A 57,338-nucleotide genomic window follows, 5' to 3' on the forward strand; every position below is an offset into this window, starting at 1 on the left:
ACGGGAACCACTTCGGCGCCCAGCAGGCGCATGCGGAAGACGTTGGGCTGCTGACGCTCGACGTCATGCGCGCCCATGTAGACCACGCACTTCAGGCCGAACTTGGCGCAGACGGTCGCGGTGGCCACGCCGTGCTGACCGGCACCGGTCTCGGCGATGATCCTTGTCTTGCCCATGCGCTTGGCGAGGATGATCTGGCCCAGCACGTTGTTGATCTTATGCGCGCCGGTGTGGTTCAGCTCGTCGCGCTTGAAATAGACCTTGGCGCCGCCCAGCTGCTCGGACAGGCGCTCGGCGTGATACAGCGGCGACGGACGGCCGACGTAATGCTTCCACAGGAAGTCCATCTCGTCCCAGAAGCTCTGGTCGGTCTTGGCGCGCTCATATTGCTCCTCAAGCTCGAGGATGAGCGGCATGAGGGTCTCGGACACGAAACGCCCGCCGTAGATGCCGAAGCGGCCCTTCTCGTCGGGGCCTGTCATGAAGGAATTGACCAGATCGTCCATAGCGCGTCTCCCGCTGAATTTCCCCCTTCTCTAAAGCATGCCCCAAGGCAAAGGCCAGAGCAGACGGAGCCCGCACGCAATTTCCCTGCCGCTGCGCGCGCCCGGTCCCTTCTTCTCTTGCCAAATACGCACGGCGCGAGGGCGCAACCAGCGGGGCACCGGCCGCGCCGGGTGCCAAGCCCGCAAACGAAAATACCGCCAACAAAAAGACCGGCCGCGGTGTCCCGCGACCGGCCCTGATCACGATGCGCGCGCGCCTCAGCCCTTGGCGGCGACGCCGTAGATTTGCGCGATGCGCTCCACGGCGGCCTCGGGCGCCAGTTCCTCGCTCTCGCCCGTGCGACGCGAGGTCAGCTCGACCACGCCGTTCTTCAGCCCGCGCGGGCCGACGGTGATGCGCCACGGCAGGCCGATGAGGTCCATTGTGGCGAATTTGGCACCCGCACGCTCGGCACGGTCGTCATAGAGCGGCTCCAGCCCCAGCGCGGTGAGCGCGGCGTAGAGCAACTCGCAGGCCGCATCCGCCTCACCGTCGCCCTGCTTGAGGTTGACGATGCCGCAGTGGAAGGGGGTGACACCCTCGGGCCAGATGATGCCCTTGTCGTCATGGCTGGCTTCGATGATCGCGCCCAGCAGACGCGACACGCCGATGCCGTGCGAGCCCATGTGCACGGGCACCTGATTGCCGTCCTTGTCGGCGACGGTGGCGCCCATCGGCTCGGAGTATTTGGTGCCGAAGTAGAAGATCTGTCCGACCTCGATGCCGCGCGCGGTGCGGCGGCGCTCTTCGGGCACCTCGGCAAAGACCGCCTCGTCGTGGGTCTCGTCGGTGCGGGCGTAGCGCGAGGTGAACTCCTCGAGCACCGCCTGACACTGCTCGACCGAATCGTAGTCGATCTCGCGGTCGCCGAACTTCAGCTCGGTGATCTGGCTGTCATAGAACACTTCCGACTCGCCGGTTTCGGCCAGCACGAGGAACTCGTGGGTGTCGTCGCCGCCAATCGGGCCGCTGTCGGCGCGCATCGGGATCGCCTGCAGGCCCATGCGCTCATACGTGCGCAGGTAGCTGACAAGGTGACGGTTGTAGGCGTGCAGCGCGTCTTCCTTGGTCAGGTCGAAGTTGTAGCCGTCCTTCATGTAGAACTCGCGGCCCCGCATCACGCCAAAGCGCGGGCGGATCTCATCGCGGAACTTCCACTGGATCTGATACAGCGTCAGCGGCAGGTCCTTGTAGCTGCCGACGTGGCTGCGGAAGATGTCGGTGATCAGCTCTTCGGCGGTGGGCGTGAACAGCATGTCGCGGTCGTGCCGGTCGCGGATGCGCAGCATTTCCTCGCCGTAATCGTCGTAGCGACCGCTCTCGCGCCACAGGTCCGCCGACTGGATCGTCGGCATCAGCATCGGGATATGGCCGGCGCGCTTCTGCTCTTCGTGGATGATGTCCTCGATCTTGCGCAGCACTTTGAAGCCCAGCGGCAGCCACGAATAGATGCCGGCGCTCGATTGTTTGATCATGCCGGCGCGCAGCATGTAGCGGTGCGAGACGATCTGCGCCTCGGAAGGCGTTTCTTTCAGAACGGGCAGGAAATAACGGCTCAGACGCATGCGGGCCTCCCGGAGATTGGCGTTTCGCCCGGGTTAGGCGAAGGGCGCGCCAAGGGCAAGAGGTCTGCGCATCAGCGCGCCCGCGGCTAGAGCACCGCGGAATGCGCCGGATCGGTCAGCATCAGGAACAGCGGCAAAAGCAGGAACATCCAAACGAAAAGAAAACGCAGCATTGCCGCTCCTTAAAAACAGGACATGAAAATAGGCGTAAAATCAGATAGCAGGCAGAATGCACCGGATTGCCCGCTTCGCCTAGCGCGAAGTTGCGAGCGGCCTGCGCAGACTTGAAAAGGCACGGCGGAGCGGCGATGAAGGGCGGACGGCAGAGAAAAGGATTCCCATGGCGCTCCCCGTGCGTGATCAGATGAAGTACTGGGGCGTTGCGGCCATCATCTTTGCCGTGGTGCTTTGGTATCTGGGCAATGTCCTGCTGCCGTTCATTCTTGGCGGCGCCATCGCCTATTTCCTCGACCCCGTGGCCGACCGGCTGGAACGGCTTGGTCTGAGCCGGGCCATGGCGACCATGGTCATCACCCTCGCCGCGATCCTGATCTTCGTCATCCTCGCGCTCGCGGTGATCCCGACGCTGGTCCGGCAGGCGGGCGATCTGATCGAAACCGCACCGCAGCTGTTCCGCGACCTGCGCGATTTTCTCGGCACGCATTTCCCGTCGCTGGTGGTTGAAGGCAGCCCGATGCGCGAGGCGCTCGTCTCGATCGGCCAGACCGTGCAGGAGCGGGGCGCTGAACTGCTCAACACCGCGCTCAGCTCGGCGATGTCGGTGATCAACATCCTGATGCTCTTTGTCATCGTGCCGGTGGTGGCGGTCTATCTGCTGCTCGACTGGGATCGCATGGTGGCCCGCGTCGATGAGCTCTTGCCGCGCGACCATGTCTCGGTGATCCGCCAGATCGCCAGCGAGATCGACGCCACGCTGGCCGGTTTCGTGCGCGGCATGGGCTCGGTCTGCCTGATCCTCGGCTGCTATTATGCCATTGCGCTGGCGCTGGTGGGGCTGAACTTCGGCCTTGTGGTCGGGGTGATCGCCGGGCTGCTGACCTTCATCCCCTATGTGGGCGCGATCATCGGCGGGGCGCTGGCCATCGGGCTGGCGCTGTTCCAGTTCTGGGGCGAATGGTACTGGATCGCCGCCGTGGCTGGGATCTTCTTCCTCGGCCAGTTCCTTGAGGGCAATTTCCTCACGCCGAAACTGGTGGGCAGTTCGATCGGGCTGCATCCGGTCTGGCTGATCCTCGCGCTGTCGGTCTTCGGCACGCTCTTCGGCTTTGTCGGGATGCTGGTCGCCGTGCCGCTGGCGGCGGCGCTGGGGGTGATCATGCGCTTCGTGATCGACCAGTACAAAGACAGCCGCCTCTATCGCGGCCTCGAGCACGACCGAGAGGCACCATGACCCTGCCTCAGCAGCTTCCTCTGCCCCTGCCGGTCCGCGCCGCGCTGGGGCGCGAGGATTATTTCGTCTCGGGGTCAAACGCGCTTGCCGTGGCACTGCTCGACCGCTGGCAGAGCTGGCCTGCGGGCAAGCTGATCCTCGTCGGCCCCGCCGGTGCGGGAAAGACCCATCTTGCCCATGTGTGGGCGGCTGACTGCGGCGCGACGATCTTGCCCGCCGCGGCGCTGCCGCAGGTGGATATTCCCGATTTGGCCGAAGGTCCCGTCTGCATCGAGGACGTGCCGCAAATCGCCGGGGACCGCCCCGCCGAAGAGGCGCTGTTCCATCTGCACAACCTTGCGCTGGCGCAGCACCAGCCGCTGCTTTTGACCGCACAGACCGCCCCCAAGCATTGGCGGCTGTCGCTTCCCGACCTCTGCTCGCGCATGGAAGGCACCCAGACCGCCACCCTGCCCGAGCCCGATGACGCGCTGCTTGCCGCGGTTCTGGCGAAGCTGCTGGCGGACCGCCACTGCGTGCCTGCCCCCGATGTGATCCCCTATCTGCTGCGCCACATGCGCCGCAGCTTCGGCATGGCCCAGAAGGTCGCCGCCGCGCTCGACGCGGGCGCGCTCGGCCGCCCGAAGGGCATGACGCGCTCTCTGGCCCGCGAGATTCTGCTGGCTGTCGATCCCCGCGCGTGATCCGTACCCGCCGCAGCGCAGCGCTTGCGCCCTCTCCGGCAGTCGGGCATCCTTCCTCTTTCATCAAGATGTTGCAATTCGTGACGCATATGCCCCCCATGACCATCGCTGATTTCCTCACCGCCCCGATCCCCGAGCCGCAGGACCTTCCCGAGATCGACCTCTCGGGCCCCGGCCGCTATTACAACCGCGAACTCAGCTGGCTGGGCTTCAACTGGCGTGTGCTGGAAGAGGCCGAGAACACCAAGGTTCCGTTGCTCGAACGGCTGCGCTTCCTGTCCATCTCGGCCACCAACCTCGACGAGTTCTACACCGTGCGCGTCGCCGGTCTTCGCGAGCTTGCCCATGCGGGCAACACCACCCCCGCCGCCGACGGGCTGAGCCCCGCCGAGCAGCTTGTGCTGATCGACGAGGACGCGCGGCGGCTGATGGCGCATCAGCAGAAAGTGCTGGGCGAGCTTGAGAAGGAACTGGACGCGGCGGGCATCGACATCGTGCCGCGCGACGCGCTGCAGCCCGAAGACCTCGAATATCTCAACACCCAGTTTCTCGAGCAGGTCTTCCCGGTGCTCTCGCCTCTGGCGATCGACCCGGCGCACCCGTTCCCCTTCATCGCCAACATGGGCTACTGCCTCGCGCTGGAGCTTGAGCGCAAGCGCGACCGCCGCACGCGTCAGGCGCTGCTGCCGATCCCGCATCAGATCGACCGTTTCATCGCCCTGCCCGCCCCCGAGGGGCACAACCGGTTCATCTACCTCGAAGACGTGCTCCTGCTGCACATCGAAAGCCTGTTCCCCGGCTACCGGGTGAAGGACCACTTCGGCTTCCGCGTGCTGCGCGACAGCGACATCGAGGTCGAGGAAGAGGCCGAGGATCTGGTGCGCGAGTTCGAAGTGGCGCTGAAGCGCCGCCGCCGCGGCGAGGTCGTCCGTCTGACCGTCAGCGCCGGTGCGCCGAAGCAGCTGCGCAGCATCGTCATGCGCGAGCTGTTCGTGCAGGAAGACGATGTGATCGAGCTCGACGGGATGATCGGTATGGCCGACCTCAAGGAGTTGGTGCTCGACTCCCGCCCCGATCTGCTCTGGCCCAGCTTCACCCCGCGTGTGCCTGAGCGGGTGCAGGATCACGAAGGCAATATGTTCGAGGCGATCAAGCAAAAGGACATGCTGCTGCACCACCCCTATGAGACCTTCGACATGGTGGTGCGCTTCCTGCATCAGGCGGCGATGGACCCGGATGTGGTGGCGATCAAGCAGACGCTTTATCGCACCTCGCGCAACTCGCCGATCGTCGAGGCACTTTGCGAAGCGGCAGAGGATGGCAAGTCGGTCACCGCGCTGGTCGAGTTGAAGGCGCGTTTCGACGAGGCCGCCAACATCCGCCAGTCGCGGCGGCTGGAGCGTTCGGGCGCGCATGTGGTCTATGGCTTCCTCGACTGGAAGACCCACGCCAAGATCTCGAGCGTGGTGCGCCGCGAGGGCGACAAGCTGGTGACCTACACTCACTGGGGCACCGGCAACTACCACCCCATCACCGCCAAGATTTACACCGACCTGTCGTTCTTCACCTGCGATGCGCAACTGGGCCGCGACGCCTCGAAGATCTTCAACTACCTGTCGGGCTACGCCATGCCCGAAGGGCTGGAGAACCTCGTGATCTCGCCGCACACGCTGAAGCCGCGCATGCTGGAACTGATCGAAGCCGAGGCCGAGCACGCGCGTCAGGGCCGCCCGGCGCAAATCTGGCTGAAGATGAACTCGCTGATCGAGCCCGACATGATCGACGCGCTCTATGCCGCCAGTCAGGCGGGCGTGAAGATCGACTGCGTGATCCGTGGCATCTGCGGGCTGCGCCCGGGCGTGAAGGGACTGTCAGAGAACATCCGCGTCAAAAGCATCGTCGGCCGCTTCCTCGAACACTCTCGCATCGCCTGTTTCGGCAATGGTCACGGGCTGCCGCACAGCAAGGCGCGCGTGCTGATCTCTTCGGCGGACTGGATGGGGCGCAACCTCAACCGCCGCATCGAGACCGGCATCGAGATCATGAACCCCACGGTGAAGGCGCAGATCGTCAGCCAGATCATGGCGGCGAACCTCGCCGACACGGCGCAAAGCTGGGTGATGGAACCCTCGGGCAAGTTCACCCGGCACGTGCTGCCGGAGGGCGAGTTTTCGTTCAACTGCCATCGGTTCTTCATGGAGAACCCGTCGCTCTCGGGTCGCGGCTCGGCTGGTGCCAAGGACGTGCCGAAGCTGACCCACGCCGGCGACTGACCGGCCAAAGTTCTGACACTGCATTAAAAAAGGGGCCCTGCTGGGCCCCTTCCTTTTTCTGCGACGGCCCTGACGGGCGCGACGCCGTCAGGCCGCGTTGCTGTTCGCCGCCTTACGCGGCGCGTTGGAATTGCGGTCGATGAAGTCAAGCACCAGCGGGCGGATGTTGCTGCGCCAGCTGCGCCCGGCAAAGATGCCGTAGTGGCCCGCGCCCGGCTCGAGGTGCTGGCCCTTCTTGGCATCCGGCAGCCCGGTGCAGAGATCGAGCGCGGCGACGCACTGACCCGGCGCCGAAATGTCGTCATTGGCGCCTTCGACGGTCATCACCGCCACATCGGTGATCTTGCCGATATCCACCTTGTGGCCATCCACGACGAAGTTGTTCGAAGCAATCTCGCCGTTCTTGAAGATGCGCTCGACCGTCGAGAGGTAGAACTCGGCGGTCATGTCCATCACCGCCAGATATTCATCATAAAAGCGGTTGTGCGCGTCGTGATCGCTGGCTTCGCCGCGGCTCACCCGCATGATCTGATCGGTGAACGCCTTGGAGTGACGCTCGGCATTCATCGACATGAAGGACGCCAGCTGCAGCAGACCGGGATAGACCATCCGCCCGACGCCCGCATATTTGTAGCCGACGCGCTGGATCATCGTCTCTTCCAGCTGGCCCATGGTGACCCGGTGGCCGAAGTCGGTGACATCGGTAGGGGTTGCATTGGGGTCGATCGGCCCGCCGATCAGGGTCAGCGTGCGCGGCTGCGCAGCGGGCTCCAGCTCGGCCAGATAGGCGGTGGCCGCCAGCGTCAGCGGTGCCGGCTGGCAGACCGCGATCACGTTGGTGTCGGGCCCCAGCGCGCGCATGAAGTCCATCAGGTAGAGGGTGTAATCCTCGATGTCGAACTTGCCCTCGCTCACCGGGATGTCGCGGGCGTTGTGCCAGTCGGTGACGTAAAGCTCGCAATCGGGCAGCAGCGACACCGCGGTAGAGCGCAGCAGCGTCGCATAGTGGCCCGACATCGGGGCGACCAGCAGCACCTTGCGCGGTTTGGTGGGACGGCCCTGCACTTCGAAGTGCACCAGATCACCAAAGGCGCGCTCGACCACGGTGCGCGGCTCGACCACATGGTCGCGGCCATCGGCACAGGTGACGGTGCGAATGCCCCAGTCGGGTTTGACCACCATGCGCTCGAAAGTACGCTCAGTCACTTCCCCCCAAGCCGCCATCCAGCCGATCATCGGGTTCGGCAATGCGGCAAAGGCGGGGTAGGACGCCATCGTCCGTGCCGTCGCCCCGAGCCACTGGTTGGTGTTCCGGAAGGTCTCCATCAGATCGTAAGTCGCCATTTGACGCATATCGCGTGTCTCCTGATGCGCGGTCCCGCCCGGCGCCCGGTCACTGCGTGCCTCCCGTCACTCAGTTTCCGCTGATCCGGCCTCGGATCAATTCGCCGCTTTGCCCCTCGCTGTACCGCCGTTATTCTGCAACAGGCCGAAAGTAGGGGGGATTCGACCTTATGACAACTACTCCGGGCACGGACATCACGTCAGACCGCGCACGACTCGAAGCCAATATTGAGAAGATCGAAGCCCTTTCTCAACGACTTCTGGAAGCAATTTCGCGACGTAAGCCGATCAATCCTGCGTTAAACGGGCCTGATCCGCTGCTCTATGGAAAAGCTGCGCAGGCCTACTGGCAGGAATGGATGCAGAACCCCGCGAAGGTGTTCGAGCAGCAGGTGGCCTACTGGGGCAAAGCCCTGTCTCACTATCTCGAGGCGCAGACCGCCTTGGCCGGTGGCCAGCTTGCCCCGCCCGAGGACACTGGCCCCAAGGACAAGCAATTCTCGAACCCGCTGTGGGACAGCCATCCCTATTTCAACTTCATCAAGCAGCAGTATCTGATCAGCGCCGAGGCGATCCACCGCTCGGTCGACGAGATCGCCGATCTGGACCCGAAGGAAAAGAAGCGCCTGCGCTACTTCGCGCGTCAGATCGTCGACATGATGGCGCCGACCAATTTCTTCGCCACCAACCCCGACGCGCTGCAGAAGGCGCTGGAAACAGAGGGCGAAAGCCTTGTTCTGGGGATGGAAAACCTCGTCGCGGACCTTGAGGCCAACAATGGCGAGCTGGTCGTAAGGCTCGCGGATGAGAACGCCTTCAAGCTTGGCGAGAACATCGCCACCGCCGAGGGCGAGGTGGTTTATCGCAACCGCATGATGGAGCTGATCCAGTACAAGCCCACCACCGAGAAGGTGCGCGAGACGCCGATCATCCTGTTCCCGCCGTGGATCAACAAATACTACATCCTCGACCTCAAGCCGAAGAACAGCCTGATCCGCTACATCGTCGATCAGGGCTACACGCTCTATGTGGTCAGCTGGGTCAACGCCGACGAAAGCTACAGCGACGTCGGGCTCGAGGATTACATTCAGGACGGCTATCTCACGGCGATCGACCTCGTGCGCGAGATGTGCAAGGTCGAGCAGGTCAACGCGGTGGGTTACTGCATCGCGGGCACGACGCTGGCGCTGACGCTCTCGCTGCTCAAGCAGCGCGGCGAGAAGCCGGTGAAGTCGGCAACCTTCTTTACCACGTTGACCGATTTTTCCGATCAGGGCGAGTTCACCCCGTTCCTGCAGGATGATTTCGTCGATGGGATCGAGGCCGAGATCAATGCCAGCGGCATTCTAAAAAGTTTCATCATGTCGCGCACCTTCTCGTTCCTGCGCTCCACCGACCTCATCTACACGCCAGCCATCCGCAGCTACATGATGGGCGAGACGCCCCCGGCCTTCGATCTGCTCTATTGGAATGGCGACGGGGCCAACCTGCCGGGGCGGATGACCATCCAGTACCTGCGCGGGCTGTGCCAGCAGAACCTCTTCTCGAAGGGCGAGTTCGAGATTCTGGGCCACACGCTCGACATCAAGGACGTGGATGTGCCGCTGATGTCGATCGCCGCAGAGGGCGACCATATCGCCGCGTGGAAGGACTGCTACCGCGGTGTGCAGAAGATGGGCTCGCGCTCGAAAACCTTCGTGCTGTCGGAGTCGGGCCATATCGCCGGGATCGTGAACCCGCCGGACAAGCAGAAGTATGGTCACTACCTCAACCCCGATCTGAAGCTCTCGGCAGAGGACTGGCAGGCCAGCGCCGAGTTCCATGCCAAGGAGTCTTGGTGGCCGGTCTGGGAGGCGTGGCTGCGCAAAAAGTCCGGCAAAATGGTGCCCGCACGAGCGCCCGGCGATTCGTCTCCACAGCCCGATTTGCCCGGCTCCGGGCGCCTATGTGCGCGTGAAGGCTGCTTAACGCAGCGTCAAAACAGGCACTTGCACGATTTTTCTGCAGCGCGGCAAAAATTCTTGAAATGCTGCGCTGCAGCATCCATATTGGTTTCAGCCGATAGTTAAGCGCGGGGTGGGCCCGCTAGGCTGAATACGGGAATTGAAAGAATGGCTAAGACTCAAGACTTCACCGCCATGATGAAGGACATGATGGGCGCGTTCCCCGTGGACACCAAAGCCATGGACGAAGCGTTCAAGACCTCTGCAACTCTGAACGAGAAGCTCTCGGCAGTTGCTCTCGAGGCCGCAGAGAAATCCACCGAGATTTCCGCCAAGTGGACCAAAGACACTCTGGCGAAGCTGACCGACATGTCGAAGGTCAAGAAAGAGCCGGCCGACTACGCCAAGGCGATGACCGATTTCGCCTCCGCACAGGCTGAAGTCGCCGCCGAAAACATGGCCGCCTTCGCCGAGATCGCGAAGAAGGTGCAGATGGACACCGTCGAGCTGATGATGGCCGCTGGCAAGGACTTCACCGAAGATGCCTCCGCCGCCGTCAAAAAGGCCACCGACGAGATGACCGCCGCCACCAAGAAGGCGACCACCACGGCAGCTGCCGCGGCCAAGTAAGCCGGGTTTCGCCCCCCTCTCCTTCCGGGGGCGACCCGCAATTGCGCCACTCCTCTCCTCCCAAGTATTTCCGGCGCAATGCGTAGGGCGGGCCTCCCAGGGCCCGCCCTTTTTCATGGCATCTTTCATGGCATCAGGGCGTTTCGCCTCAGACGCCGAAGACCGGCCCCGCCAGCAGCCGCATGGCCAGAAAAACCACCACGACGCTCAGCAGGTTGATGACGATGCCTGCGCGCACCATGTCGCCCAGCGTCATCCGCTCGTAGGAGAAGACGATCGCGTTGGGGGGCGTCGCCACCGGCATCATGAAGGCCATCGAGGCCCCCAGCGCCACCGGCACCATCAGCCATTGCGGATCGACCCCAAGCCCAAGCGCCACCGCGCCGAGGATCGGCAGGAAGGTCGCCGTCGAGGCGGTGTTCGAGGTGATCTCGGTCAGGAAGATGATCGCCACGGCCACCACGAGGATCAGCAGCCACAGATTGATGCCCTGCAGCGCCGCCACGCGCCCGCCGATCCACTCTGCAAGCCCCGTGGCATCGAAGGCCCCCGCAAGGGCAAGCCCGCCGCCGAACAGCATCAGCACGCCCCAGGGCAGCGTGCGCGCCACGTTCCAGTCGATCACGAAACCGTCCTTGCGGCTCACCGGGATGGCAAAGAGCAACAGCGCCGCCGCCATGGCGATGCCGGAGTCGTTGATTGGCAGGTTCAGCGCGCCGCGGAACACCCAAGCCAGCGCCGCGAGGCCGAAGATCACCGCGACGATCTTCTCACCGCGCTCCATGCGCCCCAGCGCCGTGTATTCCTCGTCGATTACCGAGCGCACATCGCCAAGGTCCAGACCCTTCATCGGGAACACCAGACGGGTCAGCACGAAGAACGTCAGCGGCAGCATCACCAGCACCACGGGCACGCCGATCATCATCCATTGCAGAAAGCCGATCTCGACGCCGAAACTGTCGCCCATGAGCCCGGCCAGCAGCGCGTTGGGCGGCGTGCCGATCAGCGTGCCGACCCCGCCAATGGAGGCCGCATAGGCCACCGCCAGCATCAGCCCGACGCCGAAGTTGTGCACCAGCGCCTTGTCCTCGACCCGGCTGTCGATGAACTCGATGACCGAAACGCCCACCGCATACATCATCACCGCCGTCGCGGTGTTGGAGATCCACATCGACAGGAACGCCGTGGCCAGCATGAAGCCCAGCACGATGCGCTGCGGCGTGCTGCCGATCAGCCGCACGATGAACAGCGCGATGCGCCGGTGCAGCCCCCAGCGCTGCATCCCGCCTGCAAGGATGAAACCGCCGAGGAAGAGGAAGATCAGGTGGTTGCCGTAGCGCGCCGTCACCTCGCCGATGGGCTGGATGTCCAGCAGCGGCAGCATGACGATCGGCAAGAGCGCGGTGGCGGGCAGCGGCACCGCCTCGCTCAGCCACCAGATCACCATCCACAGCGTCAGCGCCACGAGGTGCCAGGCCACCAGCGGCATTTCGGGCGGAGCGGGCAGCATGTAGACGAGCAGCGCCGCCAGAGGCCCCGCGATCAGCGCGGCGAGGCGCAGCGGCGAGATTTCTTCCACCGTGCTGTCCTGCGGCGGGTGGTTCGGGTTGGTCTGTGCCTGCAACTCGCGTTCGCTGGGGTCTGTGCGCATTCTCGGCTCCGCCATCGTGGTATGGTAGGTGCACCGGCTGCATCAGCTTTTGCAGGCAATGGCAAGTGGAGCGGCCTCAAAACTGCGCGAGACCGGCCCGTGGCGGCATAGAAAAAGGCGCGGCCCCTGGGGACCGCGCCTTCAATTTCTTTGCATCGAGGTCACAGCGGCTCAATTGATGATGGTCGCCTCGGTGGCCGCGCGAAGCTCGTCCTCGGTCACGCCCTCGGCGGTCTCGACGATCTTCAGACCGCCCTCGACCACATCCAGCACGCCAAGGTTGGTGATGATCCGATCCACCACGCCCTTGCCGGTCAGTGGCAGGGTGCATTCCTTCAGCAGCTTGCTGTCACCGTGCTTGTTGGTGTGGTCCATGACCACGATGACCCGGCCGACGCCCGCCACCAGGTCCATCGCACCGCCCATGCCCTTGACCAGCTTGCCGGGAATCATCCAGTTCGCCAGATCGCCGTTCTCGGCCACTTCCATGGCCCCAAGGATGGCCGCCGCGATCTTGCCGCCGCGGATCATCGCAAAGGACATGGAACTGTCGAAATACGACGTCTTGGGCAGCTCGGTGATGGTCTGCTTGCCGGCGTTGATAAGATCCGGGTCCTCTTCCCCTTCAAAGGGGAACGGGCCCATACCCAGCATGCCGTTCTCGGACTGCAGCGTGATCTCCTTGTCGCCGACGTAGTTGGCCACAAGCGTCGGGATGCCGATCCCGAGGTTCACATACATGCCGTCTTCGAGTTCCTCAGCCGCGCGCGCGGCCATCTGGTTGCGATCCCAAGGCATTACACGTCCTCCCGCTTGCGCGTGGTGCGCTGTTCGATCCGCTTCTCGTGCTCACCCTTGATGATGCGATGCACGAAGATGCCCGGCAGGTGGATGTGATCGGGGTCGAGCTCGCCCGGCTGCACGATCTCTTCCACTTCCATGACGCAGACCTTGCCGCACATGGCCGCCGGCGGGTTGAAGTTGCGCGCTGTCTTGCGGAACACGCAGTTGCCCGAGGTGTCGGCCTTCCACGCCTTGACGATGGAAAGATCGGCAAAGATGCCCTCTTCGAGCACATATTCCTCGCCATTGAAGACCTTGGTCTCCTTGCCCTCGGCCACCACGGTGCCGACCCCGGTCTTGGTGTAGAAACCGGGGATGCCGGCGCCGGCGGCACGCATGCGCTCGGCCAGCGTGCCCTGCGGGTTGAACTCGAGCTCAAGCTCGCCCGACAGGTACTGGCGCATGAACTCGGCGTTCTCGCCCACGTAAGAGCTCATCATCTTCTTGATCTGCTTGGTGTCGAGCAGCTTGCCGAGACCGAAGCCATCTACGCCGCAGTTGTTCGACGCGATGGTCAGATCCTTGACGCCGCTGTCGACCATGGCGTCGATCAAGAGCTCGGGGATGCCGCAGAGCCCGAAGCCACCCGCCGCGATGGTCATGCCATCAAACAGCAGCCCGTCCAGCGCCTCGGCGGCGGAGCCGTAAACTTTCTTCATTCCGTCCTCCCGAAAGAAAAAGTCTGCCTGACTTGTCACCCGCACCGCAGGCAGAGTCAACGAAGCCCCCCGCCCCAAGCCGCGCCTTCGCGCCAAGTCACCCTCGCACGCGCAGCAAAAAGGCGCCGCAGCGCAGCATAAGCCACTTCGTCTAGACAGAAATATCCCTGCCGGAGGCGCAAGAACGCAGTACCCAAACATAAGAAGGCCCGCGTCACAGGTGACGCGGGCCGATCTCAACCAAGATGTCGCGAGACGCTCAACCGTCGTCAGAGTCCTCAGCGGGAGCCTTTTTCGCCGCCGTCTTCTTCGCCGGAGTCTTCTTGGCGGTGGTCTTCTTCGCCGCGGTCTTCTTGGCCGCGGTCTTCCTCGGGGCCGCCTTCTTCTTGGTGCCCTTCTTGGCCGCCTTCTCGGCGATCAGTTCCAGCGCCTGCTCCATGGTGACGCTCTCGGGGTCCGTGTCCTTGGGCAGGGTCGCATTGACCTTCTCCCATTTCACGTAAGGCCCATAGCGCCCGTCAAAGATGGCGATCTTGCCGCCGTCCGGGTGATCGCCCAACTCCTTCAGCGCCTTGGCCGCAGCACGGCCGCGCCCGCCGGGGTTGGCGCGCTTCTCGGCCAGCATCTCGACGGCGCGGTTCATGCCAATCTCGAAGACATCCGCCGGGTCCTTGAGGTTCACATAGGTTGGCTTCGCGTCATCGGGCAGCTGGTGCATGATGTAGGGGCCGAAGCGTCCGAAGTTCGACTTCACCGTTCCGCCCTCGGGGTGCTCGCCCACCTCGCGCGGCAGCGAGAGCAGAACCAGCGCCTTCTCCAGCGTCATGTCGTCCTTCGACCACCCGCGCGGCAGCGAAGCGCGCGGCGGTTTCTTGTTCTCCGGCGTCGGCTCGCCGCGCTGCACATAGGGGCCGAAACGCCCGGCCTTGAGCCAGATCTCGTCGCCCTGATCCTCGCCCAGCAGCCGCTCGTCGCCATCGGCACCCTCGCCCGCGATGGGGCGGGTGTAGGTGCATTCGGGGTAGTTACCACAGCCGACGAACCCACCGGTGCGCGAGGTCTTCAGGTGCAGCTGGCCGGTGCCGCATTTGGGACAGACGCGCGGGTCCGATCCGTCTTCGCGCGGCGGATAAAGCTGCGGCGCCAGCGCCTCGTCGAGCACGTCGAGCACCTCGGAGATGCGCAGCTCGGAGGTTTCAGAGATCGCCGCCGAGAAATCGCGCCAGAACTTGCCCAGCAGCGACTTCCAATCCATGTCGCCAGCCGAAACCTCGTCGAGCTCGTTTTCCAGCTCTGCGGTGAACTCATAGCCGACGTATTTGCGGAAGAAATTGAGCAAGAAGATCGTGACGATCCGGCCCTTGTCCTCGGGGATCAGGCGGTTCTGCTCTTTCTTGACGTATTCGCGGTCTTGGATGGTGGTGATCACCGACGCATAGGTCGAGGGGCGCCCGATGCCCAGCTCTTCCATACGCTTGACCAGCGTCGCCTCGGTGTAGCGCGGCGGCGGCTGGGTGAAGCTCTGGGTGCCCAGAACAGCGCTGTTCTCGGCCAGTACTGCCGACGGCCCCTTGGCCGTGCCCGGACGGTCGCTCGCGCGCTCGGCGGCCTTGTCGTATTGCGCCTTCAGGCCGGACTTGGCGAACGCCGCCGGCTCGCCCTGCATGATCTGCGGCAGGCGCTTGTCGTCGTCATCCGCCACATCGTCGCGGCCTTCCTCGTAGATCTTCAGGAAGCCGTCGAAGGTGATGACCTGACCGGTGGCGCGCAGGCCGACCTGCTGGTCGTCAGAGCCGATCTCGACCGTGGTGCGCTCGAGCTTGGCGGCCTCCATCTGACAGGCCAGCGTGCGCTTCCAGATCAGATCGTAGAGCTTGCGCTGATCATCCTCGCGCAGCTTCAGTTCCGCCGCGTCCTTGGTCATGTCGGTCGGGCGGATACATTCGTGCGCTTCCTGCGCGTTCTTGGCCTTGTTCTTGTAGATGCGCGGGCTGCCCGGCACGTATTCCTTGCCGAAGCGATCGCCAATGGCCTCGCGGCAGGCGGTGACCGCCTCGGGCGCCATGTCGATGCCGTCGGTCCGCATATAGGTGATGTGCCCCGCCTCGTAGAGACGCTGCGCCGCGTTCATGCAGGCGCGCGCGCCCATGCCGAACTTGCGGCTCGCCTCCTGCTGCAGGGTCGAGGTCATGAAGGGCGCCGAGGGGTTGCGGGTCGACGGTTTGGCCTCGACCGACAGCACCTTGAGCGCGCGCCCGGCCACCGCCTGCACCGCCATCTCGGCCTGCGTGGCATTCTCCAGATCGTAGCGGTCGAGCTTTTTGCCGGCGAGCGCGGTCAGACGCGCCTCGAACTCCTGCCCGCGCGGCGTCTGCAGCAGCGCCTTCACCTGCCAGTATTCGCGCGGATTGAAGGCTTCGATCTCCATCTCCCGCTCGACGATGAGCCGCAGGCAGACCGACTGCACCCGCCCCGCCGAACGCGCGCCCGGCAGTTTGCGCCAGAGCACCGGCGAGAGGTTGAAGCCCACGAGATAATCAAGCGCGCGGCGCGCCAGATAGGCCTCCACCAGCGGCGCGTCGATGTCGCGCGGGTTCTGCATCGCCTCGGTGACGGCGGCCTTGGTGATCGCGTTGAAAGTGACCCGGCGGACCTCGGTGTCCTTCTTGATCGACCGGCGCTTGGTGAGCGCCTCTTTCAGGTGCCACGAGATGGCTTCGCCCTCGCGATCGGGGTCGGTCGCGAGAATGAGGGAGTTGTCGCTCTTCAGCGCCTCGGCGATCGCCGAGACGTGCTTGCGCGAGTCGTTGGCGATCTCCCATTTCATGTCGAAATCATGCTCGGTGTCGACCGAACCATCCTTCGGAGGCAGGTCGCGCACGTGACCGTAAGAGGCGAGCACCGTGTAATCGGATCCCAAATACTTGTTGATTGTCTTGGCTTTGGCCGGGGATTCGACGACGACGACGGGCATTAATGAGACCTCATTGCAACGCTGTGCTCAAAACGGCTTGCCTGCCGCTATGGCGGCGCAAGATGTGGGGTGCAAGGGGGAAATGTCAATGCGGCCCCCAGCGTCGGCGGTGCGGCAACAGGGCAAGCGGCGTGGTTTCGGGCATCTTTGGGCCGCTGCGCAGGCCTAGCCCGACCGGCAGAGCAGGCCGCCCGGGCGCCGCTCCAGCCGCCCCTCAAGCTCGAGATCGGTGAGCGCCGGAGCGATCTGCCCGACCGCGCCGCCCAGATCGCGGATCACCTGATCTTCGGGAACCGGCACCGGGCCGAGCCGGTCAAGGATGCGCTGATGCAGGGCGCGAGTCTCGGCCCGGCTATAGCGTTCGGGCGGCGCGGGCGGAATGGTCGGCAGCGCGTCACTGGGCGCGGGGTCCGGCGCGGCGGAGGGCACCGCCAGCGCCTCCAGCACATCCTCGGCGTGGCGGACCAGCCGCGCGCCATCGCGCAAAAGCAGGTTGCAGCCCCCTGCCCGCCCGTCGAGCGGATGGCCCGGCACCGCCATCACCTCACGCCCCTGATCGAGCGCGCAGCGCGCGGTGATCAGCGAGCCGGATTTCACCGCCGCCTCGACCACCACGACGCCGCGCGCCATGCCCGAGACGATGCGGTTGCGCGTGGGAAAATGCCGCGCCTGCGGCTGCACGCCCGGAGGCTGTTCGGACAGCAGGGCACCGCGCTCGCGGATTGCGCCAGCGAGCCGGGTGTTTTCCTGCGGGTAGATCACGTCGACACCGCCCGCCATCACCGCGGCGGTGCCGTCCTCAAGCGCGGCGCCATGCGCCTCGGCATCGATGCCGCGCGCCAGCCCCGAGACGACCACCCAGCCCGCCGCGGACAGATCACGCGCCAGCAGCCGGGCCATGCGCGCGCCCAGCGAGGAGGCGTTGCGCGCGCCAACGATCGCCACCGCCGGGCGGCTCAGCAGCTCTGGCCGTCCCAGCACCCAGACGAAGGGCGGCGCATCGTCGAGCTCGGCAAGATGCGCGGGGTAATGCGCCTCGCCGCGAAACAGCAGTGAGGCGCCCGCCCGTGTCCCGGCCGCCATTTCCGCAGCAACCACGCCTTCGGGGCAGATGCGATAGTCCGAAACCCCGGCGGCGGCGGCCACCTCCGGCAGCACCGCAAGCCCTTCAGCCGCCGAGCCATGTTCGGCCATCAGCCGCCAGAAGGTGGTCGGCCCGACACGGCGCGAGCGCAAGAGACGGAGCCAGTCAAACCGCTCAGCTTCCGTGGTGGGTGGGAGTGGGGGGTGGGTGGAAGTCTGTGTGTGCCCGGTCATCCTGACCCCGTCGCTTGCAGAACCTCTCTAACAGATGAGTGGTTAATCAACGGTGAAGCACAAAACACGCGGGGGGCCATCACAGCCCCCCTCGCTTCTTCTTTTTCCAAATACGCAGGTGAAAACCCCGCCGCCGCGCTGCCGCAGCCGCAGAGGCGCGGCGGCTCAGCTGCCCGCGCCGCCCACCGTCAGCCCGCCGATCATCACCGTCGGCTGGCCCACGCCCACCGGCACCCATTGCCCCTGCTTGCCGCAGTTGCCCATGCCCGGGTCCAGCGCCATATCGTTGCCAAGCGCGCGCACGTGCTGCAGCGCGGTGGCGCCGTCGCCGATCAGCGTCGCACCCTTCACCGGCGCGCCGACCTTGCCGTCTTTCACCCGGTAGGCCTCGGTGCAGGAGAAGACGAATTTGCCATTGGTGATGTCCACCTGACCGCCGCCAAACCCGGTGGCCCAGATCCCGTCCTTGAGATCGGCCACGATGTCCTGCGGATCGGCGTCGCCGCCCTCCATGATCGTGTTGGTCATCCGCGGCATCGGCGCATGGGCATAGCTCTCGCGGCGGCCATTGCCGGTGGCTTCGACGCCCATCAGCCGGGCGTTCTGCCGGTCCTGCATATAGCCCACGAGGATCCCGTCCTCGATCAGCACGTTGCGCGCCGAGGGCGTGCCCTCGTCATCCACCGAGATCGAGCCGCGCCGGTCCGGCATGGTGCCGTCATCGACCACCGTGACCCCGGGCGCGGCGACGCGCTGGCCCATGAGCCCGGCAAAGGCCGAGCTGCCCTTGCGGTTGAAATCACCCTCCAGACCGTGGCCCACCGCCTCATGCAGCAGGATGCCCGGCCAGCCCGGCCCAAGCACGATGTCCATGACGCCCGCCGGCGCATCCTCGGCGCGCAGGTTCACCAGCGCCACGCGCAGTGCTTCGCGGGCCTGTGCCTGCCACGCCGCAGGCTCCAGCAGCCCGTCCAGCAGGAACCGCCCGCCGCCCGAGGCGCTGCCTTGCTCGCGGCGACCGTTCTCCTCGACGATCACGCTGACCGTCACACGGGTCATCGGGCGCGTGTCGCTGACCAGCCCGCCCTCGGGGCGCAGGATCGAAACCTCCTGACAGGAGGCAGCGATGGTCGCGGTGACCTGCACCACGCGGCTGTCGAGATCGCGGGTGAAGGCGTCGATCTCGCGCAGCGTATCGAGCTTCACCGCAAAGCTGTGACCGGCGATCGGGTCGGCGTCGGTATAGAGCTTGTGGTTGGTGCCTGCGGGCGGCGGGGCCAGCACGCCGCCGCCATCGCCCACCGCGAGCCGCGCGGTTTCCACGGCGCGCGAGATGGCCTTTTCCGAGATCTCGGTGGCATGGGCGTAGCCAGCGACCTCGCCGCGCACTGCGCGCAGGCCGAAACCCTCGGAGGCGTCGTAGCTGGCGGTTCTGATTCGTCCGTCGTCGAGCACCAGAGCCTCGGCGCGACGCCTTTCAAGGAACAACTCACCATCGTCCGCGCCTGCGACAGCATTACGCAGCTGCGCAAGGGTGCGATCCAGGTCGAGGGCGGTTTCGAAGGGCCGGAACGGGCTTTCGCTCATAGGTATCTTCCTCTGGTATTTTGATCTGGATCAAAAAAGTGCGCTTTTGCCGCAAGCGTTCATCTTTATTTGAGGGACGCAATGTGCTTTTTAAAGAGCATATCTAGGGGAGGACTCTCTTCGGGCTGCGGTCCGGGGCTCATTCCTCCTGTCCGCAAGAGAAGAATGACAACCGGATCAGGTGATACATGCGTAAACTTTCTATGCTGGCAGGACTCATTTTCGGCGTGACCGCCGCGCCCGCGATGGCGCAGGACTCGCTGGAACTGGTCGGCCAACCACAGGCGGGCGGAATCGGCTTCCAGCCAGCCGCGACGGAGCTGGCCCGTGACCTTCAGTGGCTCGACGGCATGCTGCTCGTGATCATCACCGCGATCTGCATCTTCGTCATTGCGCTGCTGGCCTACGCCGTGGTCCGCTTCAATGCCAAGAAGAACCCCAACCCGAAGAGCTTCACCCACAACTCGCCGCTGGAAATCGCGTGGACGCTTGGCCCCATCGTGATCCTCGTGGTGATCGGTGCCTTCTCGCTGCCGGTGCTGTTCAAGCAGCAGGAAATCCCCGAAGGCGACATCGTGATCAAGGTCACCGGCTATCAGTGGTACTGGGGCTATGAATATGTCGGCACCGATCTGGCCTATGACAGCTACATGATCGGCGCGCCGGCCACCGGTGGCGACAACCGTTTCAACGCGGATGTCTCGGCGCAGCTGCAGGAAGCGGGCTACAGCGACAGCGAGTTCCTTCTGGCCACCGACAGCGCCGTCGTGGTGCCGGTCGGCAAGACCGTGGTGATGCAGGTCACCGGCGCCGATGTGATCCACTCCTGGACCATCCCGGCCTTCGGTGTGAAACAGGACGCCGTGCCCGGCCGCATCGCCGAGCTGTGGTTCAAACCCGAGCGCGAAGGCGTGTTCTTCGGCCAATGCTCGGAACTCTGTGGCATCAGCCACGCTTACATGCCGATCACCGTCAAGGTGGTCAGCCAGGAAGCCTATGACGCCTGGCTCGCCGCATCGCAGGAAGATGGCGGCTATCTGGATGTGCGCGAGTTTCTCGCCGCCTCCTGATCCTTTGAAACAAGGCGGCGCGCCCCGAGGAGGAGGGCGCGTCGCCACAAGCTGAATCGAGACCGGAAATGAGCGACCTCACCACCAACACGGCAGCCCCCGCGGCACGCGCCTCCGAATACGACGCGCAGTTCGGCGATTACTTCGCCCTGCTCAAGCCGCGCGTCATGACTCTGGTGGTGTTCACCGCCTTCGTCGGCCTGCTGGCGGCCCCGGTCCCGGTCCACCCGTTCATCGGTTTCTGCGCCGTGCTGTTCATCGCCGTCGGCGGCGGTGCCTCGGGCGCGCTCAATATGTGGTGGGACGCAGACATCGACGCAGTGATGAAGCGCACGGTCAAGCGGCCGATCCCCTCGGGCCGGGTGCAGCCCGGCGAGGCGCTGGCCATCGGCCTCGCGCTCTCGGCCTTCTCCTGCGTCTTCCTCGCGCTCGCCACCAATATCCTCGCGGGCGCGCTGCTGGCCTTCACCATCTTCTTCTACGTGGTGATCTACACCATGTGGCTGAAGCGCTCGACGCCGCAGAACATCGTCATCGGCGGCGCCGCGGGCGCCTTCCCCCCGATGATCGGCTGGGCCGCGGCAACCGGCTCGGTGAGCATCGAGGCGGTGCTGATGTTCTGCCTGACCTTCATGTGGACGCCGCCGCACTTCTGGGCGCTCGCGCTCTTCATGCGCTCGGATTACGACGACGCCAATGTGCCGATGCTGACGGTCACCCATGGCCGCCGCTCGACCCGTGTGCACATCCTCGTCTACACCGTGCTGCTCGCCGCTCTGGCCATCGGCACCGGCTTCACCTCGGTCGGCGGGCCGGTCTATCTGGCCGTGGCCGTGGTGCTGAACGCGCTCTTCCTGAAGGGCGCATGGAATATCTTCCGCCGCGACGAGACCATGTCCGAGGCGGACAACTTCAAGACCGAGAGGAGCTTCTTCAAGCTCTCGCTGCTGTATCTCTTCGCCCATTTCGGCGCGATCCTGGTGGAAGCCGGGCTCGACCGTTTCGGCATAGACCTGGCGCTCGGCGGCTGGACCATCGGAGGCTGAGAATGGGCATCGCGCACGAACACGAACTGCACCAGCGGCGCCGGGGCCGCAACATCGGCGTCGGGCTGGTGCTGGCGGCGTTCATCGCCATCGTTTTCGGCATGACCCTCGTCAAGATCGGCAGCGGAGACTACGCGTCTACGCCCGAGCTGCAGGGGAGCGAGGCCGCCAATGGCAACTAAGGGCACCACCAGAACCCTCTGGTCGCTGATCGGCGTGGTCGTCTTCATGGGCGCCATGGCCTGGGCAGCGGTGCCGTTCTACAACTGGTTCTGCCGGGTCACCGGCTATGGCGGCACGACCAATGTCGCCACCGGCGCCTCTTCGGGCGTGCTCGACCAGACCATCAAAATCCGCTTCGATGCCTCGAAGGAACGCGGCATGCCGTGGGACTTCAAGCCGATGCAGACCGAGATGACCCTGCGCATCGGCGAGGACGGGCTGGCCTTCTACGAGGCCTACAACCCCACCGACCGCCCGATCGCCGGGCAGGCCGCCTATAACGTCGCGCCTTTCGATGCCGGCGCGTATTTCAACAAGATCGAATGCTTCTGCTTCACCGAGCAGGTGCTGATGCCCGGCGAGCGGGTGGAAATGCCGGTGAGCTTTTACGTCGACCCCGAGATCGTCAACGATCCCGACGCGAAGTTCGCCAAGCACATCACGCTCAGCTACACTTTCTACGAGATCGACCTGCCAGAGGAGACTTTGGAGGAGATACAGGCCGCTCTCGACACGAAACCGGACGAAAGCTCCGTGAACTGACCGCCTGACCAACGAGGGATAACGAGATGGCGCATGCTAAGAACCACGACTACCACATATTGCCCCCATCCGCCTGGCCGCTGATCGGCTCGGCCTCGGCCTTCGTCATGCTCTTCGGGGCGGTGCTGTGGATGCACGACAGCGGACCGTGGATCTTCCTCGCGGGCTTTGTCGGCGTGCTTTACACAATGTTCGGCTGGTGGTCCGAAGTGGTGGTCGAAAGCCGCGTCGGCGATCACACCCCGGTGGTGCAGATCGGCCTGAAGTACGGCTTCATCCTCTTCATCATGTCCGAGGTGATGTTCTTCCTCGCCTGGTTCTGGTCGTTCTTCAAACACGCGCTCTACCCGATGGGCCCGAACAGCCCGGCGGTCGACGGCGTCTGGCCGCCGGCTGGAATCGAGACCTTCGATCCCTGGCACCTGCCGCTGATCAACACGCTGATCCTGCTCTGCTCGGGCGCCGCGGTCACCTGGGCGCACCACGCGCTGGTGCATGAGAACAACCGCGAAGACATGAAGTGGGGCCTAACCATCGGCATCGCGCTCGGCGTGCTCTTCACCGTGTTCCAGGCCTATGAGTACAGCCACGCGGCCTTTGGTTTCTCGGGCAACATCTACGGCGCCAACTTCTTCATGGCGACGGGCTTTCACGGCATGCATGTGATCATCGGCACGATCTTCCTCTTCGTGTGCCTGCTGCGCCTGATGCGCGGCGATTTCACCCCCGACAAACACGTGGGCTTCGAAGCCGCCGCCTGGTACTGGCACTTCGTCGACGTGGTGTGGCTGTTCCTCTTCGCCTCGATCTACATCTGGGGCGGCTGAGCTCAGCCCGCGACCTCGTTGCAGACCGCACCGCAGACGCCCGCCCCCTGGCGGGCGTTTCGCGTTTGATCAGCCCGCCGCCCGTGGCCGGCGCCCCGCCGTGCGTATTTGGAAAGAGAAGAAGCGCCCGGTCTTCTTCTCTTTCCAAATACGCCGGGGGAGTCGCGCACCGCGCGACGGGGGCAGCGCCCCTTCTTCCGAAGCCTGTCCTTTTCGCCTTGCAACGCGGCAGCAATCGCGCCTTGATGTGCCCCGCGCTGAGGCGCTAAAGCAGGCGGGACGCGCCAGCGCCCTGAACCCGGACCCGGACTTACTTGACCCGCTACCTCGCCCCCCTCCTCTTTGGCCTGATCGGCGCCGCGATCCTGATATCGCTCGGCAGCTGGCAGCTGCGCCGCCTGGAGTGGAAAGAGGCGGTTCTGGCCGATATCGACGCGCGCATCGAAGGCGTGGCGCAGCCTTTGCCGACGCTGATCTCGCCGACCGAGCAGCGCTATATGCCGGTGGCGCTCAATGGCGAGATCCTGCCCGGCGAGATCCGCGTGCTGGTCAGCCAGAAACAGGTGGGCGCAGGCTACCGGATCATCTCGCCGTTCCGCACCGAGGGCGGGCGGCTGATCCTTCTCGACCGCGGCTTCACCGCCAGCGCGCAGAAAGACGCCATCCGCTACACCGGCCCCGCCGAGGCGACGGGCAATCTGCACTGGCCCGACGAGCGCAACAGCTCGACCCCCGCGAACGATATCACCGGCAACATCTGGTTCGCCCGCGATATCGGAGCGATGGCCGAAGAGCTGCAGACCGAGCCTCTGCTCGTCGTGGCGCGCAGCACCAGCCCGCGCGATCCCGACATCCAGCCGCTGCCGGTGAGCCGCAGCGGCATCCCCAACGATCACCTGCAATATGCCATCACCTGGTTCTCGCTGGCCGTGGTGTGGCTGATCATGACCGGCTATTACATCCGCCGGCAGTCCAAGACAGGAAAGGCCTGAGCCCCCATGAGCCCCCAGAGCCCTATGCGCTATATCTCCACCCGCGGCAAAGCCCCGGCGCTCAGCTTCGAAGAGGCCATGCTGTCCGGCCTCGCCCGTGACGGCGGCCTCTATGTGCCCGAGACTGTGCCGGTGATGACCCCCGGCGACATCCGCGCGCTGAACGGCCTGTCCTACGAGGAAGTGGCCTTCCGCGTCATGCGCCCCTTCGTTGGCGACAGCTTCAGCGACGAGACCTTTGGCGATCTGATCTCCAAGGCCTATGCCGGATTCGGCCACAGCGCCCGCGCGCCGCTGGTGCAGCTGGCGCCGAACCACTTCCTGCTGGAGCTTTTCCATGGGCCGACGCTGGCGTTCAAAGACTTCGCCATGCAGCTGATCGGCCAGCTCTTCCAAGAGGCGCTGACGCGCCGCGGCGAGCGGGTGACCATCGTCGGCGCCACCTCGGGCGACACCGGCTCGGCGGCGATCGAGGCCTTCAAGGGGCTCGACGCGGTGGATGTCTTCATCCTCTTCCCGCATGGCCGCGTCTCGGAAGTGCAGCGCCGCCAGATGACCACGCCGTCCGAGGCCAACGTGCATGCGCTGGCGCTCGACGGGCATTTCGACGACTGCCAGGCCAAGCTCAAGGACATGTTCAACGATTTCGCCTTCCGCGACGAAGTGCGGCTGGCGGGTGTGAACTCGATCAACTGGGCGCGGGTGCTGGCGCAGGTCGTCTACTACTTCTCGTCGGCGGTCTCGCTTGGCGCGCCCGACCGCAAAGTCAGCTTCACCGTGCCCACCGGCAACTTCGGCGACATCTTCGCGGGCTATATCGCCAAGAAGATGGGCCTGCCGATCGACCGGCTGGTGGTGGCCACCAACCAGAACGACATTCTGCACCGCTGCCTCTCGACCGGCGATTACCAGACCTCGGAAGTGCACCCGTCGATCAGCCCCTCGATGGACATTCAGGTCAGCTCCAACTTTGAGCGCGCGCTGTTTGATGCCTACGGGCGCGATGGCGCCGCCGTGGGCCAGCTGATGGACGAGCTCAAGGCGGGCGGCTTCCATGTGAGCCAGGGCGCGCTGCAGGCGCTGCGCGAGCATTTCGAGAGTGGCCGCGCCTCGGAAGAGGACACGCTGGCCACGATCGCCGGGGCAAACAAGACCATGGGCGAGCTTCTCTGCCCGCATTCCGCCATCGGCGTGAAGGTCGCCGAAGAGCATCGCACGCCCGCCGTGCCGATGATCACGCTGGCCACCGCGCATCCGGCGAAATTCCCCGACGCCGTGGAAAAGGCCAGCGGCATCCGCCCGCCCCTGCCCGAGCGGATGGGTGACCTCTTTGATCGCGAAGAGCGCGTGACCCGCGTGCCCAACGACCTTTCCGCCCTCGAAACCCTGATCCGGGAGCGTATCGCCAAGTGACCGTGCAACTGACCACCCTCAAGAACGGCTTTCGCATCGTCTCTGAACAGATGCCGGGCCTGCAATCCTCCACCCTCGGGATCTGGGTGACCGCTGGCGGCCGCAACGAGCGGCTGGAGCAGAACGGCATCGCCCATTTCCTCGAACATATGGCGTTCAAGGGCACCAAGACCCGCACCGCGCTGCAGATCGCCGAGGCGATCGAGGATGTTGGCGGCTATATCAACGCCTATACCTCGCGCGAGGTGACCGCCTATTACGCCCGCGTACTGGAGCAGGATTGCAAGCTGGCGATGGATGTCATCGGCGACATCCTTCTGAACCCGATCTTCGAGCCCAAGGAGATCGAGACCGAGCGCCACGTGATCCTGCAGGAGATCGGTCAGGCGCTGGACACGCCCGACGACGTGATCTTCGACTGGCTGCAAGAACGCGCCTATAGCGATCAGGCGCTGGGGCGCACCATCCTTGGCGAAGAGGCCAATGTGCGCAGCTTCGGGCGCGACGATCTGGCGACGTTCGTGGCCGAGCAGTACGGGCCGGGGCAGATGATCCTCTCGGCGGCCGGGTCGGTGGACCACGACGCGCTGGTGGCGCAGGCCGAGGCGCTCTTTGGCGGTATGGTTGCCCGCTCGGCACCGGGTCTGGAGCACGCGAAATTCACCGGCGGCGAGATCCGCCGCGAGAAGACCCTCGAACAGGCGCATATGGCGCTGGCGTTCGAAGGTCCGGGCTATCGCGATCCGAACTTCTACACCGCGCAGATCTATTCGATCGCGCTTGGTGGCGGCATGTCCTCGCGGCTGTTTCAGGAAATCCGCGAGAAGCGGGGCCTGTGCTACACGATCTTCTCGCAGACCGGTGCCTATGCCGAGACCGGGCTCAACACGATCTATGCCGGGACCTCGGGCGAAGAGGTTGGTGCGCTGGCGCGGCTGACCATCGACGAGATGAAGCGCGCTGCCGACGACATGAGCCCCGAAGAGGTCGCCCGCGCCCGCGCGCAAATGAAGGCCGGGCTGCTGATGGGGCTGGAAAGCTCGTCGAGCCGGGCCGAGCGCATGGCCCGCATGGTGCAGATCTGGGGCAAGGTGCCGCCGATCGAAGAGACGGTCGAGAAGATCGACAATGTGACCACCGGCGACGTCCGCGACTTCGCCGAACAGGTGGCCACCGACGCGCCCGCGGCGCTGGCGCTCTACGGGCCGGTGGCCGGTGCGCCGGGGCTGGACGACCTTCAGGCGCAGCGGGCAGCCTGATGCTGGGGCGGCGGCGGAAGTTCAGGCTCGACACCGAGCGTCTGATCCTGCGGCCGCCGATGCATGGCGATTTCAACGCCTGGGTGGCGCTGCGGCTCGAGAGCAAGGATTACCTCACCCCCTGGGAGCCCTCCTGGGCCGAGGATCACCTGTCGCGCCGCGCCTTCACCAACCGCGTCTACTGGGCCAATCGCTCGATCATCGGCGGCACCGCGGTGCCGCTGTTCCTCGTCCGGCGCGAGGATTCGGTGCTGGTGGGCGCGATCACCCTCGACAACATCCGCCGCGGGCCGGCGCAGTCGGGCACGCTGGGCTATTGGACCGGCCTGCCCTTTGCCCGGCATGGCTACATGCGCGAGGCCATCGCCTCGCTGGTGCATCACGCCTTCACCCAGATGGACCTCAGCCGCATCGAGGCCGCCTGCCTGCCGGAAAACGTCGCCTCGCGCGGGCTCTTGGAAAGCTCCGGCTTCAAGTATGAGGGCGTGGCGCAGAGTTACCTGCAGATCAACGGGCGCTGGCGCACCCATGTGCTTTACAGCTCGCTGCGGCTCGACCGGCGCGGCCGCACGCAGGTCGGCTGAGCGCATCCTCGCGCTGCCCAAAGCTTACCCCACGTAAATTTCAACACCGCTGCGAGGGATACGCGCTTAGGCTGTCTCTGGAAAGGAGGCCTGCCATGCCGCGCCCTGCCCTTGCCCAAGTCACTGCTTACGCCCTCGCCCTGCTGTCCCTGCTCACCGCCCTGCCCGCCTCGGCGCAGGAGAGCCGCCGCCCCTCGCATTGCATCGCGATCGCCGATGCGGCGCCCGGGCTGCAGTATCTGCACAAGGCCGCCTGGACCGATCCGGTGCCCGAATATTCGGTGCGCATCCAATACCTCGGCCATGCCGCCTTTCTGATCCAGACCCGTGGCGGGCTGAACGCGGTGACCGATTTCACCGGCTACATCGGCAACGTGCCGATGATCCCCGATGTCGTCACCATGAACCACGCCCATTCCAGCCATTGGACCGCCGCCCCCGATCCGGCCATCCCGCATGTGCTCGAAGGCTGGGGCGAGTTTGGACAGGGCATCGACCATTACCTCGACCTTGGCGAGATGCTGGTGCGCAACGTCTCGACCGACATCCGCTCATCCTATGGCGGGACCGAGGAGCGCGGCAATTCGATCTTTGTCTTCGAGGTCGAGGGGCTGTGCATCGGCCATCTTGGCCATCTCCACCACGAGCCCAATGACGAGCAATACGCCGCGCTCGGGCGGCTCGACGTGCTGATGGTGCCGGTAGATGGCGGATATACGATGGCCCTCGATGGCATGGTGCGGGTGGTCGAGCGGCTGCGCAGTTCGGTGATCATCCCGATGCACTGGTTCTCGGGCACTTCGCTGGAGCGCTTCGTCGCCGATGTCTCGGACACTTTCCCGGTCGAGCGCCGCGACGGGCCGGAGCTGGTGGTCAGCCTGCGCGAGTTGCCCGCGCAGCCCACGGTGATCGTGCTGCAGCCGCAATGGCTGCGCGAGTGAGGCCGCGCGCCGCTGGACGTGGCGGTGCCGAGGCATCAGTATGCCCCCGTGCCCCTGCGCCGCCGTCCCGCGGTGCCAAGGAAAAGGATACCGCGCCATGCCTCTCGTCTTCACGCCCCGCAGCACGGGCTGCGCCGCATGATGAAATCCGTTGTCTTCGACCTTGATGGCACGCTGATCGACAGCGCGCCCGACCTGCACCGCGCCGCCAACGTGGTGCTGCGCGACGAGGGGCTGCCCGAGATCACCTTTGCACAGGCGCGCAGCTTCATCGGCCATGGCGCGCCGGTGCTGATCGCCCGCGTGGTCGAGGCGGTCGGCCTCGGCGGCGACGCGCAGGCGCATGAGCGCCTGCTTGGCAAGTTCATGACGGAATACAACCACGCACCGCAGCTGACCGTGCTCTATCCCGGTGTCATGGACGCGCTAGCGCAGCTCGAGCTTCTCGGCTGCGCCATGGGGCTTTGCACCAATAAGCCCGAGGCTCCCACCCATATCGCGCTGTCGCATTTCGGGCTGACGGACTACATGCGCTCGGTCGCCAGCGGCGACAGCCTGCCGGTGCGCAAACCCGATCCCGCGCCGCTGATCGAGGTGATGCAGGCGCTTGGCACCGGTCCCGGCCTTTATGTGGGCGACAGCGAGGTGGACGCCGAAACAGCCGCGCGCGCAAACATTCCCTTCGCGATCTACACAGAGGGCTATCGCAAGGCGGCGCTCGACGAGTTGCCCCATACCTACGCCTTCGACCATTGGGATCAGTTGCCGGGCATCGTCGCCCAGCATTTCGGCGGCCTCGAAGCCTGAGGCCGCCCCAAAGCGCCGCCGCTAGCGTTTGACCGCGACCAGATCGATCAGCGCCGATCGCCCGACGTGTCCGCTGCCTTCGTTGATGTCGAGCTCATAATCCTCGAGCACCTGAATGCGCATATCCGCGAAAAGCCGGCGCAGCAGTTCGGCGGTGTAGAGGTTCTCGCGCTGCTTCGGGCCGCCGGTGCCATAGTGCAACTGCTTGGGCGTGTAGCCATGCAGCATCAGCACGCCGCCCGGTTTCAGCGCCGCCGCCATCTTCTTGAACAGCTGATCGCGCCCTTCGGGCGGCAGGAACTGGATGAAGATACCGACCACGAGGTCATAAGCCCCCTCGGGCCAGTCCCACTCGAAGACGTCCTGCACCGAATAATCGACCTCGACGCCGCGCGCCGTGGCCAGCTTGCGCGCCTTGGCGACCGCGGCTGGCGATCCGTCCCACGCGGTGACTTGCAGCCCCTGCTCGGCGAGATACACCGAGTTGCGCCCCTCGCCGTCGGCCACGCAAAGCGCCTTTGCGCCACGTTTGAGCCAGTGATCACGGCGCGTGAGGAAGCCCGAGGGCTCGGTTCCGAACACATAATCCTCGACGGAATATCTTTCATCCCACATCAGCAACGCTCCTGGAAAATTCTTATGCTTCAGATAGAAAGCTGCCCGAAGGCTGCAAGCCCGCTGTAACCGTTCGCACCCTTTTGTCAGTTGACCGGAGGGCGGCGTGCTTGCGACAACATGACACCATATAGCACAAAAGCGCCGCAGGTCGCGGCACAACAAGAAAGTCCCGCGCGATGTTCCGCCGTCTCATGCGCCAGAGCCTGCCGCTCTCCCTTGCCGCCACCCTCGCCAGCGCCGGTTTCGCCGCCGCAGAAACTCCGAATGCCGAAGCTGATCCCGCCGACTGGCCCGCGGTTCTGGCCGAGGCGGAGGGTCAGACCGTCTATTGGAACGCTTGGGGCGGGGCCGAGAACGTCAATGCCTTCATTGACTGGATCGGCGATCTGGCGCAGGAACAATATGGCGTCACGCTCGAGCATGTGAAGCTTTCGGACACCGCCGAGGCGGTGAGCCGCGTGCTGGCCGAGAAAGGCGCGGGGAAAGACGCTGGCGGCGCGATCGACCTCATCTGGATCAACGGCGAGAATTTCGCGGCGATGAAGCGGCAAGGGCTGCTCTTTGGCCCGTGGTCAGAGGACCTGCCGAACTGGCAGCTGACCGACCCCGAAGCCAACGCCGCGCTGACCGCCGATTTCACCGTGCCGACGAGCGGTATGGAAAGCCCGTGGGGCATGGCGCAGCTGGTGTTCTATCATGACACCGCCCGCCTGCCCGAGCCGCCGCGCAGCATGGCTGCGCTGGCCGAATGGGCCGCCGAGAACCCCGGCCGTTTCACCTACCCGCAGCCGCCGGATTTCCTTGGCTCCACCTTCCTCAAGCAGGCGCTGATCGAGTTGACCCCCGACCCCGAGGTGCTCTCGGCCCCGGTCACAGAAGCCGACTATGAGGCCGCCACCGCGCCGCTGTGGGACTGGCTCGATACGCTGACGCCGAACCTGTGGCGGCAGGGCAAGGCCTATCCGCAGAACGCGCAGCGGATGATCCAACTGATGGCCGACAACGAGATCGACATCGGTTTCGAGTTCAACCCCAACGCCGCCTCCAACGCCATCGCCAACTTCCAACTGCCCGAGAGCGTGCGCAGCTTCGTCCTCGACGGCGGCTCGCTTGGCAACGCCAGCTTTGTCGCCATCCCCTACAACGCCAATGCCAAGGCCGGTGCCATGGTGATCGCCAACCTGCTGCTCTCGCCGCAGGCACAGGCGCGTATGGCCAGCCCCGACGAGCTGGGCTTCGGCACGGTGCTGGCGATGGAGAAGCTTTCGGATGACGACGTGCGCCTCTTTGACGAGATTCCGGTGGGCATCGCCACGCTGACCCCCGAGGAGCTTGGCCCTACCCTGCCAGAGCCGCATCCCTCGTGGATGGAGAAGCTCGAAGAAGGCTGGACCGCACGCTACGGCGTCGCGCCCTGAGCGGGCGCCGGGAATGAGCCTCTGATGCGCCTGTCTCTGACCCGCGCGGCACCCGCTCTGACGCTGCTGGCGCTGCTCGGGCCGGTGGCAGCGGGCCTCCTCGGGACAGTGGCGCCTGCCTTTGGCCTGCTGCCCGCGCTGGGGGCGGATGAGCTGAGCCTCGATCCTTTGCGCGCACTTCTGGGCTGGCCGGGTCTGTCCCGCGCCGTGCTGCTGAGCCTTTTCACCGGGCTTGCGGCCACCGCCCTGTCGCTGGCATTGACCCTGCTGATCTGCGCCGGCTGGCAGGGCACGCGGCCCTTCCGGGCGCTTGAGCGGGCACTCTCGCCGCTGCTGTCGGTGCCCCATGCCGCCGCCGCCTTCGGCCTTGCGTTCCTGATCGCCCCCTCGGGCTGGATCGCGCGGCTGATCGCGCTGCCGCTGGGCTGGGAGCGCCCGCCCGACCTGCTGATCTTGCAAGACCCATGGGGCCTGTCGCTGATCGCCGGGCTGGTGGTGAAGGAAATGCCCTTCCTGCTGCTGATGAGCCTCGCCGCGCTGCCCGCGCTGCGCCCGGACCAAAGCCTCGCAACCGCGCAGGCGCTGGGATACGGGCGGGTGTCTGGCTGGATAAAGACCGTCCTGCCAAGGCTCTACCCACAGATCCGCCTGCCGGTCTATGCGGTGCTGGCCTATTCGCTTTCGGCGGTGGATGTGGCGATGATCCTTGGGCCGGGCACGCCGCCGCCCTTGGCCGTGCAGGTGCTGAAATGGATGAACGATCCCGATCTGGCGCTGCGCCTACAAGCCGCCGCCGGGGCCTTGCTGCTGCTGGGGCTGACGCTGGCGGCGCTGGGGCTCTGGCGCTTTGGCGAGGCGGCGCTCGCCCGTCTGTCGGCGCGCTGGCTGGTGGCTGGGGGCCGCGGCCACGTCGAGCCGCTGTGGCGCACCGTGGGGCTGGGGCTCGGCGCGCTCTGCGCTGCGCTGGTGCTGTTGGGGCTGGCGGGGCTTGCGCTGTGGTCTCTGGCCGGGCTCTGGCGCTTTCCCGAACTATTGCCGCAGGGCTGGAGCCTGCGCAGCTGGATGCGCTACGGACCCGACCTTTTGTCGCTCTTTGGGCGGACCCTGCTGATCGCCGCAGCCTCGAGCGCCATCGCGATGCTCCTCACCACCGCCTGTCTGGAGGCCGAGCAGCGCCACGGTTTGCGCCCGGGAACCCGCGCGCTCTGGCTGCTCTACCTGCCGCTTCTGGTGCCGCAGATCGCCTTTCTGCCGGGGCTGCAGGTGGCCGGGCTGATAACCGGGCTCGACGGCACGCTTGCGGCGGTGATCGCAGCGCATGTGGTCTTTGTGCTGCCCTATGCCTTCCTGTCGCTGTCCGACCCCTTTCGCGCGCTCGATCCGCGCTATGCCGCGGTGGCCCATGCGCTCGGCAAGGGCGCCAGCGCCACCTTCTGGCGCGTGCGCCTGCCGCTGTTGCTGCGCCCGCTGCTGACCGCCGCGGCGGTCAGCGCCGCGGTCAGCGTCGGGCAATATCTGCCGACCCTGCTGATCGGCGGAGGCCGGGTTCCGACGCTGACCACCGAGGCGGTGGCGCTGGCCTCTGGCGGCGACCGGCGGGTGATCGGCGTGACCGCGCTTGCCCAGACCTCTGCCGCGTTTCTGCCCTTCGCGCTGGCGCTGCTGATCCCGGCGCTGGTCTGGCGCAACCGGCGGGGAATGCGGCATGGTGCCTGACATGACCTCCGGTTTGCATTTCGAGACCCTGCGCATCACCCGGCAGGGCGCGCCGCTTCTGAGCCTCGACGCGCGCGTCGCGCCGGGCGAGGTGCTGACCATCATGGGGCCCTCCGGCTCGGGTAAATCCACGCTCCTGGCCGCGATCATCGGCACGCTCGCGCCGGGCTTCGGCCTCACCGGGCGCATCACGCTTGATGGGCAGGACATCACCGCGCTGCCCCCCGAGCGCCGCCGCGTCGGCATTCTCTTTCAGGACGAACTGCTGTTTCCGCATCTGTCGGTGGGCGGCAACCTCGGCTTTGGCCTGCCGCCGCAATTGCGCGGCAAAGCACGCCGCGCCCGCATCGACGCCGCGCTCTCCGAGATCGGGCTCGCGGGCTATGCCAGCCGCGATCCCGCCACGCTCTCGGGCGGGCAGAAGGCACGGGTGGCGCTGATGCGCATGCTGCTGTCGGAGCCGCGCGCCCTGCTGCTCGACGAGCCCTTCTCGAAACTCGACGCCGCGCTGCGCGGCCAGATCCGCAGCCTCGTGTTCGAGCGCGCCCGGGCGCAGGGGCTTCCGGTGCTGCTGGTGACGCATGATCCCGCCGACGCCGAGGCCGCCGGGGGACAGGTGATCGAGCTCGGCTGACCCCCCTTGCGGCGGCAGCCGATCCGCGAAATGGTCGGCGCGGAAGGCGACAGGGATCGTGGGAGGAGAACTGTCTTGGAAATTGGATTGGACCTCGGCACCAGTTCGGTGATCGCGGTGCTCTGCGACGCCGGGGTGCCCCGCGCCGAGGCGCGGCGCGCCCTGCATAGCGCCTCGCCCATGCCCTATGCCTCCGAACAAGACCCCGAGGCGTGGTGGCAGGCCGCCCGCGCGGTGCTGGCCGAGATCCTAGAGCCGCTCTCCGACGCCGAGCGGCGCGCGGTGACCGCCATCGGGCTTTCGGGGCAGATGCATGGGGCGGTGCTGCTGGACGGCGCAGGCGCGGTGCTGCGCCCGGCGATGCTGTGGAACGACGGGCGGGCGCATGCGGAATGCACCGCCCTGCGCGCCGCCGTGCCGGAGATCGGCACCCTCGCCGGCGTGCCGCCCCTGCCCGGCTTCACCGCGCCAAAGCTGATGTGGCTGGCGCGGCACGAGCCGCAGATCCACGCCCGTATCGCGCATATCCTGCTGCCCAAGGATTACCTCGGCTTTCGCCTCCATGGCACCTATGCCACCGACCCTTCGGATGCGGCGGGCACGCTGTGGTACGACCAGAAGGCCCGGCGCTGGTCAGAGCGGCTCTGCGCCGCCAGCGACACCGACCCTGACTGGCTGCCGCAGGTTCTGGACGGGCATGAGGTCGCGGGGCTGATCCGCCCGGCACTGGCCGCCGAGCTTGGGCTGCAGCCCTCGGTGAAGATCGTCACCGGCGGCGGTGATGCGGCCACCGGTGCCGTCGCCGTCGGAGCCGTCGAGGATGGCACGGGGCAGATCTCGCTTGGCACTTCGGGGCAGCTGCTGCTGGCAGGCACCCATTATCAGCCCAATCCCGGGGCCTATGTGCATGCCTTTGCCCATACGCTGCCCGACCGCTGGTATCAGATGGCGGCGATGCTCAATGGCGCACGACCACTGGCGTGGTTCGCTGGCATCGCCGGGGCCGAGATCGGCCCCTTGCTGGAGGAGGCGGCGACCGTGCCCGAGGCCCGCGTGCCGCTGTTCCTGCCCTATCTCACCGGCGAGCGCAGCCCGCATGGCGATCCGCACATTCGCGGCGGCTTCTTTGGTCTCGAAGACAGCACCAGCCGCGCTGCGATGATGCGCGCGGTGGTCGAGGCTGTGGCCTTCTGCTTTGCCGATGCGGTGGAGAGTTTCGGATCCGCCGCCGAGGGGCTCGCCCCGCTGCCCGCGCTTGGCGGCGGCGCGCAGAGCGATGCGCTGCTGCAGGCGGTCAGCGATGCCAGCGGTCTGCAGCTCTTCCGTCCCGACGGTGCCACCTTCGGCCCGTCGCTGGGCGCGGCCAAACTCGCGGCGCTGGCGGTCGGCGCGCTGTCGCGTGGCGACCTCGCGCGTCGCCCCGAGGCGCTGCGGATTTTCGCGCCCGCCGCCTCGGAGCCGATGCTGGAGCGCTTGCAGAACTGGCGCGCGCTTTACGCTGCGCTCAAGCCGCTGGCCGCGCCGCGCTAAGGCAGCGCCCGGCCAAGCGCCCGCTCAGGCCTGCTTGAGCCGCGCCTCGACGGTGCCAGCATATTCGGCCATGCGCACGCGAAACTTCTTCTCGATACTGGCACGCGCCAGTTTCAGCGATTGCACCATGAGCCGCGCCGAAAGCGTTTTGGGCTGCAGCGCCACCTGCATCGCCACGCGGGTGCGGCTGCGCGACAGGGCGACGAACTCGATGCGCGTCAGAACCTCCAGCCCGTCCGAGAGGCTGCGATAGACCAGCAGGTTGGGCGTGTCCTGCTCCACAAGCGCGATCGACGCCTTGCGGGTCTTGCCACGAAAGGTGAACTCCGCCTCCCAAGCCATCTGCGGCCCGGCATCGCCATCGGTGCCCGTCGGCACCCGGCGCAACTCGATCCCGCGCCGCATGATCTGCCGTTCCAGATGATCGAAATTCGTCGCTTCGGCGAAGACCCGGTCGACCGGGACCTCAATGTCTTCCTTCGTGGATATGTCCATCAACTGCCTCGAGTAACCGTTTCTAAATCGTTATCGCCGCATTTTGTCTTAATCGAGGCGGTCTGCAAGCCAGTTGCGCAGCAGGAAGTTGGCGATGGAGCCACGCCGCGCCGGCTGCAGCCCCGGCAGGTTGCCCGCGAACGCCTCGGCCAGATCCTCGCGGCTGACCCATTGCGCGTGTTCGATTTCATCGGGATCGATGGTGATCTCTTCGCTGAGCGCCGCGCCGTGACAGCCAAGCATCAGCGAAGCGGGGAAGGGCCAAGGCTGGCTCGACAGGTAGCTCACCTCGCCGACCTCGATTCCGGTTTCCTCCATCACCTCGCGGCGCACCGCCGCCTCGATCGCCTCGCCGGGCTCGATGAAGCCCGCCAGGCAGGAATACATCCCCTCGGGCCAGCCGGGCGAGCGTCCCAGAAGGCAGGAATTGCCGCGGGTGATCAGCATGATGACAACCGGGTCGGTGCGCGGAAAATGCGGCGCGCCGCAGGCCGGGCACACCCGCTGCCAGCCCGCCTGCGTCACCTCCGACGCGGCCCCGCAACGGGAACAGAACCCATGCGCCTCGTGCCAGCCGAGGATCGCCTTGGCGGTGGCGGCCAGTTCCGCGTCACGCGGGCTCAAGGTGATGAGCTGCATGCGCAACTCGACGAAGCGGCTGCCCTCAGGCGCGTCCGGATGGGTCTGCACGCTGTGATCCACAAAGCCCTCACCCTGCGGCGCGTCCGGCTCCCAGCCCGAGATGTCATAGGCCAGCACCACCTCGCCCGCCTCGCGCCCGAGCAGCACCGGGCGGGCGCTTGCGGCGGCGAGCAGCGGATGGTCGAGCGGCAGCCGCAGTAGCTCGGCCGCCTCCTCGCCCTGCAACAGCGGCTTGCCCCGCCAAAGCACCACGCCGCGCGCGCCCGGGCGCTGCATCGCCGCCGCGAGCGCCGGGATGTCGCCCCGCATCTCCGCCGCACGATCGAGCCCCGATCCGCCGAAAGTCACCTGTTCCGCCTGCTGCATGCGCTGCCTCCTGCTGAGTGCGCAAGCCATGGCACGCACGGCGCGGGGTGGCAACCGACGCCCCTAGCCCACAGGCTCTGCGAGGGGCGCTGCCCCTCGCGCTCCCCGGCGTATTTCGAAAGAGAAGAAGGACAAGCCGCGCCCCCTGCTTCTTCTCTTTAAAAATACGCACGGCGCGCCGCCTGCCGCAGCGCACAGCTGTGCAGCGCTTGGCGCCACGTCAGCCTGCCACACGCGGACGTGCGGAGCGCAACCGTTGCAAGACTGTCTTGAAGCTGCACTATTCCGGGCAGCGACTACACTCGAAGGAGAGCATGATGCGCCGTTTTCCCCAAGCCCCGATCAGCCGCCGAGGCTTTCTCGCCGGCAGCGCCGCAACCGGTGCGCTGATCGCGCTGCACCCCTATTCCGCCCGCGCCGCGGCCAATCAGGCGCATCTGCGCATCATGGAAACCACCGACCTGCACGTGCATGTCTTCCCCTATGACTATTACGCCGACAAGCCGGTGGACACGGTCGGCCTGTCGCGCACAGCCTCGATCATCGAGAGCATCCGCGCCGAGGCGACGAACGCGATGCTGGTCGACAATGGCGACTTCCTGCAGGGCAACCCGCTGGGCGATTACATCGCCTATGAGCGCGGCATGAAAGACGGCGACATGCACCCGGTCATCACCGCGATGAACACGCTGGGCTATGACGCGGGCACCATCGGCAACCATGAGTTCAACTACGGGCTCGGCTTCCTCGAGAAATCCGCCGCCGGGGCGAATTTCCCCATCGTGCTGGCCAATATCGCCAAGACACAGGGCGCGACCCCGCGCGAGGATGAGACGCTGTTCAAACCCTATGTGATCCTCGACCGCGAGATCACCGACGGTGCGGGCAACACCCATTCGATCCGCGTCGGTATCATCGGCTTCACCCCGCCGCAGGTGATGAACTGGGACCGCAAGCACCTTGAAGGCAACGTCGCGGCGCGCGACATCGTCACCACCGCCGAGGCATGGGTGCCGCAGATGAAGGAAGAGGGCGCCGAGATCATCATCGCGCTGTCGCACTCGGGCATCGGCGCGGCGCAGCATGAGGACGGGATGGAGAACGCCTCGGTGCCGCTGGCCGCCGTCGACGGGATCGACGCGCTGATGACCGGTCACAGCCACCTCGTCTTCCCGTCGGCCGATTACGACGGGCGCGATGCCATCGACCTTGCCGCCGGCACCATCCACGGCAAGCCCGCGGTCATGGGCGGCTTCTGGGGCTCGCACATGGGGCTCATCGACCTGCTGCTCGAGCGCGACGGCAACGCATGGAAGGTGGTCTCCACCACCTCCGAGGCCCGCCCGATCTACGAGCGTGGCGAGGATCGCAAGGTCACCGCGCTGGTTGGTGACGATGAAGAGGTGCTCGACTCGATCCGCCCCGAGCATGAGGCCACGCTGGATTACGTGCGACGCGCGGTGGGCGAGACCTCGGCGCCGCTCTATTCCTATTTCGCGCTGGTGGCGGATGACCCTTCGGTGCAGATCGTCTCGATCGCGCAGAGCTGGTACATCGCACAGATGATGCAGGGCACCGAATACGAGGGGCTGCCGATCCTCTCGGCGGCGGCGCCGTTCAAGGCCGGCGGCCGCGGCGGGCCGGAGTATTACACCGATGTGCCCAAGGGCCCGATCGCGATCAAGAACGTCGCCGACCTCTACCTCTATCCCAACACGGTGCGCGCGGTGAAGGTGACCGGCGCGCAGGTGAAGAACTGGCTGGAGCGTTCGGCGGGCATGTTCAACCAGATCGAGCCCGGTTCCAGTGATGCGCCGCTGCTGAACCCCGACTTCCCGAGCTACAACTTCGACGTGATCGACGGCGTGACCTATCAGATCGACCTGTCGCAGCCCGCGATGTTCGACCGCGATGGCAATGTGGTGAACGAGGGCACCAATCGGATCGTCAACCTCAGCTACGATGGTGCGCCGATTGACCCGGAGGCCGAGTTCATCATCGCCACCAACAACTACCGCGCCTCGGGCGGCGGCAGCTTCCCCGGTGCCAAGGGGGACACCATCGTCTTCGAAGCGCCGGACACCAACCGCGACGTCATCGTGCGCTACATCGTCGAGCAGGGCACCATCAACCCTTCGGCCGACGACAATTGGAGCTTCGCGCCGATGGAGGGCACCACGGTGCTGTTCGAGACCGGCCCCAAGGCGCGCGATTACATGGAGAGCGTCGCGCTCGACATTGAGGATGCGGGCGACAACGCCGATGGCTACGCCCAGTTCCGCGTGACACTCTGAGCACCGACCGGGGGCGCATCACAGCGCCCCCTCTCCCTTGCCCATGCTGTGCCGCTATCTCACCCACCCGCAGATCACCGTCGACCCGACGCGCGACGTGCCGCGCTGGCACCTGAGCGATGTCGGCATGGCGCGGGTCGCGGCGCTGGCCGCAAGCGGCGCGCTTCAGGGCACCACGCGGGTGATCTCCAGCGACGAGACCAAGGCTCTGGAAACCGCGCAGCCCTTGGCCGAGGCGCTTGGCCTGCGGCTCGAGGTACGCCCCGCGATGCATGAGAACGACCGCAGCGCTACGGGCTTTCTACCGCCCGCTGAGTTCGAAGAGACCGCCGATCGTTTCTTTGCCGAACCCGAAGCCTCGGTCCGAGGCTGGGAGCGCGCCGCGGATGCGCAGGCGCGTATTCTCAAAGAGGTGAGCGACTGCCTCGCCCAGCCGAGCCAGCCGAGCCAGGGCGACACGCTCTTTGTCGGCCATGGCGGCGTGGGCACGCTGCTGTGGTGCGCGCTGGCGGGCAAGCCCATCAGCCGCGCCCACGACCAAGGGCCGGGCGGCGGCGGCAACGTCTTTGCCTTTACTTGGACGCCGCGCGCCGTGCTGACCGGCTGGCAGCCGATGGAGCGGCTCAGCGCCGGATAACGCCATCGTCGACCAGTTCGTAGTGGCGGATCAGCCGGCTCTCGACGAGGTCCTCTTCTGCCGGGTCCACATGCGGGCGGGTGTAGTCCTCATCCGCGAAGGCCTTGAGCGAGGCCAGATCGCGCCAGACCATGACCACGGAAAACTCCCGCGGGCTCTCGGGCCGTGCCGCGCCGGGCAGCACCTCGACGATCCCTTCGGTCCGCCGCAGCAGCGGAATGGCGATCGTATGGAAAAATTCGGCGAATTCCTCTTCCTTGCCGGGCCGCGTCACGACCTGGAAAATACGCATGATCATCGAACCACCCTCCTTGTATCGCGCGATATCGGGGGGCCTGTCTGCCTCAAGGTTCGCCAGCATAACACGAAATCGCGCTCTCGACATTCCCCGCAGCACCGGGCCACATTGGCGCCGCCCGAACCCGAAAGGCCCGTGATGACTGCCCCTCTCCCCTTCTCCGCCGTGATCTTCGACCTCGATGGCACGCTCGTCGACAGCGAACGCGTGGCGCTCGAGGCCGGGCGGCGGGCGTTCCTGCGCTTTGGCGTGACCGTGGCTCCGGGGTTTCTCGAAGGGCTGATCGGGCGCGACCGCGACGCCGTCGCCGATGCGCTGCGCGTGAGCTATGGCGCGCTCGACCAGCTTGCGCTGAAACGAGCCATCCGCGAAGAGAGCATCGCCCTGCGCGAAGCGGACGGTCTGCCGCTGAAACCCGGCGCGGTGCTGCTGATCGAAGAGATCGCCGCGCTTGGCCTGCCGATGGCGGTGGCCACCAGTTCCGGCGCTGAAGAGGCCGAGCGCAAGCTCACCCTCGCCGGGCTGCGCGCGCATTTCACCGCCGTCATCGCCTTCGACCACGTCGAGAACCCCAAGCCCGCGCCGGACCCCTACCTCATGGCCGCCGCGGCGCTGGGGCACGCCCCCGAGCGCTGTCTCGCCTTCGAGGACAGCGATCCCGGCGCCGCCAGCGCCCGCGCCGCCGGGATGCGGGTGGTGCAGGTGCCCGACATGCTGCCCAGCGATGGCGCCCATGCGCATCACCTCGCGACCTCGCTGATCGCAGGTGCCTTGGCGGCAGGGCTTCCGCTGCAGGGGCCAGGAGACGACGCCAGCGCCTAATTTTTGATCATTAGGTCAAAATGTAGCAGGCGCCCTGCGCAGCTTCCTCCGATGGGGCCTTCCCTTTGCCGCATTTCCCGGCAAGATCACTGCCAAGACGTGAAAAACACGCCGGAAAAAACGCCAAAGACCAAGGCGGCCCAGCCGCCCCAACACGGAGGAAACCCCACCATGTACCCCCGCGCCTTCGCGCTGGCCGCTGGCCTTATGGCCGCAGCAGCCGCCGCCCAAGCCGAAACCGCCCTGCCCTTCGCGCTCGACTGGAAATTCGAAGGCCCCTCGGCCCCCTATTTCGTCGCCATCGACAAGGGCTACTTCGCCGAGGCCGATCTCGCGGTGGAAATCTCCGCGGGTTCCGGCTCGCTCGACGCCATTCCGAAGGTCGCCACGGGGGCTTTCCCGGTGGGCTTTGCCGACATCAACTCGCTGATCAAATTCCTCGACCAGAACCCCGGCGCGCCGGTCACCGGCGTGATGATGGTCTATGACAAGCCGCCCTTCGCCATCATTGGCCGCAAGTCGCTGGGCGTCTCCGCGCCCAAGGATCTCGAGGGCAAGGTGCTCGGCGCGCCGCCGCCCGATGGCGCTTGGGCGCAATTCCCGATCTTCGCCGCCGAGAACGACCTCGACACCGACGCGATCACCGTCGAGCCGGTCGGTTTCCCGACCCGCGAGCCGATGCTGGCCGAGGGCAAAGTGGCCGCGGTCACCGGGTTTTCCTTCACCTCCTATCTCAACACCGCACGTCTCGGCGTGGATGAGGCTGACATCTCGACCATCTTGATGGCCGATTATGGCGTCGACCTCTACGGCAATGCGATCATCGTCAACACCGACTGGGCGGCCGAGAATGGCGAGCTTCTGAAGGGCTTCCTCGCCGCCGTCGCAGCGGGCTGGAAGGACGCGGTGGCCGATCCTGCCGCAGCGGTGGAAAGCCTGATGACCCGCAACCCCGCTGCGGATGCCGAGCTTGAAACCCGCCGGCTGGAACTGGCGCTGGAGGCCAATGTGGTCACCGACTGGACGAAGGCGAACGGTTTCGGCCCGATCGACGACGCCAGGATGGACAGCGCGCTGGAGCAGATCAAGCTCACCTATGAGTTCCAGAACACGCCCGACGCGGCGCTCTATTTCACCGGCGAATATCTGCCCGAGGGCGGCTTCCCGCTCGAGTGACACAGCCCCACCCCTGTCACCGGGGGCGGCAGGCCTGCCCCCGGTGAAGCGAAGGCACGACATGACCAACCTCATCGAGATCAAGGGCGTGCGCCACGCCTATAAGACCGCCCGCGGCCCGCTGCCGGTGCTGGACGGGCTGGAACTGGCGGTGCCCGAAGGCGGCTTTACCGCCGTCGTCGGCCCCTCGGGCTGCGGCAAGTCCACGCTGACCAAATTGGTCGCGGGCCTGCTGAAGCCGGACGAGGGCGAGGTCTGGCTGCATGGCGAGAAGGTGAAAAGCCCGCGCTCCACCGTTGGCATGGCCTTCCAGAACCCGGTGATGCTGGAATGGCGCTCGATCCTCAAGAACGTCATGCTGCCGCTGGAGATCGTGCCCACCAAGCTCAGCAAGAAACAGCAGGAAGAGCGTGCGCGCTACCTGCTCGCCCTCGTCGGCCTCGAAGGTTTCGAGGACAAGCGCCCTTCCGAGCTTTCGGGCGGTATGCGCCAGCGCGCCTCGCTTTGCCGCGCCCTCGTCCACAGCCCCGAGGTGCTCATCCTCGACGAGCCCTTCGGTGCGCTCGACGCTTTCACCCGCGAGGATCTGTGGCAGATCATGCATCAGGTGAAGGAAAAAGAGCCCTTCACCGGCGTGTTGATCACCCACGACCTGCGCGAGTCGATCTATCTCGCCGATCAGGTGGTGGTGCTCTCGGGCCGTCCCGCCCGCACCCAGTTCACCCTCGACACCGGGATCAGCGGCGCGCGCGACATCGAGCATCTCTACACACCGCAGGCCGCGGAAATGCTCGCCACCCTGCGCCGCCAGATCGAGATCGCGCAGGGCCGCGCCCCCGCAGAGGCGCCCGCCTGATGCCAACCCCGTGCGCCGTCCTCGCTTCTTCTCTTTCCAAATACGCATATCCCGCCGCAGGGGCCCGCGCCTCCGCTGGCCGGGTCGCGGAGCAGAGCCCGTCATGACTTTCCGCCAGATCGCCGTCCCCACCCTCGCCATCCTCATCTTCCTCGCGCTCTGGGAGGCGCTGGTCTGGGTGATGGGCTGGCCGAACTACAAGATGGCCTCGCCCTCGGACCTGCTCCCCGCCTACGAGCGCTATTGGAGCCTGTTTCTGACCATGGGCTGGCAGACGCTCTGGCGCACCGTCGTGGGGCTGCTGATCGCCGTGATCTTCGGCACGGCGCTTGGCATGGTGATGGGCTTCTCGCGCACCATGCGCGACGCGCTCTATCCGCTGCTGGTGGGCTTCAACGCCGTGCCCAAGGCCACCGTCGTACCGATCGTCGCGCTGATGTTCGTCGGCATGCACGACTTCAACACGGTGCTCATCGCCTTCATGATCTCTTTCTTCCCAATCGCCGTTTCGGTCTCGATTGGCCTGTCGACGCTGGAGCCCGAGTATCGCGACATCCTGCGCTCGCTTGGCGCGAGCCAGTCGGTGATCTTCTGGAAGATCGCCCTGCCCAAAACCCTGCCCGAATTCTTCGGCGCGCTGAAGGTGGCAGTGACGCTGGCCTTCATCGGCACCAACCTGATGGAGATCGTCAGCCCGCATGGCCGCGGCCTCGGTGCGCTCTTCAATTCCGGCAAGACCAATTCGGATTACCCGCTGATGTTCGCGGTGCTGATCGCCTTGGCCTTCCTTGGCATCGTGCTTTACTACGTGGTGGTCGCGCTGGAGAAAATCTTCGCGGGCTGGGCCGAACGCCCGCAGGGCTGAGCCCGCTCAGCCTTTCCCCATCCGCGCCAGCAGCCATCCTTTCATGTCCGGGTCCTCGAGCGCATAGCGCCCCCGCCCCGGCCGCCAGACCAGTTGCTTCTCGCGCAGCGCATCCAGCGCCTTCTGGATCGCCTGCGCCGAACTCTGACCTCCGATGATCTCGCCGACGCGGGCCACGGTCCGTTCGTGGAATGGCGCGAAATCGGCCCCGTCGCGGATCAGCACCTCGAGCACCGCGCGTTGCAACCGGGTCAGCGCATCGAAATCCGATCCATATTGATCCCAGACACGCGCCCGCAACTCGTCAGCCCGCTCTTCCAGCGTGCGCTTCAGCCCGGCGCTGCCGGGCAGCCACGCCGCATGCTGCTGCACCACTTCCACCAGTTTCTCGGGCCGGTGACCCAGCAGATCGAAGGCCCGCGCCACATCCTCGGGATCGAGCTTGTTGTCCTCCGCAAGCCGCGGGTTGATCGCCGCCACAAGCGCATCGACATAGGGCCACCCCAGCGTCGGAAAGTCCTCGACCCGCGCGCCAAAGAAGGGCTGCTGGTTGGTCGAGACAAGCCCCGCCAGACCGTCCCGGTTCGACCCGGTGCAGAGCACGAAAAGCCGCGCCCCCTCCGGGCGCTGGTTCATCGCGTCGCGCGCGGCTTTCAGCGCGAACATCGCGTCGAGCCCGGCCTCGGAGGTCACCGCCTGCTGCGCCTCGTCGATGATGAAGACCACATCGGATTTCGCCCGTGCGCCGATCTCGATCAGCGCCTCGGTCAGCGTCAGATTGCGGCCCTCGGCGACGCCGCCGATCTCGGCCCGGAGCCCGCCGATGCTGATCGCCTTCACCGGCAGCGCGCGCAGGGCTTTCTCGGTCGGCGTCGGCAGCGCGGTAATCTCGGCGGCGAGCGCGTCGGCAATGAGTAGCCCGGGGTCCGCCTTGCGGTCGGCCCAGAGGTCGACCAGCACCGGGTGATCTCCGCGCGCCTCGAGCACGGGCAGAAGATCGCGGCGCAAGAAGGTGCTTTTGCCCGTCCGCCGCGGTGCCGCCAAGAGCAGCCCCGAGGGGCTGCCCATCAGCGGATCAAGCGAAAGTCGCTCGGCAATCGCCTCGGCAAGCTCTTTGCGGCCCACGTAAAATTCGCGTCCGTTGCTGCGGCTGGTCATCGCACGGCCCCATTTTATAGTGATCTTGATAATTGAAGCTAGACCGGCCTGACCTCCGCGGCAAGGGGCGCGCCACCTCTGCCTTTATACTGACGGCGATAAAGCAGGGGAAAGCATCGCTTGGCCGCCTGCATAAAAATCTATTGCCCCGCCCCCTTGCGTCCCCCCGGTCCGACACTCTATATGCGGCCTTGAGAGGTTGGCGCGGGCAGGCGCCTCGCCAACCCGGTCAGGTCCGGAAGGAAGCAGCCGTAACGAGCCCCGCTTGGGTCGTTGTCCAGCCTCTCACCTCATCCCCCACAAACGATACGAATGACCGATGCCCTTGATCTCGAGGGCTTTGTCTCGTTTTACGCGCCGCTCCCCCGCACCCTGCTCTACGCGCAAAAGCAAACGCGCCGGGCAATGCCGGCGCGTTGCTCTGCTCGAGGTCTTGCGGGGGCTTCAGAAAAGCCCGGCCTCCTTGGCCAGCATGGCGGCCTGCGTGCGGTTCGAGGCGCCGATCTTGCGATAGAGCGTTTTCACGTGCAGCTTCACGGTCGGCTCGCGAATATCGAGATCGCGGGCGATCTCCTTGTTCGATTTGCCCTGCGTCAGCCCTTCGAGCACTTCAAGCTCGCGCGGGGACAGGCGCTCGGCCATCGGGTGGCTCGGCGCGGCCTCTTCCTGACGCATGAAGTCGAGCGGCGCATATTGCTCGCCCATCGCCATGAAGCGCACGGCGTTGACCAGCGACTTGGCAGAGAGGGTCTTGGGCAGGAACCCGGCGGCACCGGCTTCGAGCACCTGTTCGGCCACATCGCGGCTTGCGGTCCCCGAGATGATCGCCACGCGGTGCGTGCCTTCAAGCGCGCGCATCTTGTGGAACCCGTCGAGCGCGTTCATCCCCGGCATCGAGTAGTCGAGCAGCACGAGATCAAACTGCTCGCCCGCCTTCACCAGCGCCTCTGCCTCGGAATAACTGGCCACGCAGACCGTCTCGAACGTGCCTTCGCCTTCAAGAAAGATCTGCAGCGTATCGCGCAGCAGGTCATGGTCGTCGGCGATCAATACCCGCAGCACATTGGCCGGTCTGGTTAAAGTCTGAGCCACCTGCTGAGCCATCATGTCCCGTCTCCCCGAAATCCTCCGACGAATCGCCGGTCATCGTTCTCTAAACAAATAGCAAATCTGTCGCCGGATTACGGTTAAATTAAGGACAAAAGGCGGCGTGTGGCCTTCCTGCCATGCTAAACCTTGACGTGTTTTCGGCAAAATTCCGCTAACGTGTTGTATCAAGAGCCCAATGTCGCTCATCGCTGTCAGAGGGCTCCGTTACGGCATGGGCTGCCGCAAATAAAAAAGAGAGCTATGGCCGCGATCAGGGCTCCCTACCCGGACGGATAGGGAACCCTCCCATTGCCCCGATACCGCTTCGGCGCCGCGTATGACAGTATTCCGCAACGCACCAAGGAGTTGCCCCATGTCTCTTCTTTCGCCCCTGCGCGCCGTGATTGCAGTTGCCATCCTCGCCACGCCCGTGGTCGCGGAAGTTCTGCCCCAACCTGAGGGCGAGCCGCTGCTCGTTGTCAGTGGCGCGATCGCCAACACCAATGTTGGCGATACGGCGACCTTCGATTTCGAGATGCTCGAAAATCTCGAAACCCGCACCTTCACCACCAAGACGATCTGGACCGATGGCGATCAGACCTTCACCGGCGTTCAGCTCAGCGACCTGATGGAACTGGTGGGGGCCGAAGGTGACGCGATCAAAGCCACCGCGATCAACGACTATGCGGTCGACATCCCGCGTGAGGATTGGGTCGACGATGGGCCGATCGTGGCGTTCCTGAACAACGGCGAGACCATGCCCGTGCGGCAGAAGGGTCCGCTGTGGATCGTCTACCCGTTCGATCAGAACCCCGAGTATCAGACCGAGCAAATCTACTCGCGCGCAATCTGGCAGCTGGACCGCATCATCGTGCTTGACTAGGGCGCGCGGTTCATGCCCTTGGAGGCATGATTAAGTTGACCTTGTCTGAAGACACCTCAACCCAAAGTCGTACAACCCTCGTCCAGACTGGTGGCGCGGTATCCGCCCTCGTGCTCTGTGTCGGGCTCGTGGTTTGGCTGGGGTGGCTCGTCCTGCGAGAGATCGACGATTTCTCGGTCGCCAACTCCGACAACCTGCAGTGGAGCCTCGCGCAGGCGGATGTGGAGTTTCTGCAGTTCCGGCTGGCGCTGAAAGAAGCGCAGGACGATCCCGAGGAACTGGAAGGCGTGCGCCGCCGGTTCGACATCTTCTACAGCCGCATGGTGACCATGAGCAGCGGGCGCGTATTCCATTCGCTGCGCGAGTCGCTGCAATCCTCGGCGCCGCGCATGCGGGTGCTGGATTTCCTCGAAAACACGGTGCCGCTGATTGACGGACCGGATGAGGCGCTGGAATCCGAATTGCCCGATCTGCTGGCCCAGTCCGAGGGGGTCTCGGCCGATGTCCGCGCCTTCTCGCTCGCCGCGCTTTCGGCCTTTGCGGAGGTTTCGGATGCCCGCCGCGAGGGGATCACCGAGCTGATGATCTACATCGCCGCGGTGCTGCTGGCGCTGTTCATCGGCCTCACGCTGCTGGCCTACGCCATGTTCCGCCTGTTCCGCCTCGCGCAGAAACGGGCCGACGCGCTGCAGTTCGCCAGCACGCGGATGAAAACCATCGTGCAGACCTCGCCCAACGCCATTGTCGTGACCGATGAGGTTGGCGTTGTGCGCGAGTTCAACACCGCCGCCGAAACGCTCTTTGGCTACACCCGCGCCGAGGCCGTCGGGCGTCTGGCGCTGGAACTGATGGTGCCGCCCGAGACCCTCGCCCAGCATCAGCTCGGCGCGCTCAGCTTTATCGAGGAACACCGCCGACCCCGCCCCGAGGAACAGCATTTCGAGATCACCCTGCAGACCCGCGACGCGACGCTCTTCCCGGCAGAGATCTCGGCCGATCGCGCCGATGCGGAAAACGCTCTTTACGTCTTCTACATCCGCGACATTTCGAACTGGAAAGAAGCCGAGGAGCAGCTGACCGACGCGCGCGACCGGGCGCTGGCGGGCGAACGGACGAAATCGGAATTCCTCGCGGTGATGAGCCACGAGATGCGCACGCCGCTGAACGGGCTTTTGGGCGCGATGCAGTTGATGCGCGACCACAGCCTTTCGGCGCGGCAGACAGACCTGCTCGACCGGATGCAAAGCTCGGGCCGCCTGCTGCTGGAACTGGTCAACGACGTGCTCGATCTGGCCAAGTTCGAGGCGGGCAAGATGAAGGCCGACGAAGCGCCCTTCTCGATCAACCGGCTGCTGAGCGGCCTTGTCGAGACGGCGCAGCCGCTGGCGCAGACCTATGGCAACGAACTGAACTGGCGCTGGTGCGGCCCCGAGGGCGATGGTGCCGTCGGCGATGCCCGCCGTCTGCGTCAGGTTCTGCTCAACCTCGTCGGCAACGCGCTGAAATTCACCCGCGACGGCTCGGTCGAGATCGAGGTGGAATACCTCGACGCGGCGAAAACCGAGGTCGAATTCCGCGTGATCGACAACGGCATCGGCATCGCCGAAAAAGACCTGACCCGCATTTTCCAGGACTTCGAGACGCTGGATTCCTCTTATGCGCGCGAGTCCGGCGGCACCGGCCTTGGCCTTGGCATCGCGCGGCGCTTCATGCGCCTGATGGGCGGCGAGATCGGCGCCGAAAGCGAACCCGGCGAAGGCAGCCTGTTCTGGATCCGCGTGCCACTGCAGCCCGCGCCCGATTTCGCGGCCACTCCGGAAGAGCCCAGCACCTGCCCCGACAAGCCGCAGCGCCCGCTCGACGTGCTGCTGGTCGAGGACAATGAGATCAACCGCTTCATCGTACGCGAGATGCTCGAGACCGAAGGCCATACCGTCAGCATCGCCGAAAACGGGCAGACCGGCGTGGATTGCGCAGCCTTGCGCCGGTTCGATGTGATCTTGATGGATATCTCGATGCCGGTCATGGATGGCACCACGGCGACCAGCCGGATCCGGGCCTCTGACGGGGCCTCGGCGGAGGTGCCGATCATCGCGCTCACCGCGCACGCCCTGCCCGAAGAGCGCGCCCGCTTCCACAAGGTCGGGATGAGCGCCTGTCTGACCAAGCCGATCGACCGCCCGCTGCTGCTGCGCACGCTGGCCGAGGTGACCGCGGCCAATGGCACCCCGAGCACGCCCTGCAGCCCAGAAGCGCCCGAGGTGCCCGAAGCCGAGGCGCCAGCCCCTCAGCAGGCGCCGACCCCGGCGGCCGCAGTGCCGCAGCCCGCCGAGGGCCTTCTGGACGAAGAACGGCTTGATGCCTTCCTGACGGAAATCCCGCGCGCCGCCGCCGGCAAGCTACTGGAGCGTTTCTTTACCGAGATGGACCAGAACATCGAGGCACTGGCCGAGACCGCGCCGGACGATCCCGATCTTGCACCGGTCGCGCACCAATGCGCCGGGTCCTGCGGGCCGTTCGGTGTCGAGGCGCTGCGCCGAGCGCTTGGCCGGGTGGAGACGCAGGTCAAGCTCGGAGAGCAGCCCGCCCCCGAGGAACTGGCCGCTCTGCGCGCGCTCTGGCGCGACAGCCGCGCGGCGCTCGAGGCCCGTCTCGAAGCGGCCTGACACCCGCCAGAGCCCCGACATGACACAGCAAATGCGGCAGCCGTTTGGCTGCCGCATTTCTTTTTGCCTCAATTGCTTAGCGGGCCTATCGCGACTCACCAAAGGGCGTTTTCCGCGGATCCGGTGAGTTGTTGGCCGCGCATCCTACCCGGACGGATAGGGCTCTCACCACTTGCCCCATTTCCCTCCCCTCCGGCGCGAGGGACAGCGGCAGGCATGTCCAGTTAGAAAAGGTCACGGGCCGCATGTTGCTGCCCATTCCCTTTATCGGTTTTCACCCTGGTCCTGTCCCGCAGAGAAGGATGCCTGAAGATGCCCCGCTTTTCCGTCGTCATTCCCTGCTTCAACGCCGAAGACACCATCGGCGACACGCTCGACAGCCTGCTGGCGCAAACCGAAGGCGACTGGGAAGCGCTGATCATCGACGACGGCTCGACCGACGACACCCGACTGATCGTCGCCTCCATGGCGGGCATCGACCTGCGCTTCCGCCTGATGAAGAACAGCGGCGTCGGCCCCAGCGCCGCGCGCAACATGGCGCTGGCCGAGGCGGATGGCGAAATCATCGCCTTCCTTGATGCCGACGACACCTGGCACCCCGAGAAGCTCGAACGCCTCGATGCCGTCTTTGACGATGAAGAGGTGGACGCCTGCTTTGCCCGCGTGGCGATGTATCAGGGCAAGACGCGTTTTGGCCTTTCGCCCGAACCCAAGGCCAAGCTGACCGTCGATGCGCTGCTGAGCAACGATCCGGTCTGCACCATGTCCAACGTGGCGATCCGCCTCGAAAGCTTCCTGTCCAGCGGCGGTTTCAACACCGAGATGGTTCACAACGCCGATCTTGAGTGGATGATCCGGCTCGTGGGTGACGGCGCGAACGTCATCGGCCTCGACGAGGTGCTGGTGAACTACCTCTCCTCGGCCAATGGTCTGTCCACCGATCTCGAAGGCATGGCGGCGGGCCGCGCGCTCGCACTGACCAGTGCTGCACGCTACGGTGTCCTCAGCGATGCACGCGCCGAGGCGGGCTATATGCGCACGCTCGCTGGCCGCGCGCTGCGCCTTGGCGCACCCGGCCTGCAAACCCTGCGCCTTGGCCTTTACTGCTGCGCCGCCTGCCCCTCGGGCTGGTTCTCGAACCCATTCTCCGGCGTGCGCGTGCTGACAGGCGCCCTGCTCGCCTCCGTGCTGCCGCGCTCGCTGCGCTGCGCCCTGCTCTCGCGCTGAGACCCGGAGCCGCCCTGATGCCCTGCGCCTCGATCATCGTTCCGGCCCATAACGCCGCAGACCGGCTGGAGCCCACGCTCCGCAGCCTCTGCGCGCAGAGCCGACCCGATCTCGAGATCATCGTCGTTGATGACGGCTCCACCGACGGCACCGCGGACCTGGCGGAGTCGCTGGGTGATCTGCGCATCCGCGTGCTGCGCCAGCGCACCCGCGGCGTCTCTGGCGCACGCAACAGCGGCATCGCCGCGGCGCGTGGCAGCTACATCGGTTTTTGCGATGCGGGCGATCTGTGGCGCCCGACCAAACTGGCCGAACATGTGCTGCAGTTCGAGACCCGGCCGACTGTCGGGCTGAGCTATGCGGGCTATGAGCTGCTGGACGCGCAAGGCACCCCGACCGGCATGAAGACCACCCCGCCACTGCGCGGCACCGGCGCTGCGCGGGTGTTCCGGCGCAACCCGGTGGGCAATGGCTCGACCGCCATGTTCCGCCGCACCGCGCTGCGCGGGCTCGCCTTCCGTCCGCCGCAGGAGACCGAGCGCGACTGGTGGTTCGACGAGACCTTCCGCCAGTGCGAGACCATCGAGTGCTGGCTGCGTTTCGCGCTCACCACCGATTGGGAGATCGCGGGCGTTCCCGGTGTGCTGAGCCGCTGCCGCGCCCCAGCCAACACAAGCGCCGCCCGCACCGACAAGCATCTGGCCGCATGGGAGCGGATGGTGGGAAAGCTCGCAGCGCTCGACCGGCATTTCTTTGGTCGGCATTTCCGCGCTGCCCGCGCCTACCAGTACCGCGACCTTGGGCGACTTGCGCTGGCAAACCGTGACCGGAGCATGGCCGCCACCCTGCTGCGCAGCGCGCTTACCGCCTCGCCCAGCCCGCTGCTGGAAGAGCCGCGCGCCACGTTGTCGAGCTGCCTTGGAAGCCTGCGGCTCGCGCTGACAGGATCTTCCGCCCGCCCTGATACACCGCCGCAGACCCGCGGCAGATCCGCCTGACCCCCCTGCGCCTGGAGACCAGCCAATGCTTCGCATAGCCCATCTTCACGACGACCGCGCGAGCTACGGTCTTGCGCGCTATCTGGCGTTCCTGCAAAACGATGCCGGGCTTGCTGCGCTGGCCGAGCACCGCCTCGTGCCGGTGTCGCGCTTTGCCGCCGGGGCCGCACGTATCGAGGCCGATGTCATCGTCTCGCATCTGCCGCTGTCGTGGCACAGCCTGCCGGGCCTGATGGCGCTGCGCGCGCGCCACCCCGGTACCACTTTGGTGCATGTGGAGCACAATCACTGCGAGGGCTTGCTGGCCGCCAGCACGCGCCGCCGGGGTCGCCTGCGGACCTCGCTGCGCAGCGGGCTCGCGCTTTTCGATCATGTGGTCGCCGTCAGCCAAGCGCAGGCGCGCTGGATGCGCCGTCACGCGCTGGTTCCGACGGGGCAGCTTTCGGTGATCCCGCCGAGCAGCGATATGTCGGCTCTGGCCGCCCTGCCCGGCCCGGTCGGCCCCGTGCGCCGGATCGCGGCGGTCGGCACGCTGCACCGCCAAAAGGGTTATGACATCCTGATCCAGGCCTTCGCTGCGGTCACCGCGCCCGAGGCACGGCTCGATATTTTTGGGGACGGGCCGCAACGCGCCGAACTGCGCGCCTTGGCCCGCCACGATCCCCGCGTCACCCTGCACGGCGAGGTCCCGGCGCAGGCGGCGCTGCGCCTTGCTGATGCCATCGCGATCCCCTCGCGCTGGGAGCCCTTCGGTCTGGTCGCGCAGGAAGCGCAGGTGGCCGGGCGCAAGGTTCTGATGTCCGGCCGCGACGGGCTCTCCGAGCAGATGGGCCCCGGCACCGTGGCCATCGCCGATCTTTCTGTCGGCGCGTGGAGCCGTGCACTGAGCGATGTTCTCGCCGCGCCCGCAGAAGCGCCGCGCCTGCCCGCCGAACTGCCGCATGAAGCCACGCTTCAGGGCTGGCGTGCCCTGCTCGAGCGGGTCGCGCTGCGCCAGCCCGGCAAAGCAACCGGCTTCGCCACCATCTGAGCCACGCCGTCGCGGCTCTGCGCGCGCGCCATCGTCAGCCCGCAGCGGCGGCGCAGGTCTGCTGCTGCTGGCGTCCTTGCATCAGCAACCAGTCCCTCAGCGCCCGCCCCATAGGTTTTTCCAACGACGCCCGGTCCCACGCCAGCCCGTAAGGCACCGCAAGCGGCATGCGCAGATCGAAGGGCACGACGAGCCTGCCGCTCGCCAATTCCTCGCCAATCATCGCCAGCTGTCCCAGCACAAAGCCCCGCCCCGACACCGCCGCGTCGATCGCGCTCGACGACAGCGCGAAGGTCAGCGCGGGCTTGGCAGAACTGGGCGGCGGCGGCAGGCCGCAATGGGCGGCCCATTGCTCCCAATCCGGCACCTGATGCGCGGCGAAACTGTCTGTCCAGACGATCTCGAGCAGCGGGAACTCGAATATCTCTTCGGGTCGCTGCAGGTGACGCCCGCCCAGCAGCGCGGGCGCGCAGGCCGGAACGATGCGATCGGTGAACAGCTCGGTGTAATGCTCGTGCGGCGGACGGTCGTCAAAGAACAGCCGGAAATCGACGTTGTCATGGTGCAGATCCGGCTCGATCTCGGTGCCCATAAGGCGCACTGGCGCGCCGGGGTTTTCTGCGGTCCACTCGAACAGGCGCGGCCCCAGCCATTTGTTCGTCACGGTAGTGAGCGAGCTGATCACGAAGCCATGGCGATTGCGCGCCCGCGCCAGTGCCGCCCCCGCGTGGTTGAGTTGGGCAAAGCCCTTGCTCAGTTCGGCGTGATAGACCCGGCCCCAACTGGTGAGTTCGAGCTGACGGCCACGCCGCTCTAGCAGCACGAGGCCCAGATGCTCTTCGAGCCGATGCACCTGTTGGCTGACCGCGCCCGAAGACACCCCAAGCTCCTGCGCCGCGCGGCGCACCGAGCCGCAGCGGCCCACCGCTTCAAAGGCCTGCATGGCACGGAGATTTGGCAGCGGTGGCATCACGGTCCTTTCGAGTGGCGCCGCGAGTGAACCACGCGCCCCAGGCCTTGCCAAGCAGCGCCCGCGCGCCCGGCCCGGATCAGAGCAGGAAGTCGTCCTCTTCGAGGTCTTCGTCCGAGGCGATGGCCAGCGTCTGCGTCTCGCCGTCGATGTCAAAGCTGAGGCTGGCGTTGCCATCTGCCTGCGTGAGCGCAGCCATCAGCGCCTCGCCGTCTTCCCAAGCGCCGATCTCCGACAGGTCGATCTGATCGCCCTGCGTGAAATCGGTGATGGTGACATTGCCCGCCACGGCCCCAAGCCCGAACACATCCGCCCCGTCGCCGCCAGTCAGCGTGTCGTCTCCGCCCCCGCCGATCAGCGTGTCGGCACCATCACCGCCCTCGAGAAGCTCATCCTCCTCGGTGCCGGTGAGCTGCAGATGTGCCTCTCCATCTGCGTCAAGCGTCCAGACGCTGCCCGGCTGGGTCACGCTGACATCGGCGATCTCGCCCTGCAGCGCGCTGTCGCCGGTCCCGCCGAGCAGGTTGCTCAGCCGATCGCTGTCGAGTGGCACGACGCCGTCACCCTCGGCGATCTGCTCGCCGTCCTTCTCGACATACATGAAGCCGCTCTCGTCGACCCCGACGCTCCAACTGGCGGTCTCACCCTCGGTGATCGCGTCCTCGGCGACCACGTAATAGGTGTTGCCGCCCTGCGTGACCGAAAAGACCACCGCATTGCTCGGGCCAAGCTGGCCGAAGGCGATGCGATCCTCGCCCGCGTCGCCGAACTCAAAGACCTGCTGGCCGCTGGCGTCGGTGATGTCGTCAAAGCGCAGCGTGGCCGAAAACTCAAAAGCGCCGTCGATCTGCGGCAGGTTGCCATCGGGTTCGGCAGGCTCTGCATCCGTCTCGCCGCCGGTCTCGGTGGCGGCACCCTCCTCGCTCTCGCCGGGCGCGGTCTCGGTGGTCCCCACCTCGGGGCTCCACACGGCGCTGCCCTGCGTGATCGAAACGCCGCTCATCTCGCCCTGCAGCGTGCTGTCGCCCGTCCCGCCAAGCAGGTTGCTGAGCCGGTCACTATCCACCGGCACCACACCGTCGCCTTCGGCGATCTGCACGCCGTCCTTCTCGATATACATGAAGCCGCTGTCGTCGACGCCGACGGTCCACTCGGCGGTCTCGCCCTCGGTGATCGCATCTTCGGCCACGATGAGCGCTGTTACGCCATCCTGCACGATCTCGAAGAGCACCGCGCTGCTGGGCCCAAGCTGCCCGAAGGTGATCCGGTCCTCGCCCTCGCCGCCGAATTCGAACACGCGCTGGTCGCGGGCATCGGTGATGTCGTCAAAGCGGATCGTCGCCTCGAACTCGAAAGCGCCGTCGATCTGAGGAATGGTGCCTGCGTCACTTTCCGAAGAGCCTTCGTCCGCGCCGCCCGATGTATCGCTGCCGCCGGTATCGGTATCGGTGCCGGTTTCGGTCCCGGTCTCGGTGTCGCCGCCCGTTCCGGTATCGGTGCCCGTATCCGTGCCCGCATCCGTGCCTGTATCCGCGCCCGTCCCAGTATCCGTACCTGTGTCTCCTCCGGTGTCCGTCTCCGAGGCATGGTCGTCCAAGGTCCAGACGTCGCCGCCCTGAGCGATCGAGACATCCGCGATCTCGCCAATCAGCGCGCTGTCGCCCGTGCCACCGAGTTGGTTCACCGACCGCTCGGTATCGGAAGGCACCACGCCATCGCCCTCGGCAACCTGCACGCCGTCTTTGTCGACATACATGAAGCCGGTCTCGTCGACGCCAACGGTCCAGATCGCGGTTTCGCCCTCGGTGATCGCGTCTTCGGCCACCACCATCCAGGTGGCACCATCCTGCACGATCTCGAAGATCACCGCACTGCTGGGACCAAGCTGGCCAAAGGTGATCCGGTCCTCGCCGCTGCTGCCGAATTCGAAGACCTTCTGCCCCGATGCGCCCGACAGGTCGTCAAAACGGATGGTCGCCTCAAATTCGAAGGCACCGTCAATCTGCGGCAAGTCGGCAGAGCTTGTGTCGCTGCCGGTGTCACTGCTACCCGAATCCGTGTCCCCCGTATCGGTGCCGCCTGTATCCGTACCTGTGTCCGTGCCTCCGGTTTCCGTATCCCCGGTGTCGGTCCCGCCGGTGTCCGTTTCCCCTGTGTCAGTTTCCCCGGTGCCCGTTTCCCCTGTGTCCGTTTCGCCGGTGTCGGAACCGGTATCCCCCGTCTCCTCAGAAGCCTCCGCCGCCGGAATCCCCAGCGCCTCAAGCTGCGCAGCCGATGCGACCTGCGACGCCAGCACCCCGACAAGCGTCAGTGACACGCCGCCCGGAAAGCCCAGAACCGCATCACCCGTGCCATCGCCGGCGGTGTCGCTGACCGTGACGTCGGCGGTGTCGACCGGCGCGCCATCGTCATCCGTCAGCCCCGAGACATCGAGAAGATCGTTCCCGGCGTAGCTGCCATCGCCCAGATCGGTCGGTGCCGAGAAGCCTGTCACCGCATCGAGACCGCCGCCATCGGCCAGCACCAGCGTGTCGATACCAGAGCCCAGAACGATCGTCTCGACCTCGTCATAGACCAGCGTCGAGGTGCCATCGGTGAGGCTGCCGATCTCCGGCGTCACATTGGTCAGGTCGATGCGCAGCGCGTCGGTGACAGCCGACAAATCGAGCGTGTCGCCGACGACCTCGTCGACGCCTTCGGCATCCACAGTGTCATTGCCGAAGTCATTTTCGATGTGGAACGTGTCGTCGCCCCAGCCGCCCCAATAGGAATCGTCGCCGGTGCCACCCCAGAATTCATCGTTGGCGTAGGAGCCGCGCATCCAGTCGTTGCCCGCCCCGCCGATCAGCGTGTCGTCGCCCTCATTGCCCTCAAGCGTGTCATCGCCATCGCCGCCGCTGACGTAGTCATCGCCATATTGCCCGTAGAGCGAGTCGCTGCCCGCGCCGCCCTCCAGCGAGTCGTCGCCTTCGTTGCCGGTGATGGAATCGTCGCCGTCACCGCCGGTGACCGTGTCCGCGCCCTCTCCGGCATAGACCGTATCGTCACCATCGCCGCCGGTGATCACGTCATCGCCCGCGTAGCCGAGCAGACTGTCGCTGCCCGCGTCGCCGTCCAGCGTGTCATCGCCCGCGCCGCCGCCGAGCGTGTCGTTGCCGCCGCTGCCGTCCACGACCGAGAAAAAGCTCCACTCCGTGGTGCCGCCCAATTGCGCGTCGAAGGCGGCAGGCGCGGTCGTATCGCCGACCATGAAACTGGCGCCGCCGTAGTTGAGGAAGAGCACGAGGTTGGCTTGATCGAACTCGATCCCGAAATCCGCAGGCAATGCGGAGAGATCGAGCGTGTGCCCGCCGGACCCTTCGGAGACCGCCGCCCAGAACGCGGGATCATTCCAGTTGTCGAGCGTCACCGCGTAGGTCGTCATACCGCATACCCTTCACCAGACCGCGCCCGTCGGCATGGCCAAAACCACCCGACCGGTTCTGCGCCGGGAATCGAGTCTGGTTAGGGAGAGATTGCGGCAACTTTTGGGCAACCAAAGGAGGCACGTCACCACGCGCGTTGCGCGGCTGGCAAAGGCCGCGCCATGCGTATTTTCAAAGAGAAGAAGCGCGGACCGTGCGCTTTACCCCCGAGGCCCGGGCACCTCTGAGCGTCAGCGAGGATGGCGCGGCGCGGGGACCGCCGGCTCAGACCGTGCCTTTGCTGCGGTCGAGCATGTTGCGCAGATCTTCGGCCTCGTGCCGCGCCTCGCGCAGACCTTCCATCGCCGCCGAAAGTTCGGCTTCGGTCTGGGCCAGCTGATTGGTCAGTTCCGCCT

General features: G+C 65.9%; 48 protein-coding genes, 1 other RNA gene and 1 pseudogene (2 of these 50 only partly in view). 32 read left to right on the top strand and 18 right to left on the bottom strand.

Going from position 1 to position 57,338, the window contains the following annotated elements; translation table 11 throughout:
- Positions 1-506 carry the 5' portion of a tryptophan synthase subunit beta gene (gene trpB, locus ACXAD2_RS27060; RefSeq protein ID WP_475177581.1) on the bottom strand. It extends 715 nt beyond the left edge of the window, so only the first 506 of its 1,221 coding nucleotides appear in the window; the start codon lies at positions 504-506; its stop codon lies off the left edge, out of view.
- Positions 507-764: 258 nt separating this feature from the next.
- Positions 765-2,111, bottom strand: coding sequence for a proline--tRNA ligase (gene proS / locus ACXAD2_RS27065; protein ID WP_475177584.1), 1,347 nt, complete (start codon positions 2,109-2,111; stop codon positions 765-767).
- Positions 2,112-2,451: 340 nt separating this feature from the next.
- On the opposite strand from proS, the gene ACXAD2_RS27070 reads away from it, so the two are divergent.
- From ACXAD2_RS27070 to ACXAD2_RS27080, 3 genes are all read left to right on the top strand, one after another.
- A complete protein-coding gene (locus ACXAD2_RS27070; protein ID WP_475177586.1) occupies positions 2,452-3,522 on the top strand; it encodes an AI-2E family transporter in 1,071 nt (356 codons plus the stop codon).
- Entirely contained in the window at positions 3,519-4,205 is a 687-nt protein-coding gene (locus ACXAD2_RS27075; RefSeq protein ID WP_475177590.1) for a P-loop NTPase family protein, read from the top strand. The genes ACXAD2_RS27070 and ACXAD2_RS27075 overlap by 4 nt, the downstream gene beginning before the upstream one ends.
- A 98-nt stretch (positions 4,206-4,303) precedes the next feature.
- A complete protein-coding gene (locus ACXAD2_RS27080; RefSeq protein WP_224903953.1) occupies positions 4,304-6,478 on the top strand; it encodes an RNA degradosome polyphosphate kinase in 2,175 nt (724 codons plus the stop codon).
- Positions 6,479-6,565: 87 nt separating this feature from the next.
- Here the strand turns inward: ACXAD2_RS27080 and phaZ are convergent, their stop codons facing one another.
- Positions 6,566-7,831: a polyhydroxyalkanoate depolymerase gene (gene phaZ / locus ACXAD2_RS27085; protein ID WP_066107497.1), complete on the bottom strand. Its 1,266-nt coding sequence runs from the start codon at positions 7,829-7,831 to the stop codon at positions 6,566-6,568.
- Positions 7,832-7,992: 161 nt separating this feature from the next.
- Between phaZ and ACXAD2_RS27090 the strand changes: the two are divergent.
- Positions 7,993-9,790 (top strand): annotated as a pseudogene (locus ACXAD2_RS27090) (PHA/PHB synthase family protein).
- A 143-nt stretch (positions 9,791-9,933) separates the two neighbouring features.
- Positions 9,934-10,395, top strand: coding sequence for a phasin family protein (locus tag ACXAD2_RS27095; protein ID WP_224903957.1), 462 nt, complete (start codon positions 9,934-9,936; stop codon positions 10,393-10,395).
- A 148-nt stretch (positions 10,396-10,543) separates the two neighbouring features.
- Here the strand turns inward: ACXAD2_RS27095 and ACXAD2_RS27100 are convergent, their stop codons facing one another.
- The 6 genes from ACXAD2_RS27100 to tldD form a co-directional block, all read right to left on the bottom strand.
- On the bottom strand, positions 10,544-12,046 hold the full coding sequence (locus ACXAD2_RS27100) for an SLC13 family permease (RefSeq protein WP_475177597.1): 1,503 nt from the start codon (positions 12,044-12,046) through the stop codon (positions 10,544-10,546).
- A gap of 171 nt (positions 12,047-12,217) precedes the next feature.
- Positions 12,218-12,844 carry a CoA transferase subunit B gene (locus ACXAD2_RS27105; protein ID WP_475177601.1) on the bottom strand — a complete coding sequence of 209 codons (627 nt, stop codon included), beginning with the start codon at positions 12,842-12,844 and terminating at the stop codon, positions 12,218-12,220.
- Positions 12,844-13,548, bottom strand: a complete 705-nt coding sequence (locus ACXAD2_RS27110; RefSeq protein WP_475177604.1) for a CoA transferase subunit A — start codon at positions 13,546-13,548, stop codon at positions 12,844-12,846. Before ACXAD2_RS27110 ends, ACXAD2_RS27105 begins: the two co-directional genes overlap by 1 nt.
- 259 nt (positions 13,549-13,807) lie before the next feature.
- On the bottom strand, positions 13,808-16,522 hold the full coding sequence (gene topA / locus ACXAD2_RS27115) for a type I DNA topoisomerase (protein WP_475177607.1): 2,715 nt from the start codon (positions 16,520-16,522) through the stop codon (positions 13,808-13,810).
- A 165-nt stretch (positions 16,523-16,687) separates the two neighbouring features.
- Complete coding sequence (dprA, locus tag ACXAD2_RS27120) at positions 16,688-17,839, bottom strand: DNA-processing protein DprA (protein ID WP_475177611.1); 1,152 nt, start codon at positions 17,837-17,839, stop codon at positions 16,688-16,690.
- Positions 17,840-18,004: 165 nt separating this feature from the next.
- A complete protein-coding gene (gene tldD, locus ACXAD2_RS27125) occupies positions 18,005-19,426 on the bottom strand; it encodes a metalloprotease TldD (RefSeq protein ID WP_164183569.1) in 1,422 nt (473 codons plus the stop codon).
- 188 nt (positions 19,427-19,614) lie between these two features.
- Between tldD and coxB the strand changes: the two genes are divergently transcribed.
- The 11 genes from coxB to gph all read left to right on the top strand — a co-directional run bounded on the left by coxB (position 19,615) and on the right by gph (position 29,130).
- The gene (gene coxB / locus ACXAD2_RS27130; protein ID WP_475177617.1) at positions 19,615-20,496 is read left to right on the top strand and encodes a cytochrome c oxidase subunit II; all 882 of its coding nucleotides are present in this window, start codon (positions 19,615-19,617) and stop codon (positions 20,494-20,496) included.
- Between the two features lie 68 nt (positions 20,497-20,564).
- Complete coding sequence (gene cyoE, locus ACXAD2_RS27135; protein ID WP_475177619.1) at positions 20,565-21,542, top strand: heme o synthase; 978 nt, start codon at positions 20,565-20,567, stop codon at positions 21,540-21,542.
- A gap of 2 nt (positions 21,543-21,544) precedes the next feature.
- The gene (locus tag ACXAD2_RS27140; RefSeq protein ID WP_475177622.1) at positions 21,545-21,724 is read left to right on the top strand and encodes a hypothetical protein; all 180 of its coding nucleotides are present in this window, start codon (positions 21,545-21,547) and stop codon (positions 21,722-21,724) included.
- Positions 21,714-22,307, top strand: a complete 594-nt coding sequence (locus ACXAD2_RS27145; protein ID WP_475177626.1) for a cytochrome c oxidase assembly protein — start codon at positions 21,714-21,716, stop codon at positions 22,305-22,307. Before ACXAD2_RS27140 ends, ACXAD2_RS27145 begins: the two co-directional genes overlap by 11 nt.
- Positions 22,308-22,333: 26 nt before the next feature.
- Positions 22,334-23,134, top strand: a complete 801-nt coding sequence (locus tag ACXAD2_RS27150) for a cytochrome c oxidase subunit 3 (protein WP_066107531.1) — start codon at positions 22,334-22,336, stop codon at positions 23,132-23,134.
- 314 nt (positions 23,135-23,448) lie between these two features.
- Positions 23,449-24,126 carry an SURF1 family protein gene (locus ACXAD2_RS27155; protein ID WP_475177634.1) on the top strand — a complete coding sequence of 226 codons (678 nt, stop codon included), beginning with the start codon at positions 23,449-23,451 and terminating at the stop codon, positions 24,124-24,126.
- Positions 24,127-24,150: 24 nt separating this feature from the next.
- Positions 24,151-25,539: a threonine synthase gene (gene thrC, locus ACXAD2_RS27160; protein WP_475178419.1), complete on the top strand. Its 1,389-nt coding sequence runs from the start codon at positions 24,151-24,153 to the stop codon at positions 25,537-25,539.
- Positions 25,536-26,798 carry a M16 family metallopeptidase gene (locus ACXAD2_RS27165; RefSeq protein WP_475177639.1) on the top strand — a complete coding sequence of 421 codons (1,263 nt, stop codon included), beginning with the start codon at positions 25,536-25,538 and terminating at the stop codon, positions 26,796-26,798. The genes thrC and ACXAD2_RS27165 overlap by 4 nt, the downstream gene beginning before the upstream one ends.
- A complete protein-coding gene (locus ACXAD2_RS27170) occupies positions 26,798-27,382 on the top strand; it encodes a GNAT family N-acetyltransferase (protein ID WP_066107544.1) in 585 nt (194 codons plus the stop codon). Before ACXAD2_RS27165 ends, ACXAD2_RS27170 begins: the two co-directional genes overlap by 1 nt.
- Positions 27,383-27,477: 95 nt before the next feature.
- Complete coding sequence (locus tag ACXAD2_RS27175; protein WP_475177646.1) at positions 27,478-28,323, top strand: MBL fold metallo-hydrolase; 846 nt, start codon at positions 27,478-27,480, stop codon at positions 28,321-28,323.
- A gap of 138 nt (positions 28,324-28,461) precedes the next feature.
- A complete protein-coding gene (gene gph, locus ACXAD2_RS27180; protein ID WP_475177649.1) occupies positions 28,462-29,130 on the top strand; it encodes a phosphoglycolate phosphatase in 669 nt (222 codons plus the stop codon).
- A gap of 21 nt (positions 29,131-29,151) precedes the next feature.
- Here the strand turns inward: gph and ACXAD2_RS27185 are convergent, their stop codons facing one another.
- The gene (locus ACXAD2_RS27185; RefSeq protein ID WP_475177653.1) at positions 29,152-29,745 is read right to left on the bottom strand and encodes a class I SAM-dependent methyltransferase; all 594 of its coding nucleotides are present in this window, start codon (positions 29,743-29,745) and stop codon (positions 29,152-29,154) included.
- Positions 29,746-29,939: 194 nt separating this feature from the next.
- Here ACXAD2_RS27185 and ACXAD2_RS27190 point away from each other — a divergent pair, with 194 nt between their 5' ends.
- The 4 genes from ACXAD2_RS27190 (at position 29,940) to xylB (ending at position 35,046) form a co-directional block, all read left to right on the top strand.
- The gene (locus ACXAD2_RS27190) at positions 29,940-31,166 is read left to right on the top strand and encodes an ABC transporter substrate-binding protein (protein ID WP_475178421.1); all 1,227 of its coding nucleotides are present in this window, start codon (positions 29,940-29,942) and stop codon (positions 31,164-31,166) included.
- A gap of 24 nt (positions 31,167-31,190) precedes the next feature.
- A complete protein-coding gene (locus tag ACXAD2_RS27195; protein ID WP_475177656.1) occupies positions 31,191-32,882 on the top strand; it encodes an ABC transporter permease in 1,692 nt (563 codons plus the stop codon).
- Between the two features lies 1 nt (position 32,883).
- Positions 32,884-33,516 carry an ATP-binding cassette domain-containing protein gene (locus tag ACXAD2_RS27200; protein WP_475177660.1) on the top strand — a complete coding sequence of 211 codons (633 nt, stop codon included), beginning with the start codon at positions 32,884-32,886 and terminating at the stop codon, positions 33,514-33,516.
- 75 nt (positions 33,517-33,591) lie between these two features.
- Entirely contained in the window at positions 33,592-35,046 is a 1,455-nt protein-coding gene (gene xylB, locus ACXAD2_RS27205; protein ID WP_475177665.1) for a xylulokinase, read from the top strand.
- Positions 35,047-35,070: 24 nt separating this feature from the next.
- Here the strand turns inward: xylB and ACXAD2_RS27210 are convergent, their stop codons facing one another.
- Positions 35,071-35,541 (bottom strand): SRPBCC family protein, encoded by a 471-nt coding sequence (locus ACXAD2_RS27210; protein ID WP_224903984.1) that lies wholly within the window; start codon positions 35,539-35,541, stop codon positions 35,071-35,073.
- Between the two features lie 48 nt (positions 35,542-35,589).
- Positions 35,590-36,549 (bottom strand): NAD(+) diphosphatase, encoded by a 960-nt coding sequence (gene nudC, locus ACXAD2_RS27215; RefSeq protein ID WP_475177669.1) that lies wholly within the window; start codon positions 36,547-36,549, stop codon positions 35,590-35,592.
- Between the two features lie 317 nt (positions 36,550-36,866).
- Between nudC and ACXAD2_RS27220 the strand changes: the two genes are divergently transcribed.
- The gene (locus ACXAD2_RS27220) at positions 36,867-38,843 is read left to right on the top strand and encodes a bifunctional 2',3'-cyclic-nucleotide 2'-phosphodiesterase/3'-nucleotidase (protein ID WP_475177672.1); all 1,977 of its coding nucleotides are present in this window, start codon (positions 36,867-36,869) and stop codon (positions 38,841-38,843) included.
- Positions 38,844-38,886: 43 nt separating this feature from the next.
- Entirely contained in the window at positions 38,887-39,480 is a 594-nt protein-coding gene (locus tag ACXAD2_RS27225) for a histidine phosphatase family protein (RefSeq protein ID WP_475178423.1), read from the top strand.
- Here ACXAD2_RS27225 and ACXAD2_RS27230 read toward each other — a convergent pair.
- Positions 39,467-39,778 carry an antibiotic biosynthesis monooxygenase family protein gene (locus tag ACXAD2_RS27230; RefSeq protein WP_475177676.1) on the bottom strand — a complete coding sequence of 104 codons (312 nt, stop codon included), beginning with the start codon at positions 39,776-39,778 and terminating at the stop codon, positions 39,467-39,469. The two genes, ACXAD2_RS27225 and ACXAD2_RS27230, sit on opposite strands and share 14 nt — an antisense overlap.
- 138 nt (positions 39,779-39,916) lie before the next feature.
- Between ACXAD2_RS27230 and ACXAD2_RS27235 the strand changes: the two genes are divergently transcribed.
- The 4 genes from ACXAD2_RS27235 to ACXAD2_RS27250 all read left to right on the top strand — a co-directional run bounded on the left by ACXAD2_RS27235 (position 39,917) and on the right by ACXAD2_RS27250 (position 43,497).
- Entirely contained in the window at positions 39,917-40,600 is a 684-nt protein-coding gene (locus tag ACXAD2_RS27235) for an HAD family hydrolase (protein WP_475177680.1), read from the top strand.
- Between the two features lie 171 nt (positions 40,601-40,771).
- Positions 40,772-41,776: an ABC transporter substrate-binding protein gene (locus ACXAD2_RS27240; protein ID WP_475177685.1), complete on the top strand. Its 1,005-nt coding sequence runs from the start codon at positions 40,772-40,774 to the stop codon at positions 41,774-41,776.
- 61 nt (positions 41,777-41,837) lie between these two features.
- On the top strand, positions 41,838-42,632 hold the full coding sequence (locus tag ACXAD2_RS27245; RefSeq protein ID WP_475177690.1) for an ABC transporter ATP-binding protein: 795 nt from the start codon (positions 41,838-41,840) through the stop codon (positions 42,630-42,632).
- Positions 42,633-42,735: 103 nt separating this feature from the next.
- Complete coding sequence (locus ACXAD2_RS27250) at positions 42,736-43,497, top strand: ABC transporter permease (protein WP_475177695.1); 762 nt, start codon at positions 42,736-42,738, stop codon at positions 43,495-43,497.
- 6 nt (positions 43,498-43,503) lie between these two features.
- On the opposite strand, the gene ACXAD2_RS27255 is transcribed toward ACXAD2_RS27250, so the two are convergent.
- Positions 43,504-44,655: an ATP-binding protein gene (locus ACXAD2_RS27255; RefSeq protein ID WP_475177699.1), complete on the bottom strand. Its 1,152-nt coding sequence runs from the start codon at positions 44,653-44,655 to the stop codon at positions 43,504-43,506.
- 192 nt (positions 44,656-44,847) lie between these two features.
- On the opposite strand from ACXAD2_RS27255, the gene ffs reads away from it, so the two are divergent.
- Positions 44,848-44,946: signal recognition particle sRNA small type (gene ffs / locus ACXAD2_RS27260), an RNA gene on the top strand.
- A 153-nt stretch (positions 44,947-45,099) separates the two neighbouring features.
- Here the strand turns inward: ffs and ACXAD2_RS27265 are convergent.
- Positions 45,100-45,714: a response regulator gene (locus tag ACXAD2_RS27265; RefSeq protein WP_066110342.1), complete on the bottom strand. Its 615-nt coding sequence runs from the start codon at positions 45,712-45,714 to the stop codon at positions 45,100-45,102.
- Between the two features lie 403 nt (positions 45,715-46,117).
- Here ACXAD2_RS27265 and ACXAD2_RS27270 point away from each other — a divergent pair, with 403 nt between their 5' ends.
- The 5 genes from ACXAD2_RS27270 to ACXAD2_RS27290 all read left to right on the top strand — a co-directional run bounded on the left by ACXAD2_RS27270 (position 46,118) and on the right by ACXAD2_RS27290 (position 52,548).
- The gene (locus ACXAD2_RS27270; RefSeq protein WP_475177704.1) at positions 46,118-46,627 is read left to right on the top strand and encodes a putative pterin-binding protein; all 510 of its coding nucleotides are present in this window, start codon (positions 46,118-46,120) and stop codon (positions 46,625-46,627) included.
- Positions 46,628-46,737: 110 nt separating this feature from the next.
- Positions 46,738-49,293 (top strand): ATP-binding protein, encoded by a 2,556-nt coding sequence (locus ACXAD2_RS27275; RefSeq protein ID WP_475177706.1) that lies wholly within the window; start codon positions 46,738-46,740, stop codon positions 49,291-49,293.
- A gap of 312 nt (positions 49,294-49,605) precedes the next feature.
- Positions 49,606-50,520: a glycosyltransferase family 2 protein gene (locus tag ACXAD2_RS27280; protein ID WP_475177710.1), complete on the top strand. Its 915-nt coding sequence runs from the start codon at positions 49,606-49,608 to the stop codon at positions 50,518-50,520.
- Positions 50,521-50,537: 17 nt separating this feature from the next.
- Positions 50,538-51,518: a glycosyltransferase family 2 protein gene (locus tag ACXAD2_RS27285; RefSeq protein WP_475177712.1), complete on the top strand. Its 981-nt coding sequence runs from the start codon at positions 50,538-50,540 to the stop codon at positions 51,516-51,518.
- Positions 51,519-51,543: 25 nt separating this feature from the next.
- Positions 51,544-52,548: a glycosyltransferase family 4 protein gene (locus ACXAD2_RS27290; RefSeq protein ID WP_475177716.1), complete on the top strand. Its 1,005-nt coding sequence runs from the start codon at positions 51,544-51,546 to the stop codon at positions 52,546-52,548.
- A 34-nt stretch (positions 52,549-52,582) separates the two neighbouring features.
- Here ACXAD2_RS27290 and ACXAD2_RS27295 read toward each other — a convergent pair whose 3' ends face one another.
- The 3 genes from ACXAD2_RS27295 to ACXAD2_RS27305 all read right to left on the bottom strand — a co-directional run.
- Positions 52,583-53,518: a LysR family transcriptional regulator gene (locus tag ACXAD2_RS27295; RefSeq protein WP_475177720.1), complete on the bottom strand. Its 936-nt coding sequence runs from the start codon at positions 53,516-53,518 to the stop codon at positions 52,583-52,585.
- A 79-nt stretch (positions 53,519-53,597) separates the two neighbouring features.
- Positions 53,598-56,942, bottom strand: a complete 3,345-nt coding sequence (locus ACXAD2_RS27300) for a hypothetical protein (protein ID WP_475177724.1) — start codon at positions 56,940-56,942, stop codon at positions 53,598-53,600.
- Between the two features lie 265 nt (positions 56,943-57,207).
- Positions 57,208-57,338: the final stretch of a hypothetical protein gene (locus ACXAD2_RS27305; RefSeq protein WP_066107686.1), read on the bottom strand. The gene runs 199 nt beyond the window's last position; 131 of the gene's 330 nt are visible here — the last part of the coding sequence; the start codon falls outside the window, past its right edge; its stop codon occupies positions 57,208-57,210.

It is taken from the genome of Salipiger sp. ABN3_019, assembly GCF_056158605.1.

Excerpts from the sequence above, each read along its gene's own strand:
- proS (WP_475177584.1), bottom strand. The coding sequence starts at position 2,111 with ATGCGTCTGAGCCGTTATTTCCTGCCCGTTCTGAAAGAAACGCCTTCC.
- ACXAD2_RS27070 (WP_475177586.1), top strand. The coding sequence starts at position 2,452 with ATGGCGCTCCCCGTGCGTGATCAGATGAAGTACTGGGGCGTTGCGGCC.
- ACXAD2_RS27075 (WP_475177590.1), top strand. The coding sequence starts at position 3,519 with ATGACCCTGCCTCAGCAGCTTCCTCTGCCCCTGCCGGTCCGCGCCGCG.
- ACXAD2_RS27080 (WP_224903953.1), top strand. The coding sequence starts at position 4,304 with ATGACCATCGCTGATTTCCTCACCGCCCCGATCCCCGAGCCGCAGGAC.
- phaZ (WP_066107497.1), bottom strand. The coding sequence starts at position 7,831 with ATGCGTCAAATGGCGACTTACGATCTGATGGAGACCTTCCGGAACACC.
- ACXAD2_RS27095 (WP_224903957.1), top strand. The coding sequence starts at position 9,934 with ATGGCTAAGACTCAAGACTTCACCGCCATGATGAAGGACATGATGGGC.
- ACXAD2_RS27100 (WP_475177597.1), bottom strand. The coding sequence starts at position 12,046 with ATGCGCACAGACCCCAGCGAACGCGAGTTGCAGGCACAGACCAACCCG.
- ACXAD2_RS27105 (WP_475177601.1), bottom strand. The coding sequence starts at position 12,844 with ATGCCTTGGGATCGCAACCAGATGGCCGCGCGCGCGGCTGAGGAACTC.
- ACXAD2_RS27110 (WP_475177604.1), bottom strand. The coding sequence starts at position 13,548 with ATGAAGAAAGTTTACGGCTCCGCCGCCGAGGCGCTGGACGGGCTGCTG.
- topA (WP_475177607.1), bottom strand. The coding sequence starts at position 16,522 with ATGCCCGTCGTCGTCGTCGAATCCCCGGCCAAAGCCAAGACAATCAAC.
- dprA (WP_475177611.1), bottom strand. The coding sequence starts at position 17,839 with ATGACCGGGCACACACAGACTTCCACCCACCCCCCACTCCCACCCACC.
- tldD (WP_164183569.1), bottom strand. The coding sequence starts at position 19,426 with ATGAGCGAAAGCCCGTTCCGGCCCTTCGAAACCGCCCTCGACCTGGAT.
- coxB (WP_475177617.1), top strand. The coding sequence starts at position 19,615 with ATGCGTAAACTTTCTATGCTGGCAGGACTCATTTTCGGCGTGACCGCC.
- cyoE (WP_475177619.1), top strand. The coding sequence starts at position 20,565 with ATGAGCGACCTCACCACCAACACGGCAGCCCCCGCGGCACGCGCCTCC.
- ACXAD2_RS27140 (WP_475177622.1), top strand. The coding sequence starts at position 21,545 with ATGGGCATCGCGCACGAACACGAACTGCACCAGCGGCGCCGGGGCCGC.
- ACXAD2_RS27145 (WP_475177626.1), top strand. The coding sequence starts at position 21,714 with ATGGCAACTAAGGGCACCACCAGAACCCTCTGGTCGCTGATCGGCGTG.
- ACXAD2_RS27150 (WP_066107531.1), top strand. The coding sequence starts at position 22,334 with ATGGCGCATGCTAAGAACCACGACTACCACATATTGCCCCCATCCGCC.
- thrC (WP_475178419.1), top strand. The coding sequence starts at position 24,151 with ATGCGCTATATCTCCACCCGCGGCAAAGCCCCGGCGCTCAGCTTCGAA.
- ACXAD2_RS27170 (WP_066107544.1), top strand. The coding sequence starts at position 26,798 with ATGCTGGGGCGGCGGCGGAAGTTCAGGCTCGACACCGAGCGTCTGATC.
- ACXAD2_RS27175 (WP_475177646.1), top strand. The coding sequence starts at position 27,478 with ATGCCGCGCCCTGCCCTTGCCCAAGTCACTGCTTACGCCCTCGCCCTG.
- gph (WP_475177649.1), top strand. The coding sequence starts at position 28,462 with ATGATGAAATCCGTTGTCTTCGACCTTGATGGCACGCTGATCGACAGC.
- ACXAD2_RS27185 (WP_475177653.1), bottom strand. The coding sequence starts at position 29,745 with ATGTGGGATGAAAGATATTCCGTCGAGGATTATGTGTTCGGAACCGAG.
- ACXAD2_RS27190 (WP_475178421.1), top strand. The coding sequence starts at position 29,940 with ATGCGCCAGAGCCTGCCGCTCTCCCTTGCCGCCACCCTCGCCAGCGCC.
- ACXAD2_RS27195 (WP_475177656.1), top strand. The coding sequence starts at position 31,191 with ATGCGCCTGTCTCTGACCCGCGCGGCACCCGCTCTGACGCTGCTGGCG.
- ACXAD2_RS27200 (WP_475177660.1), top strand. The coding sequence starts at position 32,884 with ATGACCTCCGGTTTGCATTTCGAGACCCTGCGCATCACCCGGCAGGGC.
- ACXAD2_RS27210 (WP_224903984.1), bottom strand. The coding sequence starts at position 35,541 with ATGGACATATCCACGAAGGAAGACATTGAGGTCCCGGTCGACCGGGTC.
- nudC (WP_475177669.1), bottom strand. The coding sequence starts at position 36,549 with ATGCAGCAGGCGGAACAGGTGACTTTCGGCGGATCGGGGCTCGATCGT.
- ACXAD2_RS27220 (WP_475177672.1), top strand. The coding sequence starts at position 36,867 with ATGCGCCGTTTTCCCCAAGCCCCGATCAGCCGCCGAGGCTTTCTCGCC.
- ACXAD2_RS27225 (WP_475178423.1), top strand. The coding sequence starts at position 38,887 with ATGCTGTGCCGCTATCTCACCCACCCGCAGATCACCGTCGACCCGACG.
- ACXAD2_RS27230 (WP_475177676.1), bottom strand. The coding sequence starts at position 39,778 with ATGATCATGCGTATTTTCCAGGTCGTGACGCGGCCCGGCAAGGAAGAG.
- ACXAD2_RS27235 (WP_475177680.1), top strand. The coding sequence starts at position 39,917 with ATGACTGCCCCTCTCCCCTTCTCCGCCGTGATCTTCGACCTCGATGGC.
- ACXAD2_RS27240 (WP_475177685.1), top strand. The coding sequence starts at position 40,772 with ATGTACCCCCGCGCCTTCGCGCTGGCCGCTGGCCTTATGGCCGCAGCA.
- ACXAD2_RS27245 (WP_475177690.1), top strand. The coding sequence starts at position 41,838 with ATGACCAACCTCATCGAGATCAAGGGCGTGCGCCACGCCTATAAGACC.
- ACXAD2_RS27250 (WP_475177695.1), top strand. The coding sequence starts at position 42,736 with ATGACTTTCCGCCAGATCGCCGTCCCCACCCTCGCCATCCTCATCTTC.
- ACXAD2_RS27255 (WP_475177699.1), bottom strand. The coding sequence starts at position 44,655 with ATGACCAGCCGCAGCAACGGACGCGAATTTTACGTGGGCCGCAAAGAG.
- ACXAD2_RS27270 (WP_475177704.1), top strand. The coding sequence starts at position 46,118 with ATGTCTCTTCTTTCGCCCCTGCGCGCCGTGATTGCAGTTGCCATCCTC.
- ACXAD2_RS27280 (WP_475177710.1), top strand. The coding sequence starts at position 49,606 with ATGCCCCGCTTTTCCGTCGTCATTCCCTGCTTCAACGCCGAAGACACC.
- ACXAD2_RS27285 (WP_475177712.1), top strand. The coding sequence starts at position 50,538 with ATGCCCTGCGCCTCGATCATCGTTCCGGCCCATAACGCCGCAGACCGG.
- ACXAD2_RS27290 (WP_475177716.1), top strand. The coding sequence starts at position 51,544 with ATGCTTCGCATAGCCCATCTTCACGACGACCGCGCGAGCTACGGTCTT.
- ACXAD2_RS27295 (WP_475177720.1), bottom strand. The coding sequence starts at position 53,518 with ATGCCACCGCTGCCAAATCTCCGTGCCATGCAGGCCTTTGAAGCGGTG.
- ACXAD2_RS27300 (WP_475177724.1), bottom strand. The coding sequence starts at position 56,942 with ATGACGACCTACGCGGTGACGCTCGACAACTGGAATGATCCCGCGTTC.